Raw genomic sequence first — 57,671 nt, 5'->3', positions numbered from 1 at the left:
TGGCCGATCAATTATATATATCGGATGTTTATAAGGATAGCATCTATAATAGGATTGGTAGACAGCACCTTAAATCCAACAGATATCGTTATAGTGATATAGCCTATTATGTTATGAAAAAGTACATTGAGGATACCTATAAAGAGCGATTGGACAATTTGGCCGAGGAGTTTATATACAAACCTATAGGTGCTACACATACCGGATTTAATCCGCTTGATAAGTTTTTAAAGGGAGATATAGTGCCTTCGGAAGAAGATAATTATTATCGGTACCAGACCGTACAAGGGTATGTGCACGACATGGGTGCGGCTATGCAGGGTGGAGTAGGTGGTCATGCCGGACTTTTTAGTAATGCGAATGATGTAGCTAAAATTATGCAGATGTATCTGCAAAATGGATTTTATGGTGGACACCAGTTTTTAGAGGCCAGAACGGTGAAGAAATTTAATACCTGCTACTTCTGTGATCAAAATGTGCGACGCGGTATAGGTTTTGATAAACCTGAAGTACATGGTGGGGGACCAGCTTGTAGTTTGGTTTCCAGAAAAAGTTTTGGCCATAGTGGATTTACCGGGACCTACACTTGGGCCGACCCTGATAAGGATTTGGTCTATGTTTTTTTATCCAATAGAACTTACCCCTCGGCTTCCAATACCTTATTAGTTAAATCTGGGTTAAGAACGCGGATTCAGAAGGCCATTTATGAAGCCATAATAAATTAAATCCTTAATTTGTAAAAAAAAAATATACAGGGCTTTATAGGGGAAATTATCTTTTTGTTTTGACCATTCTGATATTTTATCCATATTCGTTCGACTAAGGTTTTTTTTGGAGACCAAAAGTTATGGGATCCGTGAGGTATGAATGTGTCATGTAACCTCTAAAATGCAATAAAAATAAACAGATGAAAATAGCTATAGTATGTTATCCTACTTTTGGAGGTAGCGGCGTGGTGGCGACGGAATTAGGAATTGCCTTGGCCAATAGGGGCCATGAAATACATTTTATAACCTACCGCCAACCGGTGCGTTTGGAGTTGTTGAGCAATAAGATATATTTTCATGAAGTACATGTACCGGAATATCCCTTGTTTCATTACCAACCATATGAATTGGCCCTTTCCAGTAAATTGGTAGATACAATAAAGTTATTTGGTATAGAGTTGTTGCATGTCCATTATGCAATACCCCATGCTTATGCTGGTTATATGGCCAAGAAGATGTTGGAGGAAGAAGGGATTTATATTCCCATGGTTACAACCTTACACGGTACGGATATTACTTTGGTGGGCAAGCACCCATTTTATAGACCGGCAGTTAATTTCAGTATAAATCAATCGGATGTTGTTACTTCGGTTTCTCAAAATTTGAAGGAGAGTACCTTGGAATTGTTCGATATAAAAAAGGACATTGAGGTTATTCCAAATTTTATAGATAAAAGGAAATACAGCATGCACTTTACCGATTGTCAGAGGTCGCTTATGGCATCGGAAGATGAGAAAATTATTACTCACATCAGTAACTTTAGAAAGGTTAAGCGCATTCCGGACGTAATTCATATTTTTAACAAAATTCAGAAACAAATACCCGCCAAGTTGATTATGGTAGGGGAGGGACCGGAAAAGGAAGGTGCTGAACGTTTGTGTGAGGAACTTGGTTTATCCAACAAGGTAATCTTTTTGGGCAATAGCAATGAAATAGATAGGATACTATGTTTTTCCGATTTGTTTCTATTGCCGTCGGAGACAGAGAGCTTTGGATTGGCCGCTTTGGAGGCTATGATCAATAGGGTAGCGGTAATTTCCAGTAATACAGGAGGTATTCCCGAAGTCAATAGACAGGGTGTTACAGGTTATTTGAGCAATGTAGGCAACGTAAATGAGATGGCCGAAAATGCACTTAAGATATTAAGCGACGACCAAACTTTGGAAATGTTCAAATCCAATGCGGCAAAGGCTGCCATGGATTTTGATATTTTAAAGGTTTTGCCACTTTATGAGTCGGTTTATGAAAAAGCCTTTTTGGCTAGACACGAGAGTTTACAGCAGAATTAATGCGATTATTACTACTTATAATATTTCTATTGGGAACTGCTTGTGTAGGTCAAAAAGCTGTATCCAGCGCTATGGACGGCGGCTCTGAACAGGATTCAATAAAGCTTCAATTGGTTTTGGAGGATAATTATTCCGGGGTTGAACAACCAGAATTTCAAGTTGTCAGGGACCCCAAGACATTGAAGAATTTATTTCTTCAAATCAATAAAACCAGAAAACCAGGATTGCCAATTCCAGAGGTGAATTTTACCGAAGAACTTTTATTGGTTTATTGTGCAGGAACTAGATTGGGTGCGGGCAGATTGAAATTGGTCATAACTGAAGAATCTCCAAAATATATTACCGTGGGTAGGCAGGAACAGAGTTCTTCCAAAAAAGAATTTCTTAATGCCGCTACCACACCAATTTATATTTATAAGATGCCAGTAACCCAAAAAGAAATTAGTTTTCAATAATTTTTTAAATCTTACAATTCTTGTTGGGAATAAATTGAAAATTGGAACACTAATATTTTTATTGGATGAAATTTCGCCAACTATTCCTTAATTACCTCTACAGCCCATATAATGGGCGGATTATATCCGATAAGATACCTTTTTCTTGGATGAAAAATTAATTGAAATCGGAATTTTCAAAAACAGGTTTTGTAGGAAACCGCTTAACGAGTTTTACAGCATTTAATAGAATATAAATGGCGTCCATTTAACATTGCCATAGCTTTGGGCAAAGATTTCAAAGAATCCCAAATTTACAATGCTATGAAAACCTACGCGTTTGCTATTACTTTTTTATGTGCCATTTCCTTTAATTTCAGTAGTGCCCAAGAACTACAATTAACTGCTAAAGACAGTGTAGTAACCAGTTCGTGGGTTTTGGGATTGGGCTACAATATTGTAGATGATTCGGCCACACCATTTGGCGGTGATTTTCTAAATATTAAGGATACCTGGAATGCACTTCCTTATCCGTCCTCCATAAGTATAGGAAGGACTTTTAGAAATGGGTTGGGCATTAAGGCAATTGGTTCCTACAATAAATATGATGTAGGAAAGAAAGTGGATGGAGCAATTAATCTGGTTGAAAGGGATTATTATGCTATTGATGGTATGATAAGTTATGACCTTAACAAGATTGTGGGCGAAACAGGATGGTTTGATCCTTTTCTACATGTAGGTGCCGGTTATAGTGACATAGGATCTGTGGGTAGGGCAACTGCAAATGCAGGTTTTGGATTTAATACCTGGTTCAACGACCGTTGGGGCTTAAACTTTAATACCATGGGTAAATGGGGTATTGAGGAAGGTTCTACCAAGCAATTACAACATTCAGCTGGGGTAGTATATAGGTTTGGAATAGAAAAGGAACTGTCCAAAAAAGGACTTGAGAAGTTGGCTTTGATCGAGGAAAACCAAAGGGTTTCCGATTCTATTGCAGCTGCTAAAAAGGCAGAGGAAGAGGCCAGACTTATGGCAGAGCGTTTGGCCCAAGAAAAGGAGAAGGCACGTTTGGCTGCAGAAGAAAAGGCTAGAATAGATGCGGAAAACAGAAGAAGGACAGAGTTGGAAAATAAAATCAAAGATCTGGGTAATGTATACTTTAGTCTAAACTCTTCTTACTTGAGCAAGCCTTATCAGGAATTGTTGGACAAGTTGGCTGCGTTAATGGAAGAAAATCCGGCCTTGACACTGAAAGTTGGTGCACATGCAGATTCAAGAGGAGCTGAAAAGTATAACCAATGGCTATCTGAGAAGAGGGTTAAGCAAACCCTGGATTATTTAATAGCGAAGAAGGGAATAGATGCCTCTAGGTTAACTGGGGAAGGTTTTGGGGAGACACAATTGGTGAACGATTGTGATAATAATACCTACTGTCCGGAATCCAAACACAAACTAAACAGAAGGTCAGAGTTTGAGGTAATGGAATTCTAAAAATAAAATCCAATATTCAACAAATAAATCTCAATTCCCTTATTTAAAATCATGCGTTATTTTAAGTAAGGGAATTGAGATTTACATGGATATAGTTAGGGTATATATTGTTATGTAAATGATGTATTATGCTCGACTAATCAATAAAAGAATCATTAGACGTATGTAAATTTCAACCTAACTATTAATCGAATTATAATTTGTAGACTTTGATTGTATAAAATTATTAAATGTACTATATTATTGCATGAAGTATAAATTATGAAAAAACAGGATAGATTGCATTTCGGCATCGATATTTTGGACAGTGAGAAGGTGGCCTTGTTTTATTCAAAATTAATAAATCAAGAAACCGATCATATATTTCATTCCGCACAATATGTTGATTCTGCGTATTTGAAAAATAGCCTTTTTTTGATAGATGATGTTCCCAATTACTTGGAATCTGAGGTTGTCTCCAATGGGGCGGATATCAAAATAAAAAAAATAAACACTTATGAAGGCTCGCTCATTAATTTAAGGAATTATGGAAATTTGGATTCATATTTGAAACAAGAAATTAGTCCCCAAAGAAGATCTGCTTTAAAGCGATGCCAAAATAGGCTGGATTTATGCATTAAACCGGAATATCAGATATATTATGGGCAAATTACCAGGGCCGAGTATGATTCAGTTTTCGAAAGCTACAAAAGATTGCTAACAAGGCGACTCGCACAAAAGGAATCTTATTGGGAGGAGCTGGATTATTGGGAAGAAAGATATCAAATTACTTTCGATTTAATTAATAAGAAGAAGGCCTGTGTGTTGGTGATATATAATGGCAAAGATCCCATTTCCATTTATATAAATTCTATTTGCAAAAATACATTGGAGATCGATGTCGTCACCTATGATATAGATTATTCAAAATTTAAATTAGGTTTTTTGGCACTGACGAAAGTAATAGAATGGGCCATTGAAAATAAATTTGACTTGATAGACATGTCAAAAGGAGATTTTTATTATAAAGAGCGATTTAGGAATAAAGTCTATACCTTTCAAAAGCACATAATTTATGATGCCAAAAATATGGCTATTCTAGTAAAGTCAAATTATTTGGCGTTTAAATTAAGTTTAATGTACAAATTACTGCCAATACTGAAAAATTGGAAAATTAATAAATTTTATAGGGCCTATGTTTATAATAGGAAAAAGAGCTTATTTAAAGGATATTCCAACGAATATTCTGTTGAGAGAGATAATAGTTTGGAGATTAGTTTGCCTGAGGACGCAGAATTGATTCAATTGGATAATGACAAATATTCATTTCTAAAGAAGACCTTTATGGATTATTTATTCTTAAGTTTTGAGTATATACATGATGTATCCATCTACAAGTCTCAAAATGGGGTGGAATCCTATTTTTTTATAGGGAAAAATAAAAAGGAAAAAGTAATTGTAAAAAGGAATTAGATTTTACTAAAATAAGTTTGTTTTATTCTAGTTAGTAGTGCAATTAAATGATTGGGTGGGCTTATGTCTTCGTATGATAATTAAATTAAGTGTTATTGGAAATTACCAAATAAACATAAATGCAGAATCCAAAATTCCTTTTTTTAGATTAAGTGCCAATCCAAGTGGGGCAAAAGTATAGTTTGTAGTGATTTAAGTATACTTCTTACTTTGTGGTTTTGTAAAAAGGCTATGTAGGTTACCATAAAAACATAGGTTTCAGGGAAACCTACAAAGGGGGTTAAATAAATATGATATACAAAAATTAACCGAACATAAAGTTAATTATTGTAATGGCATAAATTTATAATTCCTTTACAATTTTTATTTTCTTATGTTTCCCTTTAACTATGAAAAAATCTTCATTTTCAACTTCGAATACTTCAATATTGGTAACGTGTTCGGAACTTGAATATAAAAAATCAAAAATAGACTTTTTCAAGAAAGAATAAGGAGCATTTGAGAAATCAATTGGTTTAAGACCTGGAAGGGATATCTTGTCATCTATAGGTGAAGTTTTAAACGTTATTGAATCTTCAGCTTTATTGTGATTTCTACTAGATAAAAGTTTTTTGGCCCTTAATACATATTTATGAATATTTTTAGATTTAAGATATACCTTTAGTTTTAGTAGATTTTCCATTACACAGGCGTACAACTTTGCCCAAATGCACCTTTTTTGATAAACCAAGTGATACTCAAAATTGTATATTAGATTGCTCCATCTTCGTTTATAGTCCAAGTCACCTCTTCCCATTTCAAATATTAGATAATCATTGGCTATACACCATTCAATTTGTTTGTAGATTTCCACATGACCAAGTCCAAATTTAGAATAGTCTATATCATAGGAGGAGTTGGAGCTGTATAGAATTCCATTAAAATGATAATTTAGGGATATTTCTATCGGTTTTTGTTCATCATATATTACAAATAATGATGCTCGTTTATTGTTTATTAAATCGAAAGTTATCTTAAAGGTATAGTCCCAATAGGCTAAACTTTCGTCTTGGTCATCCCGTTGGCCAAACCGATTTTCCTTCATTTTTTCCAAGGTATTCATAATAAACTCGTATTCCAGTCTATCAATATGTCCAAAATAAAGTTTATAGTTTATGTTGAAACAGGTCTCTAAGCGATTCACATATCTCCTTATAGATTTGGCATTGGACCTAAATTGGTTTTTTAAATAGGAGTCTACATCAGAAAAATCGGAGAGATGTGCCGCATAACCTTTTACGTGACTTACTTTTTTAACATTAAAACGATCTGGATGTGTTAGTTTGGGAACCATATAATCGGGTACAAACTGTACATTGTATAATTTGTGAAAGGAGCTATCATTATTCTGGGATGTATTCACTTCTCTCGGGTACAAGCATTTATTGTCCTTTTCAAAAAAAATATTGGAATAGATGTTGGGTAGACCGTTTTCAATCTCAAAAATCTGATCAAAAAAATTAAAAGTATGCTTCAAAATATCAATTTATTTAAGACTGGTTAGTATATGAAAATCCGTAAAAATTTCATTAGAATGATAGCTCAAGGAATTAGCGATAGGTTCATCATGGTCATATATGACTGACAAAGATTCTTTTTTTTATTGATCATGTCGTGCCCTTTTTCGTAAATAGAGTCCCATTTTAAAATGGCAAAATTGAATTTTTTGTTAAGAGAAAACCTTGAGCTTAACATAGCCTTTAATGAAGTCATTAATGAATGGTTTTCCTCTCTTGTTATTTCGTTAAAAAACATTTGGGGTCTTATTCTAAAACTATTTTCAAGACGTATAAGAGACTGGTTCAAGCCAGTTTTGCATTTAATTCTAAAATTACTTTTGATGTAATTTTCAATGGAATCGTAACTTTCCAATGTAATAGTACAGCTATCAAGTTTTTTATCCTTCATTTTTACCCCTTTAAATTTGTCGGGATGTTTTTTTTCGAAATTAAGATAAGTAGGAAATGACCAAATTAGTATATGCAGTTTCTTGTTGCCCATATGATGTTGATTTTCCAAAATCAATTTTTTAACACTAGATCAACTATTCTTGAACCTTATTTTAATCGCATAATTTTCCCCTTTTATCAAGTAGGAATCGGTTTCCAACGGGATTTTATAAATGGAAACCAAATCATAGTTTTCCTTATAGGAATAAAGGAAGTCCATTAAAGGTTTTCGAAGAAAGCTATGCTCTTCCGTATCTGGTGATATGTTATTTTCCTGTAGATCAAAATTGGGCTCCTTGTCTACAACTTCTATCTCATAATCGGTTTGAGCAAATTGTTCAGAGCCCTTCCCATCTTTTAAAAACATCCTTAATTTTCTATAATGAACAATAAAACCACTAGATAGGAAATAATTGGTGAAGGCATATTTATTTTTTACATAGGCGGCATAAACATGGGATAATCTATTCTTGGGAGAAGATATAATATGATTTTCAAAATTATAGATTAGATTACTCCATCTTCTTTTATAGTCAAAATCTCCAAATCCCATGTCAAAAATATCAATGCTATTGGCAATACACCAATCCAATTGCTTATAAATTTCAATATTGCCCAAACTAAATTTGGAATAATCCAAATCAAACGAACTTATAGCGCTATATAGAATATTGTCATAATGAAAATTCATTGAAATTTCAATAGGTTCCTCACCATTGTATATTACAAAAAGGGATCCTTTTTTTTCGTTAATCATCGACAGAAAACTATTTGCATAATAATCCCAATTTTCCAGGGCTTTATTTCTATCCCTTCGTTGTTGAAAGCGTTTAGACAACATTTGGTGTAAGGCCTGCATAAGGGAATTGTATTCCTCGGTAGAGATATGGCCATAAAAAGTTTTGTAGGTTATCTTAAAACTGGTTTCAAGTCTGTTTAATGACCTTAAAAAGGTTTTCCTCTGAGTACTTTTAAATTGTTCTTTAAGGTATGTAAGGGCATCGTTATAGCCTTCTAAATTGATTGCAAAACCTAATTTTTGAAAAACTTTGCTACAATGTAGCTTTGGAAGTGTTGTGGCTGTAAGATAGGTCGGGAAATATTCCCATACATTAATAGTGGATATTTTATAAAATTGGTCAATTTCCGAATTATTAAAAATAGTTTTTTTGTTATAGGTCAAGTTTATGTTGTTGTACACTTCTGGAACCATGTTTTTTTCGAACAAGTGTAAATAAAAATTTCCCTTATTTATTTTTTTTATTCTCATTGGTTAATGTTTGTTTTGGTTGTTGCTTCTAGGGTTTAACCTGCTACTGTAAATAGTTCGTGTGTTTAACATGCATCGTTAACACAAAATAAACATACCATGTTTCATGGCGGATATTAAAAACGATTATAATTGAGCAAAATCATTTTTAATGGCGTTATAGTTAGATTTGAATTGAGGTTTAACATACCCATGAATATTGTTTACATTTTTAATTAAAGTAGTATGATCTAGGTATTCTCTTTTTCCGAGGAGGGCCGTAAAGGAATGAGTTCTTGAATATATTTTGGTTGACATGTTTAGTTATTCTTGGAGTAATTTAACTTGATGAGTTTTATTTTTTCCACTAATGATGAAAATATCCTGGAAGTTTTTAAGATTGTACACTTTAATATTTTGGGAAGGCTCGAAATTACTATATTGGAAGTCATAAATTTCTCTTCTTAAAAAATCAAATTTATCCGCCCGATAATCAATTTCATGGAGGTCTTCCCTTTTTGGCCTGGTTTCGAGTGGTTTTACTTCAAATAAGTCCTTTGATTCATTGGAATCAGGTTGCAATTCATTCTTAAGTAACCTTCTAAATTTATGATAAATTAAATGTACATTTTTCTCCTTTAAAAATGCTTTTGATTTGAGAAATTGCATTATTCCAAAAGCCATCATTTTATGAACAAAGCGGGAATTATTGTATAATATTTGGGTGTCAAATTCATAGACTTCATTGCTCCACCACCTTTTAATTTCAAAATCCCCTATCCCCATATCGAAAATTTGAAAGCCATTTTCAAAACACCATTCCAATTGCTTAAAAATATCGATATAACCTAATCTAAATTTGGAGTAATTTATATCAAAAGATGTTATTGCATTGTCCAGTATATTCTGGTGGTGATAGTTTAGACAAATATCAATTGGGATATCCCCATCATATATTACAAATAAGGAGGCTTTTTTAGTAAGAATCATTGAATAGGTATTTTTTTTAAGAATATCCCAATGGTTCAATGCTTCATGTTTGTCACCTCGTTCTTCAAATCGATGGATGATGAAGGAGTGTAATTTTTTAAATAAATACTCATAATTAGGCAAGGTTATTTCTCCATAGTACATTTGATACCGAATGTTAAAACAAGTTTCCAGTCGCCTTAAAGAGCTCCTCATATTCTTCCTTCCTTTAGAGCTCATTTTAAAATTCATATATTCATCAACATTGGAAAAGTCACTTAAATTAACTGCAAAACCAATCGATTGACTGAAAATAAAGGATTTTAGAGGTATTTTGGAATCATTTAAGGATAATTGAAAGTAGGGGTTGATGTAGTTTACAATATGAATAGTCGAGCCCAATTCAGGACCTATGGTCTGATTGGGATTTACATAGTTTTGTTGATTACTCCTATTAGCAACATTGGTGTAGAATGGATAAACTAACCTTGTTTCAAAAAAGTCGTTATTAAATTTGTGTTTTTTTACAGTAACTAAGCTCATTATTTTTGGTACAAGTTTTTTATTGTGGCGGTTCGGGTGGTGGATTTCCCCTCGATAATAAAGTTTGACTGGTTATTTTTAGCTTGTTGAACTCTTATATTCACTAATTTTCCATTATTAAAGTACAAAAAATCAAATATTATAGATTTTAAAAAGGTAATGGGAGGGAGCTTGAAATCAATATTAGCTAAATCAAGTTCCTCCAATTCCTGATTTAATTCGGAAAATTCATAACTAATATTTAGAGTACCCTTATTTTTTATACCTTTTAAAAGGAAGCTTAGTTTGTAAATCTTGTCCGTCAGTTTTTTTTCCCTTAAGAACTGTTTTAGGGTAATGAATTTCTTAATTGCAAAAGCAATGGTTTTGGTAAGTATGGCATTTTTATTGCGATAAAGATGGTATTCAAATTGGCATTCCCGATTGCACCACCTTTTTTTATATTCAAAGTTACCGTATCCCATATCAAAAATTATAATATTATTGTCAATGCACCATTACACTTGTTTGTAAATTTCAGTCAGTTTATTCTCAATGCAAATAACAAATAATGAACCTTGTTTGCAATTTATTGTACTCCTAAAGGTATTCAAGTAATAGTCCCAATTTTCCAAGATCATGTTTCCATCATTAAGTTGTTCAAACCGTTTTATCAGCATTTGGGGCAAAGCATTAATTAAATACTGGACTATAAGTTTTCAGGAATTGTAATAACCCTATTCTTTGCGTAGTTTTAAATTGATGAACTAGATAATCTTTGACATTTTTTATTCCATTTAGGTTAATTGCAAAACCTAATTTTTGAAATTTTTTGGTACACTCTAATTCCTGATTTAATGTGCCTTTTAGGGAGGAGGGGAAAAATTCCAAAACATAGATACCCAAATTTGTATTAATTTTTTTGGTGCTTGTAATTTAAGGATTCTTTCATAAGCATTGCGGATGCAAATCGTTTCATATACATAGTTAACGAGTTTTTTTTCGTAGAGATCGGAATAGTAATTATGTTGATTTATGCTTTTTGACCTCATGTCCTATTCATTATTTTGATATGATAATTTGTTTCTTATATTTGTCACCTATGATATAATAAGTATTAGGTTGGTTCTTTGAAATAAATAATGCAACATCTTTCTGAGATTCCGAGTTAAGGAATAAAAACTCGAAGACAATTTGTTTTAAGTAGCTATGTTGGTCAATACAAATTTTCTCTATTTCTGTGTTTTCTTTCATTAATTCTTCAGTAATATCATTTACAGTAAATTTAGGAAGTGGTTTTGATGCTTTATTATCCAACATATAAGTTAATCTGTGTAGATGTTCATTTATGTTTTTTTCCCTTAAATATTGCTTGCCTTTATAAAAGAGCTGTAGCAATTTTGACAATGTAAAAGAGGCCAGGGAATTGGAATTATAGTAAATATGATATTCAAAATCGTACTTGAAATCACTCCAACTTTCTTTATAATCATAATAACCTTTGGAAAAATCAAAGACAGCATAATTTTTTTCAAATGCCCATTCCAACATTTTCATAATAGAAACCTTGCCTAGATGAAACTTATTATAATCTATATCAAATACGGTAATGGCATCAAAAATCGTTTCGTCCGAATAGTAATTAAGCCTAACACTAATTGGTGTTTCTCTATTGTAAATCACGTATAGGGATGCTTTTTTCTCTAAAATCAAGGGATAAACAACCTCATAATAAAAATTCCATTCCTTCGGATCTAAGTTATTATTTGCTATTTGTTTATCTTGAAATCTTTTAGTTAACAGAGTATGAAAACTTCTAAAAATAACGTCATATTCCTCTTTACTAATATTGCCATAGTAAATTTTGTAGGAAATATCAAAACACAACTCAAGCCTCTTTTTATATCTATTTAACTTTTGTCTGCTATTTTTACTAAAAACTGAGGAGAGATAATTTTCAAAACCGGAATAGTTTTGAAAACGGATTAGGAATCCAGGATATTGTTTTACCCTATGTAGTTTTAGATTTTTGTTTTCAATTTTTGTATTTATTTCAAAATAAACCGGGATATCATAAATAAGAAACACCTTTTTGCCAAAATTATCGGATTGGGGTTCTTTCAATATATAATATATACCCTTGGTCATATATCTACCTACGTTGGTATATAGGGGTAAAAAGGGATGTTTAAAAAAGCTGATTCCGTTTATAAAATGGAATGTCAATATTTGGGTCAATGATCTAAAATGTTCAACCCAAGTAGTGGTAAACGTTTTCGAAGAAAACGGATTTTTATTCATAATATATGGTTTGAGCCCTCACAACGGTAGCAGGGAAAGTAGTTGATGCAATTTTTTTCAAAAATCTGACAATCCGGCTGTTTTTTTTCTATAATTAATGCTTCGTACTTTTCAATATCGCTTATACATTTCCAAATGGTGAAATTTTTAAAATCATTTGAAAAACTTGATTTGAAGTAAAACAGGGAATCCTCTTTGCTGCCTACCCCTCCGCCAAGATTAAAAAACTTACAGTTTTCTTGAGTAGAAATAATTCTCATTTCATCGATCAATAGCTTTATAGGATATAAATGCATATATGAAATATCCGAGCCAGAAAGATGGTATTGAACAATTTTATTGGTTTCAATGAACATGGCTCCGGCGATTACTTTGTTGGATTCGTTCTCGATGGTCAATAGTATCCTGGTATTAAAATCTTTCGATTCCAAAAGTTTAAAGAAATAATCATGTTCAAAGAAATACTTCTTTTTTGCATTTACCCGTTTCATAGTGTCGTAATACAAATCAATATATTGTAGTACTTCATCTTTAGTTTCTGCAGCCTTGACATAACAATACCTACGGGCTTTGTTGATATGTGTCCTCAACCTTTTGTGATATGATTTCCTTTGGTTTTCTAAATTATCGGTAACATCTATATTTACGATAAGGCTTAGGGCGGATATTTCGCCAAAAGTATTTAAGCATATATCTTGGTAGGGAATAAAAGGATTTAGCCTGGAGAAGACGGAAATAATATTATTATCGATTAAATATTTTCTGAATTCCTTGATGAACCGGGAATTGTCAAAGTTATCATCAATGTTTTTTGTAACGGGTCCGGCATATCCATATACAGAGGTGAAGTCCTCATATCGGGTATCCGGTACCCTACGAAGAACTAATGGGAGAGCAATGATCTTATCGTTTTCTGTATACGTGATTAGAGTAGGGCATTCTCCTTCTTTTTTGGATATCTGATGGTATTCGTAGGTATGATAAAAGTCGTAAAAATCTACAGTCTTTAGTATAGCATTCCAGTCTTTTTTGTTGATTATGGTTTCTATCATGTGCATTAAATATTTATTCGTCCAAGTTTAGCTGTATCGATCTCTGTTCAACTGGTATTCCAGGTTGGCTTTAAAATCAATGTAATTATTATTCTTACCTCATGTGATTGTTAGTTCCAAGAAAGAGGATAAAAATACTTTTGGGGGATATTTTTCTGCTTGATATAAGTAGGCATCGTTATGGATGTTTAATCCATTGTCCATTATGCCAATGGTGTTCCATCCCAGAGCATTGGGAGTTATAAAATCTTTTTTTAAATTGTCCGCTATATAATAGTATGTACCTTTACCGAAGGTCGATTCTAAAATTTTGTAATTATTTAGATTAGGTTTCTCGGTGCCAATTTCTTGCGAAATAACGATACAATCCAAAAAGGAAGTAAGATCAAGAGCCTCTATTTTGTTAGTTTGTGTCTTTTGTCTCCCGTCGGTTATTAAGCCAATTTTACCTTTGTTTTTTTTAATGTTTTGTAAGGTTTCCAAAACTCCTTCAAATAATTCAATGTCCGGTTTGTGTTCCCTGTATTCCGTAATTAAAGTTGACTTAGATACCTTGTAATGCTTATGTATAAACTCAAAAACATCCATTTTATTTCTATATAAGGAGAACATTTTTATATAAAGACTATGCCAGTTCTCTTTTTCCAAATTTTGGGCAATTTCCCTGTACGCCGATTTTAGAAATTCAATTTCATTGTAGAGAGTGTCATCCAAATCGAATACGATAATGGTTTTATTGTCAACCTTGATATCCATGAACTAAGATTTCGTCATCATATCTAATCATTAATAAGTTGCTTTCCCATACATCAAAGCTTTCTTTGATCTCTAGGTCAAAGAGATACTCTTGAATAATCCATTTGGGAAAATTGGCTCCGGCTAGATAGGAGAGGGGAAATCCACCACCAAACCTAGGGTTTATTTCTATACCATAAATATTATTGTTATTCTTGTGTTTAAAGAATTGTGAGGTCAAACAACCTCTTGCCCCTTCAATATAGTTCAGGTGTTCTCTAATATAGGGCACTAGTTCATTATATAAAGTAAGTGCTTTATTGACTTCTCCATCCCGTACTTCAATCCGTTTTCTAGGCACCACACATTTTAGGATATTTTTCTTGTCATAGTAAAGATCACAGGTAAACTCCTCATATTCATTGTGGTCTAAATATTCTAAGAACATTAATTTATCATTTTTAAAATGATACTCCCTTAATTCAGATTTGGATTTAATGATGTAGTTATCAACACTACGGCTCCCATCCAAAGGTTTAATGTACAATGGAAGACTATAGTTATCCTTGGTGTATTCCTTGGCTCTAGCCACTCCTTTGGACTCAAAGAAATCATGGATTATCCTTTTGTCCCTACATTTATGAATAAACCCTTCAGAAGAAATCACCACATGAATATCGTTGGTTTTAAACAATTGCTCATTTTGAGCCAATACCATAAGTTCTGTATCTATAGTTGGGATTATTAATTTAATACCATTGGCCTTGCAGAAATCAATTATCTTTTCAATATAATCAGGTTTATTTAAAAGGGGGACTTCTATATAACCATCGGCTACATGACAGGCCGCAGATGCCTCAGGGTCGGCATCGGCGGCGAATACCTTCCCATGCGGGACTAATTTCTTTATTTCCTTCTGGAAGGCTCTTACCAAGGATACCCGCCTACCTGCAGATGTTATCAGTATATTCATCGTGCTAAGTTATAAAAAGTTCTAAATATTTTGATAAAAGGGTTGATTAAAGGTTTATGGTTAAAGATATAGACCATAAATGAATAACTAAAACCATGATAGTCTTTACCCAGAAATTTTTTAAGGGGGTAGGCATCAATTTTTTCAAATCCAAAAAGCATATCTGGAATTTTATTTATGGGAATATCGGATTTCATTAAACGAACCAATAGAAAGAAAACGAAGGACTGTTGTCTAGTCTTTAAACGTTTAATACATTCATCGGAATTTTTATGGTTGGCTGGGATGCTTTTGATTAGTTGGTCAAATGAATGGGCAGCATTAGCGTTATCAAAAATGACTTTGTTGTAATGTTCAGGGCTTTTATTACGCATGGCGGAAGTAGGCAAAATACGATACCTATGTGCGTCCAGATCAAGGTGGGCCATTTTTTTTGCCTTGCAAAATAATTGTGCGGACAATATTGCATCTTCCATCCATTTTCCCTCAATAAAACGGATGTTGGAGTCTAGTATAAACTCTCTTTTGATAAGAAACCACCATATTTCATTGCGGTATTTATTGGAAGCTATATAAGTGATGCCATCCTTTACTACCGGTGCTTCAATTGAATCAATATTAGTACTAGAATTATGTTTGCTGTCATCTGCAACATCTAGACTATTGAAACATAAAATATCCAGATTATATTCTTCAATAGTTTTTAAAAGCATTCCCAACACATTTTTGGCCAAATAGTCATCGGGGTCCAAAAAATAGACATAGGTGCCAGTGGACTTGTCCAAGCCTGAGTTACGCGCTGCGCCAACTCCGGCATTTTTTTTGTCAATAACCTTGATATTTGGATATTTTAATTGATATGCAAGTGCGATTTCGTAGGTCGTATCTTTAGATTCATCATTGACTATAATGACTTCAAACACAGAGGGGTCAACATCCTGGGCAAAAAGGCTATCAACGCATTTAGGTAGGTATTTTTCCATGTTATAACATGGAATAACGATGCTTAGTCTCATTTTTGATTTAGTTACCGGTAAAAAACTCCATAGTTGCACTCGTATTGGAAGAGATACCATCCCTTTTGATAACCTTTAAGGCCGTTAGCCAAAATATTTTAAAATCCAAAAGGAAAGAACAGTTCTCAACATACCAAACGTCATATTCAAATTTTTGTTGCCAGGATATGGCATTTCTGCCATTGACCTGAGCCCAGCCTGTTATACCTGGTTTGATAAGGTGCCTTTTACGTTGTTGAGCATTGTAAAGTGGGAGATATGAAATTAATAATGGCCTTGGTCCGATTAGTGACATATCTCCTTTGATTACATTTAATAATTGAGGTATTTCGTCCAAAGAAGTTTTGCGCACAAACAGCCCTATTCTGGTGAGGCGTTTTTCATCTGGCAACAACTCCCCATTTTTATCTTTTTTATCGTTCATGGATTTGAACTTTATAATATTAAAGAGTTTTTCATCCTTTCCAGGTCTTGTTTGGTAAAAAAATGGTTCGCCATTGTTGGTAAAAAAAAGAAACACTGTAATGAGCAGAAATACCGGAAGTAATATTATAAAACCGGTTGATGCAATAATTAAGTCGAGAATTCTTTTTAAATATGTTCGATACATTCTCACTGTTTTGGATTTATAATTTTAAGCAATTTTGAATTGATCAAATCGACATCAAATTTAGACTCGGCCAATTCCCTACTATTTTTCCCCATAATCGCTATTTGTTGTGGATTATCTAAAAAATACTTCATTGCATTTGTCAACGGATCTAATTCCTTGGGGGGAATTAAAATGCCATTTTTATCTGGAATAATAGTCTCCCTACAACCGGGCATCATTGTGGTAATTATCGGCATACCTATAGATAGTGCTTCTAAAATAGATCTGGGCACACCCTCCCTATAATAGGAAGGTAAAACAAAAACGTCCGCTTCCGATAGTATGGGTATCACATTATCCTGGTGGCCATGATAGTGAATAATCTTGTCTTTATGTAATAAATCCAGATAATCCATTGAAACAGCGGATGAGTTATTATCCGGGGGGTTGCCAATTAAGTGGAATTCCGCCTTGGGATATTCTTGTTTTAATGTTTTGGCAGCTTCTAGGAAAAGTTCTACACCTTTTTCTTTTATTAATCTTCCAATGATAATAAACTTAATAGTGTCGTCATTATCTCTATTATGTACTCTAAATTTAAATCTTTTTAAATTTATTCCTGAACCGTCAACTACATATGATTTTTGTTTTTCAGTGATTATTTTTTTATCTATGAAAAGATTCTGATCATCCTTATTTTGGAAAATTACTGCTTCATTTTTTTTAAGAGCTTCACGATATAGAAATTGCGTGATTAATTGTAGAAATTTTGCCTTCAATGTTACTCCGCTAAAAGTAAATCCCAGACCCGTTATCAAGGAATAGACTGGGATATTGAATTTTCTTGCAGCTATAGAACTATATATTACTGGTTTAATGGTGTACGGGAATACAATGTCTATTTTATTTTTCTTTATAATAGCCTTCAAATCCTTAATACTTTGTAGATCTTTGATTGGATTTAAGCCATCACTTTCTAAAGTATAGGTAATTGTTTTTGCTCCAAGCACTTTAAGGGCATCAATGGTTTCAATATCATCGAATTCCGGTGCGGCACACCAAACCTCAAAATTATTTTGAATAAGAGTGGCAATAAAATCTCCTCTGAAATTAATCAAGGAATTACCTAAAGAACAAATGATAAGAATTTTGGGATTTTGCATTTTTCAGTTTTGAAAAGTCTTTAAAATTTGATTATTAATAGTTATTTTAATTATATCGATTGCCATGCTGTTAGTGAGGTTCCATAATCGTAAAAATAAGTTTTTTTTTTATGTGCTCCATTGGTTAATTGATTGACTTTATAGAATTTGTAAAAAGTTAAAATTGGCAAAGACTTATCTTTTATTATTGCCAATATTCTCACAAACACAACATTGGAAGTTATGTTTATTACATTGATAATGAAGGGTCTTATTTAATTTTTAAGATTACAGTTACAGCTGTTTACAGCTGAATCAATGGCTTAAAAATTTCTTCACGGTCGTCATAAAATTCAATATATCCCGCTTTTTTAAATATTCATCAAAAACAATACGTTTGTCAGATTTGGATGTCAGAGCGCCTTGGATTGCTAGGGTTAATGAATTTACGTTATTAGGTTCCGCTAAGAAAATTCCTGGGATATCACTAATTCCTCCTGCACATGTTGTGGATACTACTCGCGAGTTTTGTGACATCATTTGCAACAGCACATTGGGAAACCCTTCCATTCTTGACGATACAATGCATACTGACGCATTTTTGAAATAGGGATAAACGTTATTGACAAACCCATTAAACAAAACATCTTTCTCCAATGCCAACTTAGCCACTAGATTTTTTAATTCACTTATTAAATATCCATCTCCTAAAATTATTAATTTTAATTGCGGAAAGTTGTGCTTCAATTCAGCAAATGAAGTAATTAGAATATCATATCCCTTTTCTGGTATTAACCTTCCTGCAGAAATTATATAATTATTTGGTAATGTTTCATTAATTGGATTATTCTCCCGTTCCTTTATCAGTGGAAAATCAATAGGATTTGGAATAACCTTTAGGTTGGTGATTCTATCTATTCCTGCAAAACCGTCGATTAGTTGATTTTTCATTAATTGAGTTTGGCAAATTAATAGGTCTACTTTCTTATAGGCCATCCAATAAAAGATTTTATAGGAAAGGAGTTTTATGCCTTTAAATCTAAGGAATATAGAGGTGGATTCTCTTGCGACAAAATTTTTAGTATTTAATAGATTTAATCGTAACATAATCCCCACTATACCAGTAGTGTATACGTGAGAAGTGAAAATATAGTCATATTTTTTTCTTGTTCTATATTTAGCGTCAAAAACAAACCTCAAAACATTTAAAAACTTACTCCTGCTTTTGGGATAAATAAGTTGGATATGCTTCTTGGAATCTTTCCATGATTTTTGTGCAGAGGTGTGAAGAAAATATATTTCTACAGAAGCTTCTTTATGGAATGTAGCGATCATTTGCAAATATTGTTCGGCCCCTCCCATAGAATCGGTAGGTAATAAAATAAGTATTTTCATATATGCTCTATTTGTTAGGTTGGGTAAATTTATTTTTGAAACTAATAAGATCCTAAGTTTATAGTGTTTTCGATACTAGTGGAGTCCACTTAAGAACGGGCAGAATTGGTTAAGACCTCTAAGAATAAATTGGAATAGCTTTCCATTATTTTATCCTTGCTAAATTTTTGAAATACATGATTTTTAATTAGAGAGGGGTTCCAATTTTGTTTCTCATTTAACTTTGTGAAGAATTCGGTTTCATTATTTACGATGAATCCATTTACAAAATCTTCAATTATTTCTTTAGTTCCCCCAGGAGCATTGAATGCTAATACCGGAGTGCCAACCGCACAGCTTTCTAAAACGGCATTAGGGAATCCCTCAACAAAAGAACCTTGTAGAAAAAGATCACTTTCCATTAAATATTTGGACACTTCACTCGTAAATGGGATATAAATAATTTTATCTTGAATTCCATAATCTATTATAGCCTTGAATATGTCATCTTTTAGTGGCCCTTCTCCTATAATAGTATAGGAATAATCAAATGATATTTTTGATAACGCCTTTAATATTCTCAAATGCCCTTTTACTTCAACTAATCTGCCGATTGTAATATATCTCACACAACTATTTTTATCTCTTGGTTTGGCTATAGAGGAAACATCTTTAAAATTCGTTATAGGATTATTTATAATTAAAACCTTTTCAGGGGAGAGTTTATAATTATTAAGCAGATCAATCCTCATGTCCTTGGATTGACAAATTATTTTATTTAGCCTAGGATAGGCTATTTTGGATATGGTAATTAGCAATGCATTTTTTAAAGATTTAGAAACAACCCTATTCCCTCCAACACTAGCTTCCCTAGCAATAAATTTGATTATCGGAAAAAAAAAGGAAAATATTCCCAATACAATGTTTACGTGGGTAATAGAAGACATTACTATATTTGGTTTGTATTTTAGTATATACAAAAAAAGCGAATAGATACCACCAAGAACTCTTGTCTTATTAAGAAAGATTGTATGTACGTTTTCTATGGAATAAGTTTTGTCCTTTTCAAAACCAATGACCAATAAGGTAGGTTCGAATAAAGATTTATCCATGTTTTGCGCTATAAAAGAGATTACCCTTTCCGCCCCACCTGCCCGAAGTGATGGTAATATAAAAAGTATTTTAATTTTTAATTCGCCCATTGTACAAATCTGTTTTGAGTGGGGGTGCTAATCTTCTTAGCAATCCAAATTTGCTCATTATTTGCTACGTTAAATGAATTTTTATTTGGTCTAAAATGAAAATAATCAACGGAAATGAGCATCAATACCATAAGAAAAGGATAGTCTGCATTTAATATAAAATTATTGTGAAAGGAACTGTGAATAAGATAAGCCAGAAGTACAAGTCTAAAGAAAACCGCATACTCCGGATTTAATAGGTTTATATTTTTAAGTAAGAATTTAATTAAAAAAAAGAATAATATATAGCCTACAAAAGAATAGTGAAATCCAATATTGATCAATCCGTTATGAGCTGATAAATGTAGTATCCCAGATTTACCGTTCTGTCTATAAATTTGCATTTTGGCTTCCGTATAGTCTTCCTTTGTTATCCCCAATGGATAATTTATAACTGCGTATACACCGGTAAACCATAACCATGGTCTAATGTCGCTTTCTCCCTCAGAGCTTACAGATGTTATTCTACTATTGCCACCGTTGGATAGAAAATCTTTGGTTGCAAACAATAGTGCAAGGGAAAGAACTGCAAAACAAAATATTATGAGCTTATATAATCCATGATTCTTAAATGGGGCAAAAAAAAGAAATCCAAACACAAGACAAATTTCTGCAAGTAGGAGAGACCTTGTTTGGCTAAGAATGGAAGCAATGAACAGAAGACCTAAATAATATAAATATACCTTTCTCTTTGATCTTAAATACATATAGAGGGTCAAGATAAAGCTTGTTATAGCAAAATAGGAAAAGCTTATAGATGAACGAAAGGGGCCGGACAGTCTAAACCGATTTTCAAAACCACCGGAAATATAGGCTTCCTCTGTGTCTAAAGCGCCCGATGCACCAGATGCCTCTATGTTTGAATATAATCCTTTTTTAATGTCGTGCATTTGCGATGCAATTGGTGATATTGGATGCTGTAATAAGGAAAAAACACAGATTAAGAGATGAGTGAATATGATAACATTGATATATTTTATATTTTTTTTGGCAATGAGTATGAATAAAAAGGAAAATACAAGAAAAGAAAAACATTTAATGAAATCAGTATAAATGACATCAAATTCAATTTTGCCAGAAATAGCCAATTTAAAGTTTATCAATAATTGCACCAAGGCAAATAGCAATAGCAAGATATTCCATTTTTTAAAAAATGGATTCATTTGAATTTCTATTAAATAGAATTTGAAAAAATAAAAAAACAACAAAATTTCCAATAGCCGGTCATAGCTGATGCCGCTAACTTTAAAGTTTATAAAAACGTTATCTAAAGCTAGTAATATGGCAATTAAGATATAAACTAACCTCATTTAATATCCATTATTTATTACTAAATCGTAAAATTTATCTATACTATGATTTTCTTCTATTATTCTTAAGCTTTCCATTCCATAATTTATGAGCAGGTTTTTATCCATTATTTTTGATAAAACCATATCTAAATCATAAAAATCCTCTGTTGATTTAAAAACATGACCATTTATCCCTTCGTCAATATATCCTTTGGTGCCATTAGTGTCTGAACATACTACCGCTAAGCCTGATGCAAGTGCCTCTACAAGTGAGGTGCCGGCAGGTTCGTTGAAGCTGGGAAGAATAAATAAATCAGAGCTTTCATACAATTTAAAAACTATTTCATGTTTAATATTTAGATGAAAAATAATTTGATTCTCCTTTTTAGGGATGGTATCCAAATATTGTTCGTGCTTTTCCCCAATACATTCGGAAATAATTATAAGTTTATTTTCCCTATTGTCAAAGAATTTTATTCTAATAAGCGACTCCACCAATTCCCTTAACTTTTTTCTTTCCACCATTTTGCCAACTGTTGCAATTTGTATCCCGGGATTATAAATTTTTGATAATATCGATTCTTTTACTACAAGTTTATCCATTACCATTGGAATGTAATAGGTGTTTGGCATTACAGGCTTTGAGACATCTCCAAAGACAGGGGTATAGTGTTTAACGCCAAATAATTTTAAAGTGTTGGCGACTAATTTTCGTGAAAAACCAATATTTTGTCTGTAATTATTTAGACTGTAAATGAATATTTTTTTCCTTAGAATTAGACCAATTATTAAATGTTGAATAGAAATTAATAATCGTAAATTTCTGATTATTACTATGTCGGGATTAAATTCATTATAAATTCTTTTACATTGCCTAAAGGAGCTGAGATGATATTTTCTTAAAAAATATCTATTTTTTGGAATTTTCGCATCTTTTTTATTTTTTATAAACCAATTGACAAGAATGGATGGTTTTGAAAATATTGGTTTAAGATATTTATGATTTTCACTTCCTCCCTGATAAATAGATAAAAAGGCTACAGCAATTTTTTTCTTCAATAGATTTTTGGTTAAAAAAAATTGATTTGTATGAAAACGCGGGGCTATAAATAACACTTTTTTACTCATTGTAATTATTTAGAAAATTTGCTCTCAGGACTATTTTTTGAATTTTTTTGGGGAAGGCTTGTAGGATTTGATTTATAATTGGAATATGTTGAACATTAAAAATAATATATCTTTTAGCAAAAAACAGGTATGTCATTACCGGAATGTACAATATTAAACTAATAGTAAAATGGATCCACATAGAGGTTATCCCAAAATATACTAATATCAATGTTATAAATAAAAAGGGTAGATTTAATATAAAGGCTTTGATAATCAATAGTGCATACCAACTTAATGAGAATTTTAAGTTTTTATAGAGTCTGTACCCTACTTGAAAATAGTTTAAAACTGTGGCAGCAAATACTCCACCGGCAACCCCGGGCATACCATACCATAGCCCGCCCAAATAACAACATCCAAACATTAATGCAGCGAAAATAAAATTGTAATAAGCCCCGCGGTAAATTAGCCCCATGGATTTTAAATAAATTTTATTTATTTTGGAACCAAACCTAAATGCTAGTCCCAGTATTAGTATTTTCAAAGGAAGAATTACGTTATCCCATTGTGGGCCAAGTAATAAATTGACAATTAATTGAGCATTGATATATATTAAGATACTGGCTGGTGCCAATATACCAAAACAAAGTGAGGTGCTGAATAAATAAAAAGCAGTTAATTTTTCTTTTTGACTCTGTTTTTGGGATAAAATAGGAAATATTACTTTATCAAATATGCTTCCAAAGAATTTCGAGGGGATGGCCAATAGTTGGAAGGCTTTGGAATATACTCCCATAGTTACAGGACCAAAGGATTTACCTATAATAATGTTGTCGGCGTTTTCGGCAAAATAGTTAAACACAGTCCCAAGGGTATGTCCGGAACCAAAAAACAATAGATCCTTAACCACTTCCTTACGAAACCGCATGGAAAAAGTGGGTAATTTGTAATACAACATGATAATCAAATCGAGAACTAAACCGGCAAATTGGCCTAAAATAAGTGACCAAAAACCAAAATCGAAATACGCTAGTATAATCGAGACCAAACCTGTTCCAAAAACATAGGAGATTATATTACATTTAACGATTATTGAGAACCTCATTTCTCTGGTCAATAAGGCAGATGTAATACTGGAGAAACTTCCTAAAGGAAAAAATATGGCAAAGAACCTAATAGCATTGTCAACGTTTTTTAGTTCAAAAAAAAGGCCTACTTGTGGTGCAATAAAATAAAATAAGGTACCCATTATAAGACCAAGGAGTAAGGAAAGGGTATACGCCAAGGAAATGTGCTTCGGAGTTATGACTGGTAGTTGTATTAGCGCACTTCCAATTCCCATATGTGAAAATAATTCTGAAAAGGTAACTAAAATCATCATGACCGCAACTATACCGAATTCCTGAGGTGTAAGTAAACGAGCTAAAACGCCAACTATTACCAATTGAATTAATATTTGCGCTATTGATCCGGAAAAGTTCCAAATTACTCCAATTAATCCTTTTTTTGTTGTGGATTCGTTTCCCTTCTTCATATTTCAGATAATTCTTAAATAAAACAATTAGTAATACATTCTTCTATTCTTAAGCTATGAATAAAAGGCTATATATAGTACTGGGATTTTCACAACTAATTTTCCAATTACACTTATGGTTACAATCTGCCATTTGCCTGTTTAAGTAAAATTCCTTTAACATCATACAAGACACCTTCCGGTTTTAACATAGATTGCAGATTTATATTGAGAAAGTCTTTGTGCGCTACTGTCAGCACAATGGCTTCATATTGCTGATCGGGTTTTTCTTTGGAGGTAATTAATTTATATTCGTGCGCCACCTCTTCCGGGGAAGCCCATGGGTCAAAAATGGTCACGTTCGCGCCATAGCTTGTAAGATTGTTTATTACGTCCACCGCTTTGGTATTACGGACATCCGGACAGTTTTCTTTAAAAGTGATGCCTAAGACTAGAATATTGGAACCTTTAACCTTGATGTCGTTCTGTACCATTAATTTTACGACCTCTGAGGCTACATATTTTCCCATACCGTCATTCATACGTCTTCCGGCCAAAATAATTTCGGGATGATAACCGTACTCCTGTGCTTTTTGGGCTAAATAGTATGGGTCCACCCCAATACAATGTCCGCCCACCAAGCCTGGTTTAAAGGGTAGGAAATTCCATTTGGTACCTGCGGCCTCCAATACTTCATGGGTGTCTATATCCATTAAATTGAATATTTTGGCCAATTCATTTACAAAGGCAATATTGATATCACGTTGTGAATTTTCGATTACCTTGGCAGCTTCCGCTACTTTTATGCTGGAAGCCAAATAGGTGCCAGCTGTAATAACCGAGGCATATAGGTCGTTTACTTTATTTCCTGTCTCAGGTGTAGATCCAGAGGTTACTTTTAAGATTTTCTCTACGGTGTGCTCCTTATCACCCGGATTGATCCGTTCTGGCGAGTATCCAGCAAAGAAATCCTGGTTAAATTTAAGGCCACTAATCTGTTCTAAAACTGGGACACACTCGTCTTCGGTAACACCAGGGTATACCGTGGACTCGTAGACTACAACATCCCCTTTTTTTAACACCTTGCCCACGGTCTCGCTGGCCTTGTATAGAGGGGTTAAAATTGGTCTATTGGTATGGTCTACAGGAGTAGGTACGGTAACTATATAATAGTTGCAATCCGCTATATGTTCTAAGTTGTTCGTGCAATACAGGCCAGTGTTCATCTCTGGGGTCTCACGTAATACTTTTTGAAGCACTTCGTCCTCCACTTCCAAGGTATAATCCTTGCCTGCCTGCAATTCGTTTATTCTGGTTTGGTTAATATCAAAGCCAATGGTTGCGTATTTGGTAGCAAACAGCCGTGCCAAGGGTAGGCCCACATAGCCCAATCCTATTACTGCGATTTTAATTTGAGTCATTCTGTTGAATTATTAATATTATTTTAAATTTTCCCAATACCATTTCACGGCTTCTTTTAAGCCGTTTTCAATATTAAATTTTGGATCGTACCCCAATAAGGTTCTAGCTTTAACTATAGAAGCTAGGGAATGGGGTACATCTCCCTGACGGTTTGGACCATAGATAACTTCTACTTGAGCTATTTTTGAATCAAATTGACTAAGGTAGTCTTTTAAAAGATCCACCAACTGTTTTAGATTCGTACGTTCCCCGTAGGCCACATTATAGACCGTATTTATGGCGTCTTTATTAGTACTGCTGATAGCCCTAAGGTTCATTTGGAGTACATTGTCTATATAGGTAAAATCCCTTGAGTAACTGCCATCTCCATTGATAATGGGCGATTCATATTTCATCAACTGCATTACAAACTTTGGGATTACTGCCGCATAGGCCCCATTGGGATCTTGTTTCCGTCCAAAAACATTGAAATAACGCAAACCAATGGTCTCCAAACCGTAGGTCTTGCTAAAAATATCTGCATATAGCTCGTTTACATATTTCGTTATGGCATAGGGGGAAAGTGGCTTGCCAATAACGTCTTCAACCTTAGGTAATCCCTTGCTGTCTCCATAGGTTGAAGAGCTTGCAGCATATACAAAGCGCTTTACCTTGGCGTCCCGAGCTGCTACGAGTATATTTAAAAACCCGGATACGTTTACCGCGTTACTTGTGATGGGGTCATTGATCGATCTAGGAACGGAACCCAGAGCGGCCTGGTGCAAAACATAATCGACACCTAAACAGGCCTTATGGCAATCTTGTAAGTTTCTAATGTCACCTTCTATCAAGTTAAACTTGGAGTTTGACAATAAATGGGCAATATTTTCTCTTTTCCCGGTTGCAAAATTGTCCAGACAGATTACAGTATTACCATTACTTAAAAGAGTCTCGCACAAATTGGAACCAATAAAACCAGCTCCTCCAGTTACAAGGATATGATAATTTGCATTTAGATTGATGTTTGATAAATCCATGGGTGTGTTTTCTAAGCAGCAAAGATGTGAAAAACTTATTGCAATTTTCCAATTTATTATATGAAGTCGTCATATTCTCGGTGAAATGGAAGTAATAGCGATGTCGACAGACTTTAGTTCGTTAAATTGTAGAATTGTCAAAATAGAAGGTTAAGAAGTAAAAAGTTGGTGCCTTCTGGGTTGACATATTGTGGGACGAGATGTGTTACCACCAAAAACTTCTGCGATCATCAGATTCAGTTACTTTTTCTTACCATATTTTCTAGCCCCTATGCTCGTTGATATACCGTAATTCAAAAGTTGGCGGAAATTTACCCTCTCTATTTTATATTCTAATTGATGAATTTTTTTAACCATGAGAAAAATGGTTTTCTATCATTGTTACTATAAACGTTCAATTGATATTTTTTATTAAAGACTAAACTCCAGCTGTCCAAAAACAATTTGAAATAGGAATTATTTCTTTTGTGGGCTCCAATCATAGATTTTAAATCAATATATATACCTCCATTTTGTTGTTTTAATTTAAGATTTCCAGCATCTTCTTCAATACCGCAAAGATCGTTGTAAGAAATTAAACCCATCGGAACATTTGCAATAGAAGAAATTTTAAAAAAGCCTTCTAACCGAGTACTCATTTCAATAAAGTAATACTTCTCATCAAATTTTTTAAATTCTAACCCTCCCAGTCCTTTATAATCGATTTTTTCTAAAAAGACTTTACATTGGGAAGTCAACTCCACGTTATCCTCAATTAGCCCTTTAGCCATTATTCCAGCTCGGGGCGGGTTTTGTAATACCTTGCGGCCTACAACGGAATTAATTTTTCCGGTTAGAGATCTATAAAAAATATAAAAATATGCTGAATCATCATTTCCTGGTATGTATTCTTGACAAACAAAACTGTAGCCTTTGCTTAAATAATCTTTTGTTTCCTCATAAAAAACTGATTGATTTAAAATTTTAACTTTAAATGGTGCTTTTTGCGATTCGTAAGCGGATCTTGGTTTAATTATTACTGGAAAAACAAAGGAATTTACTATTTCTTTTAAATCCTCAACTTTTTGGATTACTGCGGTTTTTGGTATTGAGAGGCCATTGTCTTTTGCTGCAAGTTCTGCTACTCCCTTTTTAGTGAAAGTGGTTATTATTTCCGAAGATGGTAAGCATAATGTACAATTACTCTCAAACCAATCACGATATAAATTCACTAAAAAACATGAGGTATCCGTTGTGAAATATACAACTGGTTTTTTTGGGGGATTAATCTGATAAAACCAATTTTTAAATTCGTGAAAAAATTCTTCTTCATTACTATTCCATAAGGTCTTAACGCCATCAACATAACAGCTTTTTTCAAAGATGGGTTGAGCTTCTGAATTTAAACAAACCACATAGGAAGTACATTTGTTTTTTTTCTTGATTTGCTCCAATAAACTTAATACACTCCCAATAGAGGAGCCCGCAAACACTATAATCTCGGCCATGTTTTATCTCAATAATGTTTTATCTAGTTGTTTTATTTCCCTAGCTGGTACCCCAGCTACCAAAGTGTAATCTGGAACATCTTTTGTGACTAAAGCCCCAGCAGCCACGATACAGTAGTTGCCAATGGTTACACCAGGCAGTATGGTTGCTCGCGCTCCAATCCAAGAATTTTTACCGATTATGACTGGTTTTTTTATGGCAGGGTATAATCTCACTAATACATTATGGGGACCATTAGGGTTAGCACTGGTTAAAATAGTCGTTTGATAAGCTAACGTCGAATTTTCTCCAATAACTATTCTATCTTTTGCTAACAAAAAACATCCCGCATTAATTTCTGATCGTTGGCCTAACTTTAAATTGCTATAGCTGCCAACAAGGGTGATATTCGGAGATATTCTATATTTAGATCCTACTACGCCCAAGGCTTCATACCATTTTTGTGAATATCTATTGAATATCGGAGTGTTTATAAACCATAGCAATATCCTGTGTTTTAAACTAGCTAATAATCTGCTCATAATTATATATTTTTTAACTATAACTCTATTATTTCACCAAACCAAAACTAAAGATAGAATATATTAAAATCAAATAGTTGAATTTTATCTCAATATAGAATAAAAGACTTAACAATAGGCTTTGATAAATAATGAACTTACTGAATATTTTTGCCTTTCAAAAACTCATAGGAAGTCGTTTCCAGTGATGATATCTTCATTGCAATAAGCATTGGGGTTAACATCTTGATATAGCGGGGTTTAAAAATAATTCAACGTTTTGTGCGCCAATCAATAAAACCATTAATGAAGTAAACACTCGGGTAAGAAATAAAAATAATACTATTTTTAAGAACCATTTCAGTGCAGGCAGATTTTTATACCGTCTATCTGCCATATTTGATTGGATGGCGCTTCTTAAGTTTCCTGATATAATACTTTGTACTTTGTTGTACTCCTTATTTCTAGCTACATATTGGGCCACCCCCTCTTGAATATGGGTGTTGGGGCTTAAATCGAGGTTGCTTATTAAAAACCATATATTGGACTGGGTACTAGTAAGTCACCTAATGGAATGGATAGCAATTGCTGTTTGGCCTTTACACCAAGATTTATTTCTATGGCTTTAATGAAGTGGTCAACCTAACGGATTTGTTGTTGTCAATATTAAAGATCTTATAGTTTTCTTGAACTCTGATTCTAAGGGTGGTTTCTATTTCCAAGATACGAACGTCTCCTTCGGTAATATAGTCTATATCATTAAAGACACGTTCCATTTCCCTGTGGTTAAATATCTTTATAACGTCTCCTTGGACCATAGCTTCGGTAAATAGGGCCATGGATATATCTGGCCGGCTCAAGGCCGAAAAACGGCAAAAACCTTAGCCCGGTAGTCGCAAACCAATACAAATGGCTGCAGGTCTGAGCAATCAGTTCATTGCTCTTCTTTGTAGCGGCATAATGGCAAATTGGGTGGTCCACATTGTGCGAGGTTTCAAAGAGCACTTTTTTGTTCATTCCAAACATGCCGGAGTTACTGGCATATATTAAGTGTTTAATATGGTGATGCCTGCAGCATTCCAAAATATTTAAAAAAACCTATAATTTTTCTTTCGATATTGGTTCTGGGGTTCTCCAACCTGTACCTTGCGCCGGCTTGTGCAGCCAAGTTACAGACCACTTCAAAATTGAACTCTTGGAAAAATGAGGCAGGGCTTCTCAGTCTTCTAGATTAAGGCATATAAATGATAAAGAGTTGGTGGTATCGTTGATACTCTCCTTCCCAAATTTATTCGCCTTTTCAACTTGGGATATAACAGCTAATTTAAGGCTTAGGCCGTGCGCTTATTTCTTGGATTTTCTGAATAATTCATAAATAAGTTGAAATTGTGTCAACTTATTTTAGGGTGGGTCAAAGTATTGATTGTTGTTGTTGATTAGTTATTATTAAAAAAATCGATTTCTTTTTATTTTGGCATCACTTATATATACATACTTACTGAAATTAAAGGTGTGGGTGCATAATACATTTTTTTGCCATCCCGGATCAATGGAATGTAACATTTCTTCTTCATAATAGAGTTCGGTTAATTTTGTTATCTTATTAAAATTCATACCATATCCATAATAATGGGAGCAGTTTTGAGATGGACGGACTAAATTATTTCCTTCCTTAAATAGTTGCCCCGCAGGCCTTGCTTTTTTAACATCGGTTACCACAGGATTTAAGGGGTGGGATGTCCATTTGTTTGATACGAGGTCCTTGGAATAGTACAAGAAGAGATTTACGTTGGATGGCATCCCTTTATGCTCTTTTAAGTTCGTAAACATCCAATAAATATCACCTTCTTTATAGATAGTGGTATCTAGAGCAACGACATTGTTCATTAGCGTTTTTTCCAATTTCCATTCATGTGGGAAATTAGTACATTTGTACAGTTGAATATCATTGTTTCCACTTGTTTCCGGGATCATAAAGAGGTTGTCTTTGTCCTCAAAAAGGAAAGGATAAGAAAGATGATATTCTTTTTTTAAGATAATTTTTGGGGTGGTATAATTTCCTTTATCATCCAATTCCATAACGGCCAAATGCCCTAATTTATCCTTAAATACGAGTTCTTCAATAAAAAGATATTGTTTGTTGTTTCTTATAATCAAAAATGGGTCGGCCCAAAATCGGTCCTTGGGAGGGATGATTCTGGTATACTGTGATAAATTATAGGGGGAGGAATTTGCTGAATTGGAAAAAAGAAGAATCCATTGATCATAATATATTTTACTTTCAATTAATTGTCTAATTTTTTTCAACAATATTTTAGTGACATGCCAAAATAATTCACTTGTTTTTGGATATTCAAAGTATGGATGGCTAAGGTCCTTTGAGGTGCAAATTTTATAATTATTACTGTCAATACCGTTCAATTCCTTTGTTTCATATAATTTTTTTAAATTTCTATGAATCATTGGGTATGCATGCCAATAGATGCTATTGGCATTTCTTGAAAAACTGATCCAGTCAGTACAGACAAAAGTCTGGTCAAGTATTTTGGGTTGCTTTTCCTCATGTGTCCTACATTTTAAATATGCCCCTATTTCAGGTAGTCCTAAAAGAAGTTCCCAAGCCCCTGGAGGACCTTGTTTTATGTTAGAGGGGGCGGAATGTACTAAATCCCATACTCCATATTCACTGTGTGAAATAAGGTTTTTGTCGGGTATGCTGTCTGAGAAATTGATAATAACATCTACTAGGTATTCGTTTGGTTTTTTTAAATTCAAACCTGAAGTCTCCGAGTATTCCAAAGTCTCTTTAAATAATGACCTTGAACTTTTTACCAATTTGGCATTTGGGCGAGGTTTAAAAAGGGAATAATCTAAACGACTAAGAATGTTCCATGCCCATGGTACTTTTGGGTTAGTCTTGTCGTTTATTTTAATGGAAAGTGTTAATTGGGCATAGTCTGATTTTTCGATATTCTCCAATACCAATTGCTGCCAGGCATATAATTTGTTATTATCTGAGAGAATAGCAACTCTTAATTTTTCTTGCATAAATCAATGAATATGTGAAAAATGAATTGTACTTAATCAAAACAATCGAGAACCATAGTTAGTTTAAATATATGATACTAGCAAATAAAATTGATGAAAATTGAAGTATATCGTTATATGGTTTTTTGGAATGTCCTGATTATTTCATTTTGTAGGAATTCTCACGAGAGTAAAAGGAAGTAGTTTTTCATTAACATTTAACCTTGATATTGTAACTGTCAATTTAATCGACAATAGAAATTTCATTTTGTATTCTCGGAGTGCTCGCTCCTTAGGAATAGATTTTTACTTCTTGGTAGGAGAAGTTTGAAGTTATTTTTTATGGTTTTGAGTGAGGTAAAACTTAATCCAGCCCTGTAAGGTAATTTTTGATCTATTAGCGTACTATTGAAAGTAGATTGATTAACTGTTATTCAGATTGTTAATTCATGTTATAGATAAAAGAAAATCTTGTATAAGAGTATTTGGCCTTTATGCCAGGGTATTATCTTAATTGTTTTTGAACATTATTAGCAGAATAACTAACTTTTGGCCTATTTTTTCACCTACTGGGGGGATCAATTAATAGGAACTGTTCTAAAATCGTTCACTGAAAGGGAGATCCGGAGGATCTTTTCGGTCATCCCCTGGGAGGAACGGATAAAGGTCTTTGGTCTGTGCGGTGCCTAAAAAGGACCACTTTGAATATTCGATCCCCAAGGCAAACGGGTACTGTTGTTCTAAAATCACAAATCCGGTTGGTTCGACAAGCGTTCGGTCAAGTAGGTCAATGGCGATATCGATTACCAATTCTTCTCTGTTGTAGATCTTGGCGGTAAACGCCTGACGAATTATAAGATTGTTAGCTAGATCTACTGATAAAAGGTCAAAAATATTGATATCGAGAAGTCCAATAAATAATCTTCGATTCTTGGTAGGTCCACATCGTTGATAAGCACAGTATATTAATTGATTTTACAGGTTAGACAGTGAGCTTAGGTATTCCACCAACTAGAATCCGTTGTGGAGGTCAATGGTTTGTAATTACCGTAAACTATAGGTCATCTTTAAAACCCTTGGTATAAAAAACTCGACTACATACCTGGAATGGATAATATGCAATAGCACACAAATAAAGATGCCTTACATGGCCTGGTAGAAACGGACAAGGTTGAATCTCACCAAAATCACAAGCGGAACACCTAACCTGTCCTAAATTCAAAATCGAACATCAAAAAAAATGCCCCTAAATAAATCTAGGAGCATTTAATGTTTAGTGTATTCTTAAAAAAGAGACTTATCTACTGAAGGTGTATTTTCGACCAAAATGATGCCGATGGCTCAGAGTTGGGCAAATCTATTTCATGGGTTGTTGAAGTATGCCTTTCAATTCTCTTGGCTAAATTCATTACACCTGAAATTTATTTAGGACAGATTTGATTACCAACTAATAAAGCATGATTTCGAAATCTCCGGCATAATAGGCCGCTGCCATTTCAAGATTGGTATAGCCAGCTGTATTTTTAACTGTGTAGGTTCCAAAATCCCAATATGTTTCAACATCATCTTGTTGATCTACCCCAATGGTTAAATGGTCGTGTTGATTTTTAAACCAATCAGGAATATGGTCGCCACTTGTAGACTCATATAAGGATGTATTTGTAAATTCGGAATTATCCCAATCCCCTTGCGCTCTGTAATCTGATTCCGTGGTATTGTTGCTTGTTTTGTCAATATATGAAGCATCCTTTGTGTCCCTGAAGAACCCTGGGCTACCATCTGCATTTATTCCCATGTTATGGCCGACATTAGCCATTACTTTTGACGGCACATCCATTACATCCCAAATACCATCTGCAGGGTTTGTGAAATTATGCTGTCTACCAGATGCATAGTGGCTTTTGTCAATAGGGTCTCCATCGGAACCTTCTGAGTTCGCCTTATAGTTCACCCATAGGCCGGTTTGGTTGTCATTTGGGGTCTCATCCTGACCCTCTACATAGTTCCACCCGGTATAAGTCATAAAACCATCTATTGGCAAGCCCATTTTATTAACAGGGGTTGATGAAGCTTGAGGCCTATTTCCCTTTTCTGAGTAGTTGTTAAAATAATCAACGTGTGGTCCCCCATTTGTCCGTATTATTCTAGATGACCAATTGACCAGATAATTGTTGTAATTTTCATGGAGGTGGCTGGACCCGGATACATTCGGTATTCTATGGCTTACATTATATATCATGTTCCTGGCGTAAGTACTAGCTCCCGTATCAGCTCCACCTGTACCACTATCCCCAAATATGCTCCCTGTGTTATGCCCGTCCAATCCCTCTGCGATCATGGTGTAGGCCAATGTGGAGTAATTACTCGAGTTTCTTGAACCAATATTTATTATTTGGTCCATGCCGTACCTAACGGATAGATGATCAAAATAAACGCCTGGTCCGTCGGGTATTTCGTTGACCGACCAACTGCCAAAGCCAGTGTCCACCTTGTTTTGGAAAGTCATATGCCTAACTATTACGTTGTTGCAATTGTACATGGCCATTCTCTTGCCCGACATGGTTAATCCGCGCCCTGGAGCAAACTGGCCCCAAATAGTCAAGTTTCCATTACCTGCCGCGTATGTTGTCATTACTGACGATAAAGTGGCCAATCCTTCTACCTTTATAATAATTATTCTATCTCCAGTAGCTTCAAGTGCCGCTCTGAACGAACCTTCGCCACTATCATTAAGATTGGTAACCTCATATACTTTTCCGCCCCTGCCACCAGTCACAAGTTCACCTGCGCCAAATGCACTCGGAAAGGCTTTTAACTCTGATAATACGATTGAATATTCGTCAGATGTGGTGTTCTTTTCAGATTCAGTAACGGTAATGGACCCGGTTTCTGTGGTGACCGAGTTATCTGAATTGGTTACGGTAGTGGTATAAGTAAATGAATCCTCCTCAGGGCTAACAACCTCTTCTGTAGCAACTTCTTCTGTAGCGGTTTCTTCGGAACTTTCGGTATTAGGAGTATAGGTAATGGTATTATCCTCATTGATTACTGCAATACCATTGGCAGGTTGACTCACTTCTGTTATTACAACCTCACTTTCTTCGTTAAAAGTGTCATTATCAAGAGGTTCTATTATTACGGCCTCTTCAGAAGTAACTTCAACGATATCTTCAACAACATCCTCAACAGGCTCAATGGTAACATCTACGTTTACAGCAACTTCCGATGTAGTGTCATCCTCATTGGTGACTTCCAATATAATTTCAATATTATCCTTACCATTATAGTCGTTTGAAGGAGTGTAAACAGCTATGCTGTCTTTTTCTATGGTAATTTCACCATATTTAGGTTTTACGTTTCTTTTATATCTTCTGCGCCCTTTCCTGTTGCTAGAGGTGTTGTAAAGCAGATTGAAGGTTACAGCTTGATCTTCTTCGGTAGTAAATACCGCATTTGCTAAATCGATAATTACTTCATTGGGTTCAGTGCTTATTGGATTTTCTTCCACAACATATTCTGCCAAAAGGTCGGAATCCTTGTTGCAGGAAGAATTTAAAAAAAGGAAAAGACATAGCAGGGTCCATTGTAATAGGTTCGAGGGGGAAATTTTCATAAGTATTAGACTTTAATTAATTGATAATCAATTGGGGTTTATAATAAATTTACTTTCATAATATCATCGACGAGTAGCGTATATTGACGTCAAACTGCTGTTTTTAATTAGAATTGGTAGATTTACGATTGCGTATTGGGGTTTGGATGTTTGATATTTGATTATTCGATGAAATGCTTCTTTCTTTTAGATTTCAGCTTGTCTAATTGCGGTATATGTCAATATATTAACAAATAAAATCAGTTTCAAATGTGCTTAAAAATTGTTTTCAAAATAATATAAGTATCCAAAAGGGAGTAGAAGCAAAGGACGAATGCTAAAGATTCGGACGTTATCGAGAAACTAAAAGACGGCAATATGTCTTGGAACCATTGAAACTTTAATATGGCCAATTCGTATATAGTGTCCTTGGAGGGGTGTCCCAGGATTGACGCCTGAAGTATCTAACTACACTGACTTTACACTTTGTAGTCAATACGTACCTCGAGTAAGAATTTCTTAGATAAAAACAATTCCATACATGGTTAAATGCGGCGGCCAAAAATAAGATAGCACTGAGGGTATTGATTGTGAGTAAGGTAACAAGGAAACAGAAATAGGAGGTCCAGGTGCTAGAAGGGCTGTAATCTAGCGATGGTACGCCAAGAGCCCATTGGACAAAAGCTAGAGGAAAAAAGCCTGTATAGAGATCGGACTTGTATTTGTCGTTACCATCTGAACGATAGGATAGGTGTATTATGATCTGGTAGCGGAAAAAGTTGAGTTCAGTCCGGGTAACATGGAAGGATTCAAAGAGAAATACTTGTGGAAAATGGTAGATATTTAGGGAAGACAAAGGAAAATAGAAGTTCATGTTTCCGTATACTTAGCTAAATCAAGTTTAGTAATATGATAGAAAATTTGAGAAACACATATTGTGATATTCACTTTGTAGTGAATCTGAAATATCCGGTTGTGGATGGATATAATTGGATCGTTCCTAGACTGGATCTTGTTGTTTCTTCCAACTTTAAAAAATACCCATATTGACTCTGTATTTGCGAAATGTTTCTGCCGTTTCAATTTCTTCAAAAGATGATGAAACTCCTAATTTTCCTTCCAAATTCTATTTCCTGTATTTCATATATTGCTACTGCTCGATTTTTGCTTCTGGTCATAGCCCGGTACCAGTCAAGTTAGCCTTCCAACATCTTTTTGATACCACACTTTTGCAGTTTCTTTGAAAAACCGTTGAGCTCATCACCGGTATTGAATTGCTTCAAAAATTCATTGCTGAACAATTCTTCTTTCTTCATAATGTGTAAATATTCAAAATAAAATAAAAAAATAGCGGGGGCTTGTCCCCGCTATTTTCTATATACACACTTTCTGTGATTGTCTTTTTTATGGAAATCCATAAAATAAATTGATTAAACTTGAAATTTATTTGGGATAGAATTGATTGCCAACTAATAAAGCATGATTTCAAAATCTCCAGCATAATAGGCCGCTGCCATTTCGAGATTAGTATACCCAGCTGTATTCTTAACTGTGTAGGTACCAAAGTCCCAATCTACCTGCACCCCGTTCATCTGGTTGATCCCTACCGTTAAATGCGCGTGCTGATTCTTGAACCAATCAGGAATATGGTCGCCACTTGTCGATTCGTATAAGGATGTATTTGTAAATTTGGAATTATCCCATTCCCCTTGTGCCCTGAAATCTGATTCCGTAGTGTTTTTGGTAGTTTTGTCAATATATGAAGCATCCTTTGTGTCCCTAAAGAACCCTGGGCTACCGTCTGCATTTATACCCCTGTTATGGCCGACATTTGCCATCACCTTTGACGGCACATCCATTACATCCCAAATGCCATCTGCCGGGTCTGTGAAATTGTGCTGTCTACCGGATGCATAGTGGCTAGAATCAATAGGGTCACCATCAGATCCTTCTGAATTTGCCTTATAGTTCACCCATAGGCCGGTTTGGTTATCGTTCGGTGTCTCATCCTGACCCTCTACGTAGTTCCACCCGGTGTACGTCCTAAAACCATCCATTGGTAGGCCCATTTTATTAACTGGTTTAGATGAGGCTTGAGGTCTGTTTCCTTTTTCTGCATAGTTGTTAAAATAATCAACGTGTGGTCCCCCATTTGTGCGTATTATCCTAGATGACCAGTTGACCAGATAATTGTTGTAATTTTCATGTAGGTGGCTGGACCCGGATATATTCGGTATTCTATGGCTTACATTATATATCATGTTCCTGGCGTAAGTACTAGCTCCCGTATCAGCACCACCTGTACCACTATCACCAAATATGCTCCCTGTGTTATGTCCGTCCAATCCCTCTGCGATCATTGTGTAGGCTAGGGTAGAATAGTTGTTTGAATTTCTGGAACCGATATTTACTATTTGGTCCATGCCGTACCTAACGGATAGATGATCAAAATAAACACCCGGTCCGTCCGGTATTTCGTTGACAGACCAACTGCCAAAGCCAGTATCCACTTTATTCTGAAAAGTCATGTGTCTGACTATTATGTTGTTGCAATTGTACATGGCCATTCTCTTGCCCGACACTGTTAATCCGCGTCCTGGAGCAAACTGGCCCCATATAGTCAAGTTCCCATTACCTGCTGCATATGTTGTCATTACTGACGATAAAGTGGCCAAACCTTCCACTTTCACAATAATAATCCTATCCCCTGTAGCTTCAAGTGCCGCCCTGAACGAACCTTCGCCACTATCGTTAAGATTGGTAACCTCGTATACTTTTCCGCCCCTACCACCAGATACAAGTTCACCTGCACCAAATGCACTTGGAAAGGCTTTTAACTCTGATAATATGATTGAATATTCGTCAGATGAGGAATTCTTTTCAGTTACCGTAACGGTTATTTTTCCGGTTTCGGTGGAAACCGAATTGTCCGGATTGGTAATAGATGTAGTGTAATCAAACTCGTCAGTTCCGGTTTCATCTGCGTTTGGGGTGTAGACAACGGTATTGTCTTCCTGTACCTCGGCGGTTCCCATCGTTGGAGGGGTAACTTGAGTAATGGTAACCTTTTCAGGTTCTTCAAAGGCGTCATTGCTTAGTGGTTCAATAACAATAGGGCTGTTGGCCAGGGTCACTACTACATCGTTGACCATTATGGATTGTGGATTTTCTATGACATATTCCGCTAAAAGATCGGAATCTTTGTTACAGGAAATACATAAAATTAAGACAATACAAGCTAGGGTCAATTGGATAAAATTCGAGGGGCGAAATTTCATAAGTTTAAGACTTTTGTTTAAATGATAAACATTTGGGTTTTACAAATATTAAATAATTTTTTAATATCATCGGTAAAAGACAAGCTATTTTCGATGAACTGCACAATTGAGTTGCAGTGGAGGTTTTACGTTCCTTTTTAGCTGTTTAGACGTTTGATATACATTTATTCGATGAAATACTCTTTTCTTTATGATTTGTGCTAATTTGTAATGGTTGAATGTTAATTTTTTTAACGTTTAAATCTGGTTTTTAGAAAATGACGTTATAAATGGCTTTTTAAACAATCAAATAATTGGCCAATAAGTATAAGATACTTGATGTTTGGAAATTGAACTTACCAGTCTTCCGTTTAGGCTGTTAAAAAAAACCATAGATGGGAAAGATGGATTGGATAACTGGTGGTCGTAGCAAAAAAACTGAACATTAATAATACTGCCCAGCTATTAGTGATGCTGATAACCTGAATTTGTTTAATTTGTAATTTGTTGTTTCGGGTTATTATTGGGTGGTAAGGTATATTTTTCTGGTCGAATTTGCTTTTCGATAGCAAGGTGCAGAGAAAGCTTTTCCTTGTCTAAAACCTCGCTATTACCCTATTTCGGTTAGGACTTGTATGTTACTAAATTGAAATGATCGATTTAGTTTACTAATTTAGAAATCAAAAAAATAATATTTACGGCTTTCTGGCTCATCCTATCTTCAGCTATGTGAGGCCTAGGGCAAAATTTAGTAACATTATGCATGTATTGGCCTCTCTGCAGTGGTTTACTCCTTTTGTTGAAAATATAGAATTTTATTGGTCAGAACCATATTTTCAATATCGTTGAAATCCTTGTAGTAATTTAAATCACCATTAATATTTGGCGATTGATGTTTTATTAATTGCATTACAAATTTTGGAACAACTGCAGCCTAAGCCCCACTGGGATCTTGCTTTCTGCTGAATACATTAAAATAGAGCAGGCCTATTGTTTCCTGGGCATAGGTTTTTGCAAATATATCCGCATAAAAATTATTTACGTATTTGGTTAAGGAGTAAGGGGAAAGTGGATTTCAAATAATATCCTCAATTTTGGGCAACCCCTTAGAGTCGCCGTAGGTAGAGGAGCTAGCGGCATAGATAAAGGGCATTACTTTGGAATCCTGGGTTGCAACCAACATATTTAAAATAGGTTAACATTTATTTCATTTCTGGTAATGGGGTCTTTTATAGAGCTTTGTAACGACCGCCAAGGCGGCTAGTCGCAGGATATAATCCACATTCCTACAAGCTTTTCTACCGTTTTCTAGCTATATGATATCCCCTTCTTTGAGTTTGAAGTTTTCATTATCCAGAAGATGTGATATGTATTCATTTTTCCTGTGGCAAAATTCTCCAAATAGACTACTTTGTCGCCATTTAGAACTAGAAATTCACTGAGATCAGAGCCTATAAATTCAGTATTACCTGTTACCAGTATGCTATGGTCGTTGGATAATGTTAGCCCCTAATTGGTCATTTATTATATTTTTATTTTAACGATAGTCAGGTCCAGAAATTTAATAAAAAGAATGGGATGTCATCGGCCTGCTTAAATTGCAGTTTAAAATATCAATTAGGGTATTTGATTAGCTAATTAATGCCGTAATATTTGCAATACCAATCGGTAAATGATTTTACCCCAACGGAGATTTCAGTATTGGGGCTATAGTGGTAATCCTCTATAAGATCGTCTACATTGGCCCACGTCCTTGAAACATCTCCCGGTTGCATTGGTAGCATATTTTTTGCAGCTGTTTTCCCAAGATTTTTTTCAATGGATTCAATAAAATCGGAAAGTTTTACGGCTTTGTTGTTGCCAATATTATAGATATTGTATAATGGTCTTTGCTTACGTTGCTCAATTGGTTCGATCAGTATCCGCTCTACACCATCAACAATATCATCCACATAGGTAAAATCACGTTCCATATCACCATGGTTAAATACATTGATTGGTTTACCTTCAATAATTGCTTTGGTGAACAGGAATATGGCCATGTCCGGCCTGCCCCATGGGCCATAAACAGTAAAAAAGCGAAGTCCTGTGGTTGGCAAGTCAAAAAGATGGCTATACGTGTGCGCCATAAGCTCGTTACTTTTTTTACTGGCGGCGTAAAGACTAATTGGGTGGTCTACATTGTCGGTAGTAGAAAAAGGAATTTTATCATTTAAGCCGTAAACACTGGAGCTACTTGCATAGACCAAATGTTTAATGTTATTATGCCTGCAACATTCCAATAAATTAAGGAATCCCACTATATTACTATCAACATAAACCGAGGGGTTTTCTATGCTATACCTAACCCCTGCTTGGGCAGCAAGATTGCAGACTACATCAAATTCTTCTTGCTCAAAGAGTTTGGGTAGCTCCTGTCTATCCTCTAAATTCATCTTAATAAATTTAAATTTAGGGCCGTGTTTGCTACTCGTGGTCTTTTGGGAAGGTATTGTAGCATCAGCCTTGACAATGCCCAATTGCGCCAATCTACCGAATTTTAAGTTCGGGTCGTAATAATCATTTATATTATCCAGGCCAACTACCTCTATATCTTGCTTTAACAAGGCTTCGCACAAGTGATAACCTATAAACCCAGCAGCGCCAGTGACTAAAATTTTCATGATTGGCCAATTATATAATAGTTGAACCCATGATTCTCCATAGTATCCTTGTCCAGCAAACGTCTGCCGTCAAAAACAAATGCCGGTTTTAACATCTTTTTGAAAATTAGTGGCCAGTCATAAGTTTTAAACTCATCCCATTCGGTTAATATGGCTATAGCATGTGCATCCTCAATAGCATCAATGGGCTTATTTGTTACCTTCAATAGTCTACGGTTTTCTTCAGGACTTCTGGTGTTTAGATAATCTAGGTCGGCGTAAATTTGTTTTTCAGTAACCTTTGGGTCATATACAATTATTTCCGCTTGTTCATCCAAAAGGGCGTCAGCGACATAGATAGCAGCTGATTCCCTGGTATCATTGGTGTCTTTTTTAAATGCCCAACCATAAAAGACTATTTTTTTGCCTGAGACCGTATTGTATAAGGTGGAAACAATATTTTCTGCAAAACGTCTTTTCTGGTAGTCGTTCATTATAATCACCTGCTCCCAGTAATCGGCAACTTCCTGCAAGCCAAAACTACTGGCAATATAAACCAAGTTAAGGATGTCTTTCTGAAAACAGGATCCTCCAAAGCCAACGGATGAGTTTAGGAATTTAGATCCAATTCTACTGTCGTACCCAATAGCCTTAGATACCTCTGCTATGTTTGCATCGGTTCTTTCGCAAAGCGCAGAAATTGAGTTTATGGAGGAGACTCTTTGTGCTAAAAAAGCATTGGCTACCAATTTGGATAATTCCGAAGACCATACATTGGTCTGTAAAATACGTTCTTTGGGAAGCCAATTTTCATATATAGCACTTAAGGTGTTCTTGGCAGATTTTCCTGAAGGCGTTTCATCGCCACCTATTAATACGCGGTCCGCATTCAATAAATCCTCAATAGCAGTTCCTTCAGCTAAAAATTCTGGGTTGGAAAGTATTTCAAAGGCAACACCATTACCAGTATTGTCCAAAATACTTTTTATGGCACTGGCAGTTCTTACTGGAAGGGTAGATTTTTCAACAACAATTTTATCAGTCTTGGCAACCCGGGCAATATTTCTGGCGCATAATTCAATAAATTTCAGGTCGGCTGCCTGTCCCTTACCTTTACCATAGGTCTTGGTGGGTGTGTTAACAGATATGAATATTATTTCAGCCTCATCAATAGCTTTGTCCACTTCTGTGCTAAAAAATAGGTTTTTACCTCTTGTGGCTTTTACAATTTCCCCTAATCCAGGTTCATATACGGGTAGATTATTCAGATTGGAATCGTTCCATTGTTTAATTCTTTCTGAATTTATATCCACAACGGTAACTGTGATTTCTGGACATTGACTGGCTATGACGGACATGGTAGGTCCGCCAACATAACCAGCCCCGATACAACAAATTTTGGTGACTTTTTTCATTATTAAAGGATAATTATTTTAATGCAAAGATTAAAAAATAAATCAAAAGAAATAGGCATTTTGGCCAAGGAACCTTATATTTATTGGTGAAAGGTTAAAAAGCTTCGATAAAATTTATAAAAATTGATTGGCGCAGTATTTAATCGATAAATTTCTATCTTCAACGAAATATCGTTTTAATATTATCTTGGACCCGGAAGTATACTTAATTTTACATTGCAATTAATTAAAACCCCAAGTTTTGATAATAAAAACAAAAATATGGCTTTCCTCGCCGCACATGGGTGGCAATGAACAAAATTATGTTCAGGAGGCGTTTGATACTAATTGGATAGCCCCGCTTGGGCCCAATGTAAATGCCTTTGAGGATTCTATAGAAGATTATTTGGGCAATTCCGTGAAAGTAGCAGCTCTGAGTTCGGGTACTGCGGCTATTCATCTTGCCTTGGAGCTATTAGGCGTAAGTCATGGAGATGAAGTTATTTGTCAGACTTTCACTTTTTCGGCTTCGGCCAATCCAATTACCTATTTAGGTGGACGCCCTGTATTTGTAGATAGTGAGAGGGAGACATGGAATATTTCCCCTGAATTGTTGGAAAAGGCAATATTGGATTGCTTGGCAAATGGAAAAAAGCCAAAAGCAATAATCGCGGTACATTTATATGGAATGCCTTATAAGGTAGATGAGATAAATGAAATTGCAGCTAAATATAATATTCCAGTAATAGAGGATAGTGCAGAGGCGTTAGGTAGTACATATATGAACAACCCATGTAGCACTTTTGGTGCAATAGGGATATTGTCCTTTAATGGCAATAAGATTATTACTACATCAGGGGGCGGTGCCTTGGTTTCCGAAAATGAAGATCTTAAAAAGAAAGCCGTTTTTCTAGCAACCCAAGCTAGGGATAATGCCCCGCATTATGAGCATTCCCATATTGGATATAATTATAGAATGAGTAATGTTCTGGCTGGTATTGGTCGTGGACAAATGGAGGTCCTCGAAGATCGGGTTAATAGTAGAAGGTGTAATTTTGATTATTATAAGTCAAATTTGGCACATATATCGGAAATAGAATTTTTGGAGGAACCAGATGGCTTTAGGTCTAACAGATGGCTGAGTTGTATTCTTATTCCGTCGTTTAATGTGAGGGAGAAAATAAGGTTGGCCCTGTTGGAGGAAGATATTGAGTCTAGGCCACTGTGGAAACCAATGCATTTGCAACCTGTTTTTAAGGATTGTAAAATTTATGTAGATGGCACTTCTGAAGAGTTGTTCCAAAGGGGGCTTTGTCTTCCCAGTGGTTCCAATTTACAGAAAGAAGATTTAGATCGAGTTATACAGATAATTTTAAAAGTGTTGATCCATGATAAATAATTACTTAACCAGTAGAGCGCAAAAATATACGTCTAAATGGATTGTGTTGGTTATAGATTTAATTCTGGTAGCGGCAACCTTTATATTATCCTACCTAGTTAGGTTTAATTTAACCCTTGATTTTGATATAAGCAAGTTGGTCCTACAATTGCCCATCATCATTCTTATTTCATTGGTTTCCTTCTTGATTACGGGGTCGTATAAAGGGGTGGTTCGGCATACAGGGGTAAGGGATGTTTATAATATTTTTAATGCTATTTGCCTTGCCAGTATAATTACCATTTTTTTGATAATTTTGAATCGGGAAATGGAAATAATGGAAGATTTCACGGTTCCTTTATCTATAATTATCATTCATAGTTTGTTGAGTTTTATTGCTTTAACGGCATCGAGGTATATGTTTAAGAACGCATATTACAACCTTATAAAGCAATTTAAGATTACTAAAAATGTAATTATTTATGGGGCAGGGGAATCTGGAATTCTTACCCAGAATGCTTTAACCAGTCATTCTGGAAGTGTTTCTAGAGTTGTGGGTTATATAGACAAGGATTATGAAAAGGTGGGTAAGAGTATAAATGGCGTTAAAGTTTATGCCCCTGAAGTCTTATCTGAATATTTTATAAAGGCAAATGGAATTAATGAGATAATATTTTCCATACAAAACATAGAACATAGTAAATTAAGGGGGTTGGTGGAAGGCTTGGTGGATTTTCCAGTTCAAGTTAAAATTGTTCCACCTATAGAGGATTGGATTAATGGGGAATTGAAAATTTCACAAATTAAACAAGTGCAAATTGAGGACTTGCTGGACAGGGTTCCTATCAATATTAAGAATAACCGAATATTTAAGGAACTAAAAGATAAGGTTATCGTGGTTACAGGTGGTGCTGGTTCTATTGGCGGTGAGCTGGTAAGGCAGATAGCCAATTATGAATATAAATCACTAATCGTGATTGATCAGGCGGAATCGGCCTTATACGACCTGCAGCAAGAGTTGATTCAGAACGGTTTTCATAATTTTATTCCTATAGTAGGAGATATAAGGGATAAAAATAGAATGTCTGGACTATTTCAGGAGTACAAACCCAATATGGTTTTTCATGCTGCGGCTTATAAGCATGTGCCTTTAATGGAGTATAACGCCTATGAGGCTGTGAAAATTAATATAGCGGGAACAAAGGTTATCGTGGACCTCTCTTTGGATAATAATGTGGACAAGTTTATTTTTGTCTCTACCGACAAAGCGGTTAACCCAACCAACGTAATGGGGGCAACCAAAAGGATTGCAGAAATGTACATTAGTTGTTCACATCAACAAAACAAGACCAAATTCATTACAACCCGTTTTGGTAACGTATTGGGTTCCAATGGTTCGGTGATTCCTTTATTTAAAAAGCAAATTGAAAATGGAGGGCCATTGACTGTGACACATAAAGATATTACAAGGTATTTTATGACTATTCCTGAAGCGGCCCAATTGGTATTGGAAGCTGGGGGCATGGGTCAAGGCGGTGAAATTTTTATTTTCGACATGGGTGAATCGGTAAGGATATTCGATTTGGCCAAAAATATGATTAAATTGTCCGGACTGAGATATCCGGAGGATATAGATATTAAAATTTCAGGTCTTAGGCCTGGTGAGAAATTATACGAGGAGCTCTTGGCAGATGGAGAAAATACTATGCCGACCTATCATAAGAAAATTATGATCAGTAAGTGCAGAGAATTCGATTTTGAAGAAGTTAGGTCTAAAATTAACGAACTATGTGTAAGTAACATGTTTTTTAATGGTAACCCGGTAGCACTAATGAAGGAAATTGTTCCGGAATATATTTCCAATAATTCGGACCTATGTAAATTGGATATGGAAAAAGATGGCAAAATTGAAAATGTAACCATTAAGAAAATTCTACAGCCTTAAAATTCACTATACTTGCAAAAAAAAATATTGTTATAATAAATTCCTATAATACAGGTTCTATGAAACACAAATCTTCAGTTGTATTTGCTTCTCTTTTAATAATCTCACTTGTATTGCTTTCTTCCTGTGCCTCCAAAAAAGAAGTGGTGTATTTTCAAAATGCCAGTAACTTTGAAACTTTGGTAGATAAAAATAGTTTCACTCCAAAATTTAAGGTAGATGATCTGGTAAGTATAAATGTCTCCACTTTGGACAACCAGGCCAGTGTTCCTTTTAATTTGTTTACGGGTGTCTCGGAAGGAGGAATTAGACCTGAGAAAGTTGACTATTTGATTGATCAGGATGGAAACATAAATTTTCCTGTAATTGGCAAGCTAAAAATTTCCGGTTTATCCCCGGAGGAAGTAAGACTTCTATTGACCGAGAAATTAAAGGACTATTTAAAGGATCCTATAATAAATATAAGATTGGTTAATTTTACGGTAACTATATTGGGAGAGGTTCAAAGACCTGGTACTTACCCAGTTAGTGGTGAGCGGATTACCATCCTGGAAGCACTTGGCTTTGCCGGAGATTTAACTATTAAGGGAATTAGGAAAAATGTAATGGTGATTCGGGATTTTGATGGCACAAAGGTGTATACTCGTATAGATCTAACCCAAAAGGAGGCCATGAATTCCCCAGTGTATTACTTAACCCAAAACGATGTAGTTTATGTAGAGCCCAATCAGTCGGCCGTAACTTCTTCAAGTCTGGATAATAGGGCTGGCATTGCTATTTCATTGGCATCTATTTTGATTACCTCTACCATATATTTTATTACAAGAAATTAACCACTTTTAAATTATTCCATCTTGCCCCATGAGTGTAGATTCTCAAAACAATAACGCTGATAATTTTGATTTAAAGGATATAATAAATGAATATACAAGGCATTGGAAATGGTTTGTTTTTTCAGGTATTATTGGTCTAACCATGGCTTATCTTAATTTAAGATATACTACTCCAGAGTATTTGATTGAAGCAAAAATTCAAATTATAGACGATAAAAGTTCTGGTTCTGGTCTTGGCTTGTTCCAGGAAATGGAATTGATGTCCGGTACAAATGCCGCTGTAACAGATGAGATTGAAATAATCAATTCGCGTTCCAATTTTATTGAAGTTGTAAAGAGATTAGGGCTCAATACGAAAATAATGGCCCAAGGCAAAATAATGGAAAAGGAATTGTACAACAATCCCCCTGTAAAAATCAATTTTATTGCTGCTGATTCAATTATTAACAGATCGAAGTTTGAATTTTATTTGGAGCTTACCTCTCCTACTGTTTTTGGATATACAGTAGAAGAAAATTCGCCACTAAGACCTTTAGCCTTCGGTAAAAATATCCAGACACCAATAGGGGGTATGGTGATTACACCCAATGCAGAAGAATTTGAGCGTTATAAGAATGCTAAACTGCGGGTGGTGGTGAACCCGGTAAATACAGTTGCCCAAGCTTATCGAGATAAAATTAGAATATCTTCCAATGAGCAGGTATCCAACATCCTAAATATTTCACTAAATGATCCTATTAAGGAAAAAGCTATTCAAATCATAAATGAGCTAATACTAACTTATAATAAAAATGCCATAGTCGACAAAAGGGAAATTGCTGACAGGACCTCTAATTTTATAGATGACCGTATTGCTGAAATTTACGGGAGCCTTTCTACTGTAGATCAATCTGCCGAGGACTTTAAGACAAATAGGGGTTTAACGGACATTGCTTCTGAAGCGAATATAAATTTAAATGTAGGGGTTGCCAATCAGCAGGAATTGGCCAATATGCGGACGCAACTTAATATTGCAGCTTCTATGAAGGATATAGTGGAACAGCAGGAAGGTTTTGAAATAGTTCCTGGGAATATTGGTTTGAATGACCCTGCAATTATTAGTACTACCTCTAGGTACAATGAATTGGTTTTGGAACGGAAAAGATTGTTAAAAAGTTCCAATGAAAAGAACCCGGTAATAGTGAATTTGGATGAGCAAATTAAAGGTTTGAAAAGAAATATGCAGTCCAGTCTTAATAGTACAGTAGATAATTTGGGGTTACAGGTAAATGCCTTAAGCGGCCAACAGGCCATTTTTAATTCCAAAATTTACTCCTCCCCAAAAAATGAAAGAGCATTGAGGGATATTACCAGACAGCAGCAAACTACGGAGCAGTTATATTTGTATTTATTGCAAAAAAGGGAAGAGGCACAGATTGCCGTCGCTTCTACCTCGCCAAAAACTAAAGTGATTGACTATGCATACAATTCCGATCCATTGCCAATTTCACCTAGAAGAAAAGTTGTATACTTAGCATTCTTGGTACTTGCTGGTTTAGTGCCATTTTCTATTATATATGGGGCTAACCTATTGGATAATAAAGTTCACAATATGCACAGTCTGGAAAAATTGGCCAAAAATATTCCTATCTTGGGAGAATTGCCCAGACTGGCAAGTAAGGAGCAAAAATTGATTGTTAAGGAAGATCGTTCTGTGCTTGCAGAATCCCTACGAATCATCAGAACTAATTTAGATTACCTTATAAAGACCAATCGCTCAACTGGAAGCAAAAACAATATTATTTTTATCACTTCCAGTGTTCCTGGAGAAGGAAAATCCTTTCTAACTACCAATTTGGCCATGATCATAGCCAGTACCAATAAAAAGGTTTTGTTGCTAGGAGCAGATGTTAGGAACCCCCAATTGAATTCCTTTTTTAAGGGCAATGAAATAGATAAGATGCCTAGTAAAAATAGAAAAAGAGATGTGGGCCTTACAGAATATCTATATGATAATACCCTGGAGGTAAAGGATATAATTAGTCCAATGTTGGTATTTCAGGAGACGATGGATGTTATATATTCTGGGAAAATACCTCCCAATCCCGCGGAGTTATTAATGAATAAACGGATCAAGGATCTTTTTGAGGAGATTTCGGAAGCATACGATTACGTTATTGTGGATACAGCTCCATTAATGGTGGTTACAGATACCTTGTTGATAAGCGATTATGCCAATCATTTGATTTATGTTTCTCGGGCAGGTATGACAGAGAAAAAAGCAATACAGTATCCTATAAAGCTGCAACAAGATAGTAAAATTAAAGGACTAGCCTTTGTTGTTAATGATGTAAAGGTATCCAATTTGGGGTATGGAGGGAAGTATGGGTATGGTTATGGAAAAAGTCAAAAAAAATGGTGGAAGTTCTAATGTTGTTACTTTAAAAAGTTCATAAATATATACGTCTTATTTATAGCATAGAATAATGTTCAATGGGTGTAATTGTTTCTTTTTTGTTTCTGCAGATTTGTTGAGGTTAAGCCAACGGCTACCTAAGAGGATTTTTTTACCATCCCTTATGGCATTAAAAACATAACTTTTGCTAATATTCTTCTTTAGTATTGGTTATACGGGCTCTTTGATTCGATTTAAGTTATTAGATTAATTCACAAGTTCTTATTAGGACTATTTTTTAGTTGTTCTAACCAATTTTTTATTTCTTCTTTATAAGGCCTAAATGTTTTTATTAGTTCGGGACCTGTGATATATATATTAAGTAATTTCCTATTCATATTTGTGATTCATCCTATTTTTGTTAAATTATAATGATTATAAGCGTGCAAAATACTGAATTTTTAAATCGGTATTTTGTCGATAAACATTATGGTTTAAACGAATAAGATGAGGGTATTTTCTTTCCAGATTCTTATTACTTTATATTTGTTTTTCGTAACTTAAAAAACTGATTTAAGCGGTTGGTTATTAGAACCTTATTTAAAAATGGGAATATGAAACACAATTACTCCAATTCTTTTGCATTTATGAATTTTTTATTGGTCTTTATACTGGTTTTTATAGGATTTAACAGTGTAAATGCCCAATTTAATTTTGGGGAAAGTAACCTAGATCTTGATGGATTGACGAGCTTGAGTGAGGGTATTACTTCCTTGGAATTTGGCCCTGATGATAAACTTTATGTAGCCGAATATTCCGGCACAATTAAAGTGTTGACTGTTCAAAAAATTGGCGCCAATAATTATAAGGTTTCCAATGTGGAAACCCTTTTTGGAGTTAAAAATATTAAAAACCATGATGATGATGGTACCGTAAATAATACTGTAACCGACAGGGAAACAACAGGAATGGTAGTTACAGGAACTGATCAAAATCCTGTAATTTATGTTTCTTCCAGTGATTTTAGGATCGGGGGAGTTGAACACGATGGAGACAAGAATCTGGATACCAATTCTGGTATTATTACCCGTTTCACTAAAGATGGAGGAAGTTGGAGCGCTGTGGATATGGTAAGGGGGTTGCCTCGATCGGAAGAGAATCATGCCACTAATGGCCTTCAGTTTACTACCATAGGGGGAGTTGATTATTTAATTGTGGCCCAAGGGGGGAATACAAATGGCGGGTCTCCTTCCCATAACTTTGCCTACGCCAATGAATTTGCACTTTCCGGTGCTATTTTAGCTATTGATATTACTGCTTTGGAAAGTATGCCCATACTTACTGAAATCAATGGGCGAAATTATATTTTTGACTTACCTACCGTAGATGATCCGACTCGGGACAATGTAAACGGTATTACCGATCCCGATGATCCAAATTATAATGGAATTGATATAAACGACCCGTTTGGTGGCAATGACGGTCTTAATCAGGCTATGTTGCTATCGGATAGTCCCGTGAAAATATTTTCACCAGGGTATCGAAATGCTTACGACCTTTTTCTTACTGCAAATGGTGCTTTGTATGTTACTGATAATGGGGCCAATACTGGTTGGGGTGGTTTTCCTATTAATGAAGGAACGGCGAATGTTACTAATGAGTACGATCCAAATGAAACCGGTGGTGATGCGGGAGAGCCTGCGCCCGATGGAGAATACATTAATAATTTGGATCACCTTACTCTGGTAACTACTGATATTCAGAGCTATTCCTTCGGGTCCTTTTATGGTGGTCACCCCAACCCGATTAGGGCCAACCCAGATGGGGCCGGACTATATACCCATGACGGTACTACAGGGGTGTTTCGAACCAAGACCTATGATCCGGATGGGTCTACCCCTAACTCAACTTCCAATGTGGCAGAAGCGTTGCCAGCAAACTGGCCTCCCGTAAAGGTTGCAGCGAATGCGATAGAAGGGGATTGGCGTGGTCCCGGACTGGCCAATCCGGAAGGCCCCGAAGATGAACTGGTAACGACATGGAAAAAAAACACCAATTCCATTACTCAGTATACCGCATCTAATTTTGAAGGAGGTATGCAGGGCAATTTATTAGCTGGTAAAAGTGGGGGAGTCGTCCATAGAGTTAGTCTTAAGGCAGATGGCACTTTAGATGAGCTTGATGAAACTTTTCTTAGTGGGTATGAAGATTATGTACTTGGTATTACTGCCCAAGGAGACAATGAAGTTTTTCCAGGAAGTATATGGCTAGGTACGTTCAATGGTCTTTTAAAAATTTTGGAACCAGCGGATGCGGTAAACTGTATTGATCCTTCGGATCCTCTCTATGATCCCTTGGCCGATTATGATAGTGACGGCTACACCAATGAAGATGAAGAAGATAATGGAACGGATCCTTGTAACGGGGGGTCGCAGCCGTCAGATTTTGATAAATTGGCAGGGGCACCGTTCATTTCCGATTTAAATGATCCGGACGATGATAATGATGGTATTGCCGATAGTGAGGACCCCTTTCAATTAGGCGATCCTTCTACTACCGGTAGCGATGCTTTTGAGTTGCCAATACAAAATGATTTGTATAATTATCAACAGGGTTTAGGAGGTATTTTTGGTCTGGGAATGACTGGGCTAATGAACAATGGGGATACGGGAAATAATTGGTTGGATTGGGTAGATCAACAACAAGAGAGTGATCCCGGTGAACCAAACCCCGATGATGTTTTAGGGGGAAATCCAGGTGTTATGACTTCCCACATGCGTTATGGAACGGCAAAAGGTGTGGCCAACAATCAGGAAAAAGCCTACCAAATGGGCGTACAGGTAGATCAAACTACTGGGAAATTTACAGTAGCGACACATATGGTCAATTTTGATGGCGGATATCAATTGTATGGTAATACTGGAGCTGTTGGAGGGGAATTGGGTCTCTTTTTGGGTACAGGCTTTCAGGATAATTTTGTGCAATTTGTCATTACACAAGATGGTCTGGCGGCTATTCAAGAAGTCAATGACGTACTGGATACGGTCAATGCCCTTTCGGTGGCCTTGACAGAAGCGGAGAGGCCTGAAGTTGATTTATACCTTTATATTGTGGTGGATCCTGTAACAGGGGTATTACAGTTCGATTATAAAATAGAAGATGGAGCTCGTTTAACTCTAGGGACCTTAACGGCTAACGGGGCTACATTGGACGCCATACAAAATGCAGGTACAGATCTTGCCGTTGGTTTTATTGGAACCTCTAATAACGCAGGAGTTGAATTGGAAGGTAGTTGGGATTGGATATCGGTTAAAACCAATGTTCCCTCCATAGAAATGGACATTCCTGATCTGGAAAGGTATATAGGAAGTGAAGATGAAGATCTTGATTTAGATACTTTTTTTGATGATGATATGGGAACGGCCAATCTTGTCTATACCATTGAGAATAATACCAATCCTTCCGAAATAGGTGCTGTTATTTCTGGTGATATACTAACCATTTCCTTTTCCGAAAGTCTTCAGGAGGCCGATATTACCGTTAGGGCCACGGATCAGGATACCAATTATGTGGAACAGACCTTTAAGGTAACCGTAACTGATTCCCCTATAGTTTTATTCAGGGTCAATGCGGGAGGTCCAGAAATATCTAATATTGATGGAGGTATAGATTGGTCCGCTGATACCCAAGCTGCCAATTCGTCTTATTTGGTAACCGCGGGGTCCAACAGTACAGGGTCATTTGGGGTTACCACCTTTACATCAGAGGTTGATCAAACCACCACTCCTGCCAATATCTTTGATACGGAACGTTATGATACTAGTTCGGGAGGTACCGATATCACCTATTCTTTTCCCGTAACAGCAACAGGTAACTATGAGGTACGCCTCTATATGGCAAATGGATACGACGGGACCTCAGCAGCCGGAGAACGTATTTTTGATGTCTCCATTGAAGGAATTTATTATCAAAAATTAAAAAATATAGATCTTTCTGGGACTTATGGTCATAAGACTGGGACAGTGATTAGCCATATTGTCAACGTGACCGATGGCAGTATAGATATTTCTTTGAAACATGTTGGTCCCGAAAATCCATTGATAAATGGAATCGAGATTTTGGAAGCTTCCGATTTGGAATCCCCCATTTACCTTGGTGAAATAGCAGATCAAGTGAATTATGTAGGTGATGAATTGAATGGGGCATTGGTGGTCACCGCCCATGGAGGGGACGGGAACTTGAATTTTAGTATTAGTGGACAGCCGGATGGTGTAACCATAGAGCCCACGAATGGTAATATAATCGGGGATATAGATAATGCAGCCTTTACAGGTAGCCCTTTTGACGTTACTGTGACTGTAGATGATAGTGATGGGCTAACCAACGATGCTATGACCATAAACTTTCAATGGGTAATTCAGGAAAGGTCTACTTACAGAATTAATGCAGGGGACATTGCTGTAGAGGCAACGGATAATGGCCCCTCTTGGGAATATAACGGTGCCTCGGGGGCCTATCAAGGGGTGAGTTATTCGGTGAATACTGGATTAAACTATACCACTACGCTACTGAACAAAAATAGACATCCTAGTGTACCGGCATATATAGATGCCCCTACCTTTGGTGCCCTTTTTTCCAAGGAACGATATGACGTTGCAGCGGCTCCGGAAATGGTATACGGTATACCAGTTGAAAATGGAGATTATGTAGTTCAACTTTATTTAGGTAACAGTTTTGCAGAGGCGAGTGAGCCTGGAGATAGAGTTTTTGATATCCTTTTGGAAGGAAACGTGGTAGAAGACGACTTCGATGTAATCACGGAGTTTGGTCACAATGTTGCCGGAATGTTATCCTACCCAGTAACGGTTGTTGATGAAGAGTTGAATATTTCATTTGGACATGTGATTGAAAACCCGATTATAAGCGCCATCGAAATATATAGAGACAATCAATTGTATCCATCGCTTTCTTTAACCGATTTTGCGGGTCAAGAAAATGCTCCTGAAGAAACAGTTAGTTTTACGGCTACTGCCACGGGAGGAGATTCCAATGTGGACTATGAATATTATATTTCTGGACAACCGGAAGGCATTATTATTAATATGGACACTGGGGAGGTTTCTGGTACCATAGCTACCAACGCTGCTATTGGAGGCCCTAATGACAATGGGATACATCAAGTGACCGTGACGGTTAAAAGGGAAGGATCGGTACCATATAGTACTTCATTTACCTGGTTTGTAACCTCTACTTGGATTAGCAAAAATGAAAATGAAAACTATACGGCTCGACATGAGAACTCTTTTGCACAGGCAGGGGATAAGTTCTTTTTGATGGGAGGTAGGGAAAACCCTACTACGGTAGACATCTATGATTATTCTAGTGATACATGGGAAAATTTAGCTAATTCCATGCCTGGAAGTTTGGAGTTCAACCACTTTCAAGCTACGGAATATCAAGGCCTTATTTGGGTAATCGGAGCTTTTAATACTAATGATTATCCCAATGAAGTACCGGAAGACCATATTTGGGCCTTTGATCCGGCTGTAAGAGAATGGATCCAAGGTCCTGAAATACCGGAGGGAAGGAGACGTGGGTCATCCGGCCTAGTGGTTTATAACGATAAATTCTACGTAGTAGGAGGAAATACAATTGGACATAATGGCGGTTATGTGAATTGGTTCGATGAATATGATCCACAGACTGGTACATGGACTTCATTAACCGGTGCCCCTCACGCCCGAGATCATTTTGCAGCCGTGCTAATAGGTGACAAGTTATATGCAGCAGGGGGGCGTTTATCAGGTGGGGACGAAGGAGTATTTGCCCCTACTATTCCAGAAGTGGACGTGTATGATTTTACCAATAGTAGTTGGAGTACCTTGCCCGTTGGGCAAAATATACCGACCCAAAGGGCAGGGGCCAGTGCGGTAAACTTCAATGATAAGTTGTTGGTTATCGGAGGGGAACCTGAAGTTGCTGGACCAGCCCTTACTGTTACGGAGGAATACGACCCAATTTTACAGACTTGGAATGAACTTCCATCCTTGAACTTTCCAAGGCACGGTACTCAAGCCATTGTATCGGGCAATGGTATCTTTATTTTGGGAGGCTCACCAAGTCGGGGTGGTGGAAACCAAAAGAATATGGAATTTTTGGGAGAGGATTCACCTGTAGGTAGCCCAAGTGTGGCCAGCGTGGTCAATTCCTTTGGTAATTTATTAATTGCTGATGGGGCAACGGAATCGATTGATCTCATTATTGAAAATGGAAATGTTGGCGTAATGATAACTTCAATGGAACTATCAGGGCCAAATGCGGCCGATTTTAATATTGTTTCCGGTCAATTAGCCAATCAATTGTTAAAGACGAACACAACGCATGCTATAGAAATTATGCTTACGGGAACTGGGGCCGACAGAAGTGCCTTGTTGACCATAAATTATGGAAATAATTCTTCTAAAGAAATTAATTTGTCAAATGCTTTAGTGGCGCCTGATGTTACTTATCCTGGTACTCAGAACAGTATTGAGGGAGATGATGTTACTCTCCAAATAGCCGCCACTGGTTCTTGTACAGATGTAACTTATGGAGCTACAGGATTACCTCCTGATTTAAACATAGATGTCAATACTGGATTAATTTCAGGAACTGTTTCTGCCGGTAGTGGAGGTAGTGGTGCCTTTCAAGAAAATAACGGATTGTTGATTGTAGAGGCAGAATCGGGTAATACTACTGGTTGGGGTACTACGACTTTAAATGGAGCAACTGGTATCATTGCCAATACCAATAGTTTAAGTAATCAGAGCGGCGGTTCTACAATACCTTACCAAATAACCATAAATACACCGGGGGTATACCGTTTTAACTGGCGTTCCTTTTATAGTGGCTCGAGTTCTACTGACGAGAATGACAACTGGTTGCGGTTTCCGAACAATAGTAATGTGTGGTTCTTTGGTTTTAAGGGTACCCCGGTGAGCGAGGAAGCCCTGATAAGTAATTTAGAAGGTCCTCAGGCCAATATTGTTTTTCCGGGAGGCACCTCAAGACAGTCGGCATCCACCACGCCAGAGGGATCCAGTAGCAATGGGTATTTCAAGATCTGGCGCAGTAGTGGAGCTTCCCAGGTGTATGATTGGCAAGCCAGAACAAGTGATAATGATCCTCACGATGTTTATGTCTATTTTGTTAATGCTGGCACTTATACAGTGGAGGTTTCTGAACGTTCCGCAGGACATGCCATTGATAAAATGGCATTGTATAAAGTGGATGGTACTGCCTATACCAATGCTCAATTAACGGCCGCTCCAGAATCTGGAACCGGCGGATCAATTGGAGGTGCTGCGGACAATAGTCCTTATAATGTAGAGGTTACGGTTACCGACGATTGTGTGCCATCCCAATCAACAGTACTTGAATTTGTATGGAATATTGGTGAGGCAGGAAATCAAGTTCCTGTAGCAGTGTTGGAGGCTGATATCACTTCTGGAGATGCTCCTCTAACAGTAAGCTTCACAGGAAGCAATTCAACCGATGATACGGGAGTAACAGATTATTTGTGGAACTTTAAGGATGGGACTCTAACAGAGACCACTGCAGATCCTGTACATATTTTTAATACCCCTGGCATATATGAAGTAGAGTTAACGGTTAGTGACGGAGTTCTTTCGAATTCCACAACTATTACCATAACGGTTAACACTCCTGCAAATCAGGCCCCAGTGGTCACTAATCCGGGGGGACAGAACGGCGTAGAGGGCGATGTGCTTTCTTTACAGGTTGCTGCAACGGATCCAGAGGACAATGTCTTGGCCTATTCGGCCACGGGTCTTCCTACCGGGCTATCAATAGATACGTCAACCGGACTTATCAGTGGTACTATTGCCACGGGCGCTGCGACCAACAGTCCTTACGCCGTAGAGGTAACGGTAACTGACGATGGCACTCCTTCCGAGTCTGCCACGGTCTCCTTTACCTGGAACGTAACGGATGTTCCGGTGAACCAGGCACCGATGGTCACCAATCCAGGAGTCCAGACGGGCGTTGAGGGGGATGTTATCTCCCTACAGATTGCCGCCAGTGATCCCGAGGACGACGGTATGACCTATTCAGCCATAACATTGCCAACGGGGCTATCCATAGATACGTCAACAGGGCTTATCAGTGGTACTATTGCCACGGGCGCTGCGACCAATAGTCCTTACGCCGTAGAGGTAACGGTAACTGACGATGGCACTCCTTCCGAGTCTGCCACGGTCTCCTTTACCTGGAACGTAACGGATGTTCCGGTGAACCAGG

The 57,671-nt window shown here is 35.9% G+C and carries 36 protein-coding genes (1 of these 36 running past the window's edge); 10 read left to right on the top strand and 26 right to left on the bottom strand.

Annotated features, from left to right (window positions below; translation table 11 throughout):
* The 5 genes from MWU78_RS15545 to MWU78_RS15525 all read left to right on the top strand — a co-directional run.
* Positions 1-725: the end of a glycoside hydrolase family 3 N-terminal domain-containing protein gene (locus MWU78_RS15545; RefSeq protein WP_246999553.1), read on the top strand. 2,188 nt of this gene lie to the left of the window's left edge; only the last 725 of its 2,913 coding nucleotides appear in the window; its start codon lies beyond the left edge, outside the window; it ends in the stop codon at positions 723-725.
* A gap of 182 nt (positions 726-907) precedes the next feature.
* Positions 908-2,056, top strand: coding sequence for an N-acetyl-alpha-D-glucosaminyl L-malate synthase BshA (bshA, locus tag MWU78_RS15540; RefSeq protein WP_246999369.1), 1,149 nt, complete (start codon positions 908-910; stop codon positions 2,054-2,056).
* Positions 2,056-2,511, top strand: coding sequence for a hypothetical protein (locus tag MWU78_RS15535; RefSeq protein WP_246999367.1), 456 nt, complete (start codon positions 2,056-2,058; stop codon positions 2,509-2,511). The genes bshA and MWU78_RS15535 overlap by 1 nt, the downstream gene beginning before the upstream one ends.
* 303 nt (positions 2,512-2,814) lie before the next feature.
* Positions 2,815-3,984, top strand: coding sequence for an OmpA family protein (locus MWU78_RS15530; protein WP_246999365.1), 1,170 nt, complete (start codon positions 2,815-2,817; stop codon positions 3,982-3,984).
* A gap of 261 nt (positions 3,985-4,245) precedes the next feature.
* A complete protein-coding gene (locus MWU78_RS15525) occupies positions 4,246-5,436 on the top strand; it encodes a GNAT family N-acetyltransferase (protein ID WP_246999363.1) in 1,191 nt (396 codons plus the stop codon).
* A gap of 343 nt (positions 5,437-5,779) precedes the next feature.
* Here the strand turns inward: MWU78_RS15525 and MWU78_RS15520 are convergent, their stop codons facing one another.
* The 26 genes from MWU78_RS15520 to MWU78_RS15395 all read right to left on the bottom strand — a co-directional run bounded on the left by MWU78_RS15520 (position 5,780) and on the right by MWU78_RS15395 (position 42,864).
* Entirely contained in the window at positions 5,780-6,952 is a 1,173-nt protein-coding gene (locus MWU78_RS15520; RefSeq protein WP_246999361.1) for a GNAT family N-acetyltransferase, read from the bottom strand.
* 65 nt (positions 6,953-7,017) lie between these two features.
* The gene (locus MWU78_RS15515; RefSeq protein ID WP_246999359.1) at positions 7,018-7,383 is read right to left on the bottom strand and encodes a hypothetical protein; all 366 of its coding nucleotides are present in this window, start codon (positions 7,381-7,383) and stop codon (positions 7,018-7,020) included.
* A 132-nt stretch (positions 7,384-7,515) separates the two neighbouring features.
* A complete protein-coding gene (locus MWU78_RS15510; RefSeq protein ID WP_246999358.1) occupies positions 7,516-8,694 on the bottom strand; it encodes a GNAT family N-acetyltransferase in 1,179 nt (392 codons plus the stop codon).
* Positions 8,695-8,997: 303 nt separating this feature from the next.
* On the bottom strand, positions 8,998-10,185 hold the full coding sequence (locus MWU78_RS15505; RefSeq protein WP_246999357.1) for a GNAT family N-acetyltransferase: 1,188 nt from the start codon (positions 10,183-10,185) through the stop codon (positions 8,998-9,000).
* Positions 10,186-11,226: 1,041 nt separating this feature from the next.
* On the bottom strand, positions 11,227-12,465 hold the full coding sequence (locus tag MWU78_RS15500) for a GNAT family N-acetyltransferase (protein ID WP_246999356.1): 1,239 nt from the start codon (positions 12,463-12,465) through the stop codon (positions 11,227-11,229).
* A complete protein-coding gene (locus MWU78_RS15495) occupies positions 12,462-13,517 on the bottom strand; it encodes a peptidoglycan bridge formation glycyltransferase FemA/FemB family protein (protein WP_246999355.1) in 1,056 nt (351 codons plus the stop codon). The genes MWU78_RS15500 and MWU78_RS15495 overlap by 4 nt, the downstream gene beginning before the upstream one ends.
* Before the next feature lie 99 nt (positions 13,518-13,616).
* Positions 13,617-14,273, bottom strand: a complete 657-nt coding sequence (locus MWU78_RS15490) for an HAD family hydrolase (RefSeq protein ID WP_246999354.1) — start codon at positions 14,271-14,273, stop codon at positions 13,617-13,619.
* Positions 14,257-15,225, bottom strand: coding sequence for an ATP-grasp domain-containing protein (locus MWU78_RS15485; RefSeq protein ID WP_246999353.1), 969 nt, complete (start codon positions 15,223-15,225; stop codon positions 14,257-14,259). The genes MWU78_RS15490 and MWU78_RS15485 overlap by 17 nt, the downstream gene beginning before the upstream one ends.
* On the bottom strand, positions 15,222-16,241 hold the full coding sequence (locus MWU78_RS15480) for a glycosyltransferase (protein ID WP_246999352.1): 1,020 nt from the start codon (positions 16,239-16,241) through the stop codon (positions 15,222-15,224). The genes MWU78_RS15485 and MWU78_RS15480 overlap by 4 nt, the downstream gene beginning before the upstream one ends.
* Before the next feature lie 7 nt (positions 16,242-16,248).
* Positions 16,249-16,851 carry a sugar transferase gene (locus tag MWU78_RS15475; RefSeq protein WP_246999350.1) on the bottom strand — a complete coding sequence of 201 codons (603 nt, stop codon included), beginning with the start codon at positions 16,849-16,851 and terminating at the stop codon, positions 16,249-16,251.
* A gap of 2 nt (positions 16,852-16,853) precedes the next feature.
* The gene (locus MWU78_RS15470) at positions 16,854-17,996 is read right to left on the bottom strand and encodes a glycosyltransferase family 4 protein (protein ID WP_246999348.1); all 1,143 of its coding nucleotides are present in this window, start codon (positions 17,994-17,996) and stop codon (positions 16,854-16,856) included.
* A gap of 294 nt (positions 17,997-18,290) precedes the next feature.
* Positions 18,291-19,370 carry a glycosyltransferase gene (locus tag MWU78_RS15465; protein WP_246999346.1) on the bottom strand — a complete coding sequence of 360 codons (1,080 nt, stop codon included), beginning with the start codon at positions 19,368-19,370 and terminating at the stop codon, positions 18,291-18,293.
* An 89-nt stretch (positions 19,371-19,459) separates the two neighbouring features.
* Positions 19,460-20,551, bottom strand: coding sequence for a glycosyltransferase (locus MWU78_RS15460; protein WP_246999344.1), 1,092 nt, complete (start codon positions 20,549-20,551; stop codon positions 19,460-19,462).
* The gene (locus MWU78_RS15455; RefSeq protein ID WP_246999342.1) at positions 20,539-21,480 is read right to left on the bottom strand and encodes an O-antigen ligase family protein; all 942 of its coding nucleotides are present in this window, start codon (positions 21,478-21,480) and stop codon (positions 20,539-20,541) included. The genes MWU78_RS15460 and MWU78_RS15455 overlap by 13 nt, the downstream gene beginning before the upstream one ends.
* 420 nt (positions 21,481-21,900) lie before the next feature.
* Positions 21,901-23,010 (bottom strand): glycosyltransferase family 4 protein, encoded by a 1,110-nt coding sequence (locus tag MWU78_RS15450; RefSeq protein WP_246999340.1) that lies wholly within the window; start codon positions 23,008-23,010, stop codon positions 21,901-21,903.
* Positions 23,003-24,526, bottom strand: a complete 1,524-nt coding sequence (locus tag MWU78_RS15445) for a lipopolysaccharide biosynthesis protein (RefSeq protein WP_246999338.1) — start codon at positions 24,524-24,526, stop codon at positions 23,003-23,005. The genes MWU78_RS15450 and MWU78_RS15445 overlap by 8 nt, the downstream gene beginning before the upstream one ends.
* A gap of 119 nt (positions 24,527-24,645) precedes the next feature.
* Complete coding sequence (locus MWU78_RS15440; protein ID WP_246999337.1) at positions 24,646-25,926, bottom strand: nucleotide sugar dehydrogenase; 1,281 nt, start codon at positions 25,924-25,926, stop codon at positions 24,646-24,648.
* Positions 25,927-25,944: 18 nt separating this feature from the next.
* Positions 25,945-26,943, bottom strand: coding sequence for an SDR family oxidoreductase (locus MWU78_RS15435; RefSeq protein WP_246999336.1), 999 nt, complete (start codon positions 26,941-26,943; stop codon positions 25,945-25,947).
* A 332-nt stretch (positions 26,944-27,275) separates the two neighbouring features.
* Positions 27,276-28,430 (bottom strand): hypothetical protein, encoded by a 1,155-nt coding sequence (locus MWU78_RS15430; RefSeq protein ID WP_246999335.1) that lies wholly within the window; start codon positions 28,428-28,430, stop codon positions 27,276-27,278.
* A gap of 3 nt (positions 28,431-28,433) precedes the next feature.
* The gene (locus MWU78_RS15425; protein WP_246999334.1) at positions 28,434-28,952 is read right to left on the bottom strand and encodes an acyltransferase; all 519 of its coding nucleotides are present in this window, start codon (positions 28,950-28,952) and stop codon (positions 28,434-28,436) included.
* Positions 28,953-29,548: 596 nt separating this feature from the next.
* Positions 29,549-29,770, bottom strand: a complete 222-nt coding sequence (locus MWU78_RS15420; RefSeq protein ID WP_246999333.1) for a hypothetical protein — start codon at positions 29,768-29,770, stop codon at positions 29,549-29,551.
* 607 nt (positions 29,771-30,377) lie between these two features.
* On the bottom strand, positions 30,378-31,979 hold the full coding sequence (locus tag MWU78_RS15415) for a hypothetical protein (protein ID WP_246999332.1): 1,602 nt from the start codon (positions 31,977-31,979) through the stop codon (positions 30,378-30,380).
* 1,426 nt (positions 31,980-33,405) lie between these two features.
* Positions 33,406-35,571, bottom strand: coding sequence for an Ig-like domain-containing protein (locus MWU78_RS15410; RefSeq protein WP_246999331.1), 2,166 nt, complete (start codon positions 35,569-35,571; stop codon positions 33,406-33,408).
* Between the two features lie 1,448 nt (positions 35,572-37,019).
* Positions 37,020-38,828: an Ig-like domain-containing protein gene (locus MWU78_RS15405; protein WP_246999329.1), complete on the bottom strand. Its 1,809-nt coding sequence runs from the start codon at positions 38,826-38,828 to the stop codon at positions 37,020-37,022.
* A gap of 1,613 nt (positions 38,829-40,441) precedes the next feature.
* On the bottom strand, positions 40,442-41,470 hold the full coding sequence (locus tag MWU78_RS15400) for an NAD-dependent epimerase (RefSeq protein ID WP_246999327.1): 1,029 nt from the start codon (positions 41,468-41,470) through the stop codon (positions 40,442-40,444).
* Complete coding sequence (locus MWU78_RS15395; protein ID WP_246999324.1) at positions 41,467-42,864, bottom strand: nucleotide sugar dehydrogenase; 1,398 nt, start codon at positions 42,862-42,864, stop codon at positions 41,467-41,469. Before MWU78_RS15395 ends, MWU78_RS15400 begins: the two co-directional genes overlap by 4 nt.
* Before the next feature lie 247 nt (positions 42,865-43,111).
* Between MWU78_RS15395 and MWU78_RS15390 the strand changes: the two genes are divergently transcribed.
* The 5 genes from MWU78_RS15390 to MWU78_RS22450 form a co-directional block, all read left to right on the top strand.
* The gene (locus MWU78_RS15390; protein ID WP_246999551.1) at positions 43,112-44,242 is read left to right on the top strand and encodes an aminotransferase class I/II-fold pyridoxal phosphate-dependent enzyme; all 1,131 of its coding nucleotides are present in this window, start codon (positions 43,112-43,114) and stop codon (positions 44,240-44,242) included.
* Complete coding sequence (locus MWU78_RS15385; RefSeq protein ID WP_246999317.1) at positions 44,232-46,166, top strand: nucleoside-diphosphate sugar epimerase/dehydratase; 1,935 nt, start codon at positions 44,232-44,234, stop codon at positions 46,164-46,166. The genes MWU78_RS15390 and MWU78_RS15385 overlap by 11 nt, the downstream gene beginning before the upstream one ends.
* Positions 46,167-46,225: 59 nt before the next feature.
* Positions 46,226-46,999: a polysaccharide biosynthesis/export family protein gene (locus MWU78_RS15380; protein WP_246999316.1), complete on the top strand. Its 774-nt coding sequence runs from the start codon at positions 46,226-46,228 to the stop codon at positions 46,997-46,999.
* 28 nt (positions 47,000-47,027) lie between these two features.
* A complete protein-coding gene (locus MWU78_RS15375) occupies positions 47,028-49,409 on the top strand; it encodes a polysaccharide biosynthesis tyrosine autokinase (RefSeq protein ID WP_246999315.1) in 2,382 nt (793 codons plus the stop codon).
* Positions 49,410-49,987: 578 nt separating this feature from the next.
* A partial coding sequence (locus MWU78_RS22450; protein ID WP_281503854.1) for a malectin domain-containing carbohydrate-binding protein occupies positions 49,988-57,671 on the top strand: 7,684 nt, incomplete at its 3' end.

The sequence above is a fragment of the Arenibacter sp. F26102 genome, assembly GCF_023015865.1.
Lineage (GTDB): Bacteria > Bacteroidota > Bacteroidia > Flavobacteriales > Flavobacteriaceae > Arenibacter.
This window is presented reverse-complemented; position numbering and strand designations above follow the sequence as displayed.

Excerpts from the sequence above, each read along its gene's own strand:
- bshA (WP_246999369.1), top strand. The coding sequence starts at position 908 with ATGAAAATAGCTATAGTATGTTATCCTACTTTTGGAGGTAGCGGCGTG.
- MWU78_RS15535 (WP_246999367.1), top strand. The coding sequence starts at position 2,056 with ATGCGATTATTACTACTTATAATATTTCTATTGGGAACTGCTTGTGTA.
- MWU78_RS15530 (WP_246999365.1), top strand. The coding sequence starts at position 2,815 with ATGAAAACCTACGCGTTTGCTATTACTTTTTTATGTGCCATTTCCTTT.
- MWU78_RS15525 (WP_246999363.1), top strand. The coding sequence starts at position 4,246 with ATGAAAAAACAGGATAGATTGCATTTCGGCATCGATATTTTGGACAGT.
- MWU78_RS15515 (WP_246999359.1), bottom strand. The coding sequence starts at position 7,383 with ATGAAGGATAAAAAACTTGATAGCTGTACTATTACATTGGAAAGTTAC.
- MWU78_RS15510 (WP_246999358.1), bottom strand. The coding sequence starts at position 8,694 with ATGAGAATAAAAAAAATAAATAAGGGAAATTTTTATTTACACTTGTTC.
- MWU78_RS15505 (WP_246999357.1), bottom strand. The coding sequence starts at position 10,185 with ATGAGCTTAGTTACTGTAAAAAAACACAAATTTAATAACGACTTTTTT.
- MWU78_RS15500 (WP_246999356.1), bottom strand. The coding sequence starts at position 12,465 with ATGAATAAAAATCCGTTTTCTTCGAAAACGTTTACCACTACTTGGGTT.
- MWU78_RS15495 (WP_246999355.1), bottom strand. The coding sequence starts at position 13,517 with ATGATAGAAACCATAATCAACAAAAAAGACTGGAATGCTATACTAAAG.
- MWU78_RS15490 (WP_246999354.1), bottom strand. The coding sequence starts at position 14,273 with ATGGATATCAAGGTTGACAATAAAACCATTATCGTATTCGATTTGGAT.
- MWU78_RS15485 (WP_246999353.1), bottom strand. The coding sequence starts at position 15,225 with ATGAATATACTGATAACATCTGCAGGTAGGCGGGTATCCTTGGTAAGA.
- MWU78_RS15480 (WP_246999352.1), bottom strand. The coding sequence starts at position 16,241 with ATGAGACTAAGCATCGTTATTCCATGTTATAACATGGAAAAATACCTA.
- MWU78_RS15475 (WP_246999350.1), bottom strand. The coding sequence starts at position 16,851 with ATGTATCGAACATATTTAAAAAGAATTCTCGACTTAATTATTGCATCA.
- MWU78_RS15470 (WP_246999348.1), bottom strand. The coding sequence starts at position 17,996 with ATGCAAAATCCCAAAATTCTTATCATTTGTTCTTTAGGTAATTCCTTG.
- MWU78_RS15465 (WP_246999346.1), bottom strand. The coding sequence starts at position 19,370 with ATGAAAATACTTATTTTATTACCTACCGATTCTATGGGAGGGGCCGAA.
- MWU78_RS15460 (WP_246999344.1), bottom strand. The coding sequence starts at position 20,551 with ATGGGCGAATTAAAAATTAAAATACTTTTTATATTACCATCACTTCGG.
- MWU78_RS15455 (WP_246999342.1), bottom strand. The coding sequence starts at position 21,480 with ATGCACGACATTAAAAAAGGATTATATTCAAACATAGAGGCATCTGGT.
- MWU78_RS15450 (WP_246999340.1), bottom strand. The coding sequence starts at position 23,010 with ATGAGTAAAAAAGTGTTATTTATAGCCCCGCGTTTTCATACAAATCAA.
- MWU78_RS15445 (WP_246999338.1), bottom strand. The coding sequence starts at position 24,526 with ATGAAGAAGGGAAACGAATCCACAACAAAAAAAGGATTAATTGGAGTA.
- MWU78_RS15440 (WP_246999337.1), bottom strand. The coding sequence starts at position 25,926 with ATGACTCAAATTAAAATCGCAGTAATAGGATTGGGCTATGTGGGCCTA.
- MWU78_RS15435 (WP_246999336.1), bottom strand. The coding sequence starts at position 26,943 with ATGGATTTATCAAACATCAATCTAAATGCAAATTATCATATCCTTGTA.
- MWU78_RS15430 (WP_246999335.1), bottom strand. The coding sequence starts at position 28,430 with ATGGCCGAGATTATAGTGTTTGCGGGCTCCTCTATTGGGAGTGTATTA.
- MWU78_RS15425 (WP_246999334.1), bottom strand. The coding sequence starts at position 28,952 with ATGAGCAGATTATTAGCTAGTTTAAAACACAGGATATTGCTATGGTTT.
- MWU78_RS15420 (WP_246999333.1), bottom strand. The coding sequence starts at position 29,770 with ATGGCCCTATTTACCGAAGCTATGGTCCAAGGAGACGTTATAAAGATA.
- MWU78_RS15415 (WP_246999332.1), bottom strand. The coding sequence starts at position 31,979 with ATGCAAGAAAAATTAAGAGTTGCTATTCTCTCAGATAATAACAAATTA.
- MWU78_RS15410 (WP_246999331.1), bottom strand. The coding sequence starts at position 35,571 with ATGAAAATTTCCCCCTCGAACCTATTACAATGGACCCTGCTATGTCTT.
- MWU78_RS15405 (WP_246999329.1), bottom strand. The coding sequence starts at position 38,828 with ATGAAATTTCGCCCCTCGAATTTTATCCAATTGACCCTAGCTTGTATT.
- MWU78_RS15400 (WP_246999327.1), bottom strand. The coding sequence starts at position 41,470 with ATGAAAATTTTAGTCACTGGCGCTGCTGGGTTTATAGGTTATCACTTG.
- MWU78_RS15395 (WP_246999324.1), bottom strand. The coding sequence starts at position 42,864 with ATGAAAAAAGTCACCAAAATTTGTTGTATCGGGGCTGGTTATGTTGGC.
- MWU78_RS15385 (WP_246999317.1), top strand. The coding sequence starts at position 44,232 with ATGATAAATAATTACTTAACCAGTAGAGCGCAAAAATATACGTCTAAA.
- MWU78_RS15380 (WP_246999316.1), top strand. The coding sequence starts at position 46,226 with ATGAAACACAAATCTTCAGTTGTATTTGCTTCTCTTTTAATAATCTCA.
- MWU78_RS15375 (WP_246999315.1), top strand. The coding sequence starts at position 47,028 with ATGAGTGTAGATTCTCAAAACAATAACGCTGATAATTTTGATTTAAAG.